Here is a 57671-nt window from a genome sequence, read left to right as displayed (position 1 = left end):
CGTAACGAAGAGGGCATAAAGAGACGTTGGCTCACCTGAGGGTTAGAAAGACTAAAGAAGAACCAGGGAATCGTTAGCCCTAGGAAAGTCACAAAACTGAACAGGCCGGGGCCAGGTACCGTTAGTGACTGCGGGTGTTCCGTTGCCAGCGTATTGAATAGCGCGCCAAAGCCACCCAGCCCCTGAATCACCAGGAAAGCCACCAGCGTTGAGGCCACAATCATCATGATTGCCTGGAGGGAGTCGGTCCACATCACCGAACGAATCCCCGCAATATAGGAGAAGAAGATAGCAATCACGGTTGCCAGCACCACACCGGTGGTAAAGGTAATCGCCCCATCGGTAATGCCTTGCAATAGGTAACCCACACCCGCGAGCTGAACGGCTGAATAGGGAATAAGGAAGATACAGCTGGCAATGGAAACGGCCATGGCCACATGCTTGCTATTGTAGCGATGACCGAGCATCTCGCTTGGCGTTACAAAGCCAAATTTTTTGCCAACGGCCCAGAACTTAGGTCCGAAAATAGCCACCAGGGAAACACCGGCAAAATAGATAATTTCAAAGCCCAGCGCGCCCACGCCGCCGGCATAGGTCAGGCCTGCCAAGCCCACCATCATAAAGGCGCTATAGGTAGTGGCACTGTAACTGAGCGCCGAGACAAAGCCGTTCATTTGCCGGTTGCCCAGGAAGTACCCAGACATGCTTTCGGAAGGGCCTTGGCGGGACATAATCGCAATACCGATCGCGATCAATAAATAGATGGCAATGGACCACCAGATGAGTGACTCAGTCATTGCTGTGCTCCTCAAAATCTTTAGTAATAAACACATTAAGTGCAATGACGACTAGCCCTGCAACGGCCCAAAACAGGAAGCTGCCGTACCATAGCGCCACACCACTCAATAGCGTGTAAGGCACTAAATAGCTCAGCAAGACGACCGCCCATACTAGCCATATCCATTTACTGCGTTTCATAGTCCACCTCGGTTTATTACGTCAGGGAGTAGAGTGTGTGTTGTTGTGGTGAGGCTGGCGTAAATCAGTGATACGTTTTTCTAGTTGTTGCCAAGGCGCTTTATCGGGTGCAAAACGCGCTCGGAGATAGGTCGCTAAATCGGCGACCTGGGTATTGCTAAAACTGTCGGCAAAGCCCGGCATACTGCCGATGCCTGGCACATGATCCGCGTGGACACCGCCAAGAATTGACTGAATAACATTGTCGGGATGATCGCTATGCACGTTGGTATTCAGCGCAAGGCTGGTGCTTGCGCGTGAAAAGCTCGGCACGCCGGTCTCTACATGGCAGGCCGCACAGGCACCCTCGAATAGCCGCTCCCCCGCTTCCATCCCTGATGAACTGACCATGGCACTGGCCACCCGCTGTTCAGCCCCTGCAACGTCCATATCGCTATTTCCAGTGGGAGCCTGCATTTGTGCAGCCACATAGTGGGCAATCGCCCGCACATCGTATTCAGGTAGCTCTGCCAAGCCCGCTACGACCGGTGCCATAGGGCCAGAAGCAACACCATGCAGCGCCGACTCGCCATGGCGCAGATAGTCGAAAAGCGATCCTTCACTCCAAGCAACAGGCGCTTGCGAAAGCGTATTGAGCGGCGGTGCTTCCCAGCCATCCACAAAGGCACCTGCGAAGTAAGCGTTACCGCTTTTCTCTGCACCCATGGCATTGCGTGGGGTATGACAGGCACTGCAGTGGCCTAACCCTTCGGCGAGGTAAGCCCCGCGATTATACAATTCACTCTGCATAGGGTCTGGCTGGAAGGGGGTGGGGTCGTGATAAAGCACGTTCCAGCCCGCCATTAAGGCGCGCACGTTGAAGGGGAAAGAGAGTTCATTAGCTGGCTTTTCAGCGGCGACGGCCGGCTGGGCCATTAAGTAGGCATAGAGCGCCTGCAAATCGGTATCGCTTGTTTTGGCAAACGCCGTGTAGGGGAAAGCAGGATAAAGGTGACTACCATCACGGCTGATGCCATGGCGCATCGCCCGCTCAAACGCTGCGTAGGACCACTGGCCAATCCCGGTGGCTTCATCCGGGGTAATATTAGTGCTGTAAAGCGTACCAAAAGGTGTTTCAAAAGCCCGCCCTCCCACATTGGTACTTCCCCCTTCAGAGGTATGGCATGCTGCACAGTCACCAGCGGCGGCGACCAAGCGCCCGCGCTCAATGGTCTCGGCGGAATAAAGATTTGCTGCCGGGCGAGCGACGGGCGCAAGGGTACTTTTCCAAGGCCATGCCATAACCGCAGTACCGGCGACCGTCGTCAGCGCGGCGGCGGCTAACCAGCGGCGGCCAGTGGCTCGTTTCGCTAAGCGCTGCTGTGCTGTTCCCTCCGTCGTCGACGCTTTTAACGCCTCTCGCACACGCTTGGCCGTAAAAGGGGGCTGACGAAAACGGATGCCGGTGGCATCAAATAACGCATTGGCGATAACCGCAACACCGGGTGAAAGCTCAGCACCCGTTAATAGGTCATCAGGTGCCGGACGCAGCGATGATGTTTTTGTTTGGGTAACGGCTGGGCTGTCGCGTTTAACTAGCGCATTCGGCGCAATTTCGACGCCTCGTTCTGGCGCATCACTCCCATCGCCCCACTCATCAAACCCAGGTGCTTGCCCCAAAAGGGGGCGGGCTTCACCCAGTATTCGCTCTTGAAGCGTTTGCTGAAGGCCCGCCGTATCCACTTCAGGGCCATCATCTTGACCAACAATTAATCGGGTTAGCTGTACATCACCCGTAACACGATTGACCGCAACATCGGCAATCCAAGCGGAGCGAACCCCGGTTTCCATCCGCTGATGACGATCAGGCAACTGAGCGAAGGCAAAACCTCGCCCCTGCAGCAGGTCTTGTGGCACTGAGTCGGCGGGTTTCTTGAGTGGCACTTGCCACCCAGCGCGCTTGGCTACCGACTCAATCAGCTCGATAGACCGCGCATCTTTGAGATGACGAATACGCAGCGAAACAGGGTCTTGTCCGCTATCGCGTGCCACCTCATCTAAAAAGGATTCCCGCGCAAAGGCCTGCTGAATGCCGACTAATGTGGCGCTGCTAGGCGTCTGGCCAGGCTGCTGGAGTCGCGCTGAAAGATGTTGATCTCGAAAGACATAGGGCGATAAGACAGAGGCAGACAACGGCGTTGGATCGCTATCGCCTGCTGGCACTTCCGGTATAGCTTCTGGCATCGTTTCTGGCATCGTTTCTGGCATAGCGGCTGGCTCAGTTGCCCTGCCGCTTAACCAGAGACCAACCGCAGCCACTTCACCGCTGCTGTTAGCCTGCCGGTAGTGATAACGAGCTATCTCGCTATCGGTAAGCTCAGCTTTTAACGACATTCGCTGGGCTTGGCCTAGCGCCACTACGTCCTGTGTATAGCGTGCATCTAGCCAAACCGCTACCGGGCAACCCAGCGCTTGGGACATAAGCGCGGCATCCACGGCGGCATCATCGCCGCAGTGGCGCCCAAGTCCGCTCACTTGGCTAGACATCGGCTGCTGATCCAGGCTGTAAAGCTCAATTTGACTAGCGTCCAGGGCGGTTAAGCTAGCTAAATCCTGCTGAAGTGCCAAGGGGGTGGTTGTTTGCCCCCAAATCTTCAAATGGTAATCGCCAACATCGGCGACTACCCAGCCGGGGTGATTGCCCCAGCGCATACGACTGGGCCAGCCATACACGCGTTGCGCTGAGACGCCAGCTTGGGACTCTTGATAGCGCAGTGAACGGACCTCACTGCCCGTCTTCTCACTATGCTTTAACGTTTGCTTTAGCGTTTTATTAGGCTCGTGGGGTATCGTTTGCCACTCAATCTGCAGCTGTTTAGCGGCGTCCCTGGCTGCCGCTAAACTCTCCGCCACCACGCCCACGAAATTGCCTTCCACCACCACATCAATCTGACCCGGCAATGACGCCACGCTGGCGCTATCGACACTCACTAAGTGAGCGCTCTCAAAGCGTTCACCGTTCCAGCGATAGTAAGGTGGGCGGACGATCACACCATATCGCACATGAGTAAGCTGTGAAGGTAGACCCTCCCCACTATTTTCCTGGGATGGCAGCGTACGCTTACTCATTCAAGGCCTCCTGCTGTGCGGCGGCGTTGATCACCACAGCACGCTGAGCGGCTTGGAGAATTTCAACATGGGTACCACACCGGCAGAGGTTATGTTCAAGGGCGGCACGTATCTGCTGAGGAGAGGGCTGCGCATTATGATTGAGCAGCGCACGAATCGTTATAATCATACCGTTCAAGCAGTAACCACACTGAGCTGCTTGCGCGTCGATAAATGCTTGTTGCACGGGATCAAGCTGACCATTCTGGGAAAGGCCATCAAGCGTCGTAATGTCATGGCCAGCGGCGGCTGACACGGGCAGCACGCAAGCGCGCGCCGCCATGCCATCAATCAGCACGCTGCACGCGCCGCATTCACCCAAACCACAGCCATATTTAGGGCCATTGAGCGCCAGATCATTACGCAAGACATTGAGCAACGGCGTATTCAATGGCACCGCCACTTCCCTCACCTGTCCATTAACTGTCAGCTTTAGCGTCATAGGGGATCATCATCGTTATTGTTAAAGCGGCCTTCTTGCTTAGATATTACTAATAAAGCCTAGCTATTAAACCCTGCCTGATGCACCAGATGAGTGCGAAGCAAAATAACCACGACCATTAAAGGTGCGTACACCATAAAAAATGCTCTATTAAACGTATAGCACTCAATGGATGCTTTCTTCAAGTTTTTAAAAACACTGAAAATATAATAAAAAATACATTAAAATCAATTAATTATTATGACCAATCAGCATTTAATGCTACAAAAATATTTTCAGAAATTAATTCTTGACCAACAAATAAATGGTGTATACGTTGTTTTATAGCGTTCATAGACTCCCTTGGAATCGCTTCCACACAGCATTTTCAACAGGGACATGTGACTAAACAGCGAGGAAACAACGATATGAACAATAAACCCACCATTGCCGTTATCGGCGCAGGTCTAGGCGGCGCGGCTGCAGGCGCGCTGCTGCAGCAAGCGGGCTACCCCACCAAGGTGTATGAACAAGCCCCGGCATTTTCTCGCTTAGGGGCCGGTATTCATCTTGGCCCAAACGTCATGAAAGTCATGCGCCGGATTGGCATCGAAGATCAGCTCAATGCCATGGGGTCGCACCCTGATCATTGGTTCAGCCGTAACGGCATGACAGGCGAGTATCAGTCACGTATCCCACTGGGTGAGTTTGCGCGCGAAAACTATGGCGCGTCTTACATCACCGTGCACCGTGGTGATCTTCACGAACTAATGGTCAGTACACTGGATCAAGACAATCTCTTTTTTGATAAGCGCTTAGTGGATGTGGACGAGACTGGCGAAAAAGTGGTCATGACCTTTGCCGATGGCTCCACTGAAGAGGCCGATTTGGTGATCGGCGCAGATGGCGTCAACTCGCGCCTACGCGAGAAGCTGCTCGGCAGTGAAGCGCCCATTTACAGCGGTTGGGTTGCCCACCGGGCGATTATCTCAGCTGAAAAGCTCAAGGCATACGACCTGGATTTTGAAGCGTGCGTTAAGTGGTGGTCCGAAGATCGCCACATGATGGTTTACTTCGTGACCGGTGACGAAAAAGAGTATTACTACGTCACGGGCGTGCCTGAGCCTGATTGGAATCACGGCACCTCTTTCGTCGATAGCTCCCGGGAAGAGATGCGCGAGGCCTTCAAGGGCTACCATCCCACCGTACAAGCGCTGATCGACTGCACTGAAAGCGTCACCAAATGGCCGCTGTTGGAGCGAAACCCTCTACCACTGTGGCATGAAAATCGACTGGTACTGCTCGGTGACGCCTGCCACCCCATGAAGCCGCATATGGCCCAGGGCGCCGCTATGGCCATTGAAGATGCCGCCATGCTGGTGCGCTGCCTTGAACAGGTGGGTGCCGACGATTATCAAACCGCGTTTGAGCTTTATCGCACCAACCGCTTTGAGCGCGCCTCCCGCGTACAGCAGGTCTCCCACGACAACACCTGGCTGCGCGCTGACGAAGATCCTGCCTGGGTGTTCGGCTATGACGTGTTCGAAGTGCCACTGAAAGAACCTGAGGCCAGCAGTCAAGGGAGTACGCTATGAGCAGCACCTATCTTTATGGTGGCAATGTCCAGGCTAACGGCATTCGTCAGCACTATTTGCGCTTCGGTGACAGCGTCGAGACGTCGCGCCAGCCGTTGGTACTGATACCCGGCATTACCAGCCCAGCCATTACGTGGAGCTTTGTTGCAGAGCGCCTGGGTCAGCACTTTGATACTTATGTGCTCGACGTTCGCGGGCGTGGTTTGTCCTCGACTGGCCCAGACCTCGCTTACGATACCGACACCTGTGCCGATGACGTTATCGCCTTTATCGAAGCGCTGGGGCTGAGCAATGTCATCCTGGCGGGCCACTCCATGGGGGCACGCTTTGCGCTGCGTGCCGTGAGTCGCGGCACCAAGGGCATCGACAAGCTGGTACTGATCGACCCGCCCGTTTCAGGGCCCGGCCGCCGGGAGTATCCCAGCAAACTTCCTTGGTATGTTGACTCTATCCGCGACTGCACCCGGGGCGCCGATATTGAGGCCATGCGCCACTACTGCCCCACCTGGAGCGACGAGCAGCTACGTTTGCGCGCCGAGTGGCTGCACACCTGCTTTGAACCCGCCATCGTTCAGGCGTTTGAAGAGTTTCACAGCGTAGATATCCACCAGGATTTGCCTGGCATCAAGGTGCCCACGCTGCTGATGTGCGCGGGTAAGGGCGGGGTTATCCAAGATGGAGATCGCGCCGAAATACGCTCTCTGCTACCGACGATTCGCATTACCACTGCGGAACAAGCGGGCCATATGATTCCCTGGGATGACTTCCATGGCTTTTTTGCCGCGTTTGAAGACTTCCTGGGTACACAACTCTAACAAAGGCCAATGATCATGACGCAAAGCACTATGACCAACAATTCCATGACTAGGCCATACCGTATCGGCCAGATCGTGCCGAGCTCCAACATCACCATGGAGACTGAGATCCCAGCGATGCTGGCGGCGCGGCAGTTGATTCGACCAGAACGCTTTACCTTCCACTCCAGCCGTATGCGTATGAAAACCGTCAGTAAGGATGAGCTGGCCGCCATGGATGCAGAGTCAGACCGCTGCGCCCTGGAGCTCTCTGACGCGGCAGTCGATGTCATGGGCTACGCCTGCCTGGTGGCCATTATGGCCATGGGCCCCGGTTACCATCGTGAATCCCAACAGCGGCTACGCAGCCGTACCCAAGAGAATGGCTGCGATACGCCTGTGGTTACCAGCGCTGGGGCTCTGGTGGATGCGCTAGGAGTGATGAAAGCTAAGCGTGTCGTGGTAGTGGCGCCCTATATGAAACCGCTGACCGAGATGGTGGTAGACTATATCCGCCAGGAAGGTATTGAGGTGCTCGACTACCGGGCGCTGGAGATCCCTAATAACCTGGATGTTGCCCGCCACGACCCCGCCAATCTGCCTGAGATTGTGGCTAGTCTCGACTTAACCAATATCGACGCCATTGTGCTGTCAGCCTGCGTACAAATGCCATCGCTGCCTGCCGTTGCCAAGGTAGAAGCTTTAACCGGCAAACCAGTGGTGACCGCTGCTATCGCGACCACCTACGCCATGCTCAAAGCGCTCGATTTAGAGCCTATTGTTCCGGGTGCAGGCGCACTCTTGTCAGGGGCTTACTAGGAGATAACTAGGAGATAGCGCCATGAAGAACCCCAGCCAAGCAACCAGCAGCGGTGCAAGTGACAGCTCTTTAGATGACAGCTTAGATAACAACTACAAAGGCGTGTGGGATGGGCGCATTGGTTTTGGCAAAAAACCCGTGTTGCTGGTCGTTGATTTTATGCAGGGCTACACCACTCCCGGCTCGCCGCTATTTGCCCAGGGCGTGGTGGATGCCGTGGCCAATATGCCGCCGTTATTAAGCACCGCACGGCAGACGGGTACACCCGTTATCCACACCAATATCCTCTATCACGCCCCGGATCAAATAGATGGTGGAATATGGGTTAAGAAAGCACCGGTGATGCGGGCCATGGTGGCAGGTAACCCCTACGCAGAGTTCTGCCCTGAGGTGACGCCTAATGATAACGAGCTGGTGATGACCAAGCAGTATGCCAGCGCTTTCTTTGGTACTTCGCTGGCCTCCACGCTGGTCGCGATGGGTATCGATACATTGATCATCACCGGCTGTTCCACCAGCGGCTGCATTCGTGCCACCGCCGTGGATGGGCTGCAATATGGCTTTCGCGTGATGGTCGTTCGCGACTGTGTGGGCGACCGTCACCCTGCGCCCCATGAAGCCAACCTGTTTGATATCGATAGTAAGTATGGCGATGTGATAGGACTGGATGAAGCGCTAGGCTACTTAATGGGTCGCTAGCACGCCGATTGCAGTGAAGGTGAGTCATCCACCTTCACTACATCAACCGTCCGCATTCATTTTTTCCAGCAGGTGCATCAGAGCAATCCGTTCGGCTGGATTAAGGTTCTTCATGGTTTGATCACTGATCTGCTTGGCGCTGGGTACCATGTCTTCTACCAGTGCCTCGCCAGGTTCGGTGATCACGACCATGACTTTGCGCTGATCGTTAGGGTCGGTCGTTAAGGTAATCCATTCGCGTGCTTTGAGGCGCTTAATAACGCCACGGATCGTGGCAGGATCAATCGCGGTGGCATTGACGATATCGGTAAGCGAACTAGGCCCACGTTCCATTACCGTGCACAGCGTCACAAACTGAATGGCGGTTAACTGTTTGTCGCTGCTGTAGCGCTGAAAAATGGCCGTATGTCGCTGGTAGGCTTTACGTAGTAGATGGCCCACTTGTTCGGAAAAATCGTATCCCTGCTCAGAGGGCGTATGGTGCTCGCTGGAAGACGAGTGATTGAGCGCACGATCCGTTGTCATTCCCTATCCTTTATGTGGTGGCGACGTCGTATCGCAATTATGGCATTGGTAAGCATGGCGATGCTTCAACGAAATAAATACCGCTTGCGCTATATCAATACGACATGCTTTTATGGCGTATACGCCATATATTTTACTTTATTTATCATCCGCTGATCACCCCAGATTAACGTTTCTTGATTAATTTATAAGATAGCTAGGGAGGGAATAATGACCGATAGAACAAACCCTCACAGGCAGTCACTGCTTCAAGACTCCGACCTCCTGGTTATCTATAGAGACCCGGTAACGCCGCCCATTCCTGCCCCAGGACAACCGGGTACACTCTCCAATTTCACGCCCAAAGAGCCTGAGTTGTTCATCGCCGTACTGAGCGATAGCCATATTTTGGCATTCAATGGCCACGTGGATCTGGGCACAGGTATACGTACGGCGCTGGCGCAAATTGTCGCTGAAGAGTTAAGTGTGGCTTTCGACAGCGTCACCATGGTGCTGGGCAACTCTTTTGAGGTGCCCAATCAAGGGCCTACGATTGCCAGCGCGACCATACAAATTACCGCGGAACCCCTGCGCCGAGCAGCGGCACAAGCGCGGGAGTACCTGCTCACGCTGGCGGCTAGCCGACTGAGCGTTGAGCGCGAGACACTTCACTGCCAAGCCGGATATATCCACACCAATGATAAGCACACCAGTGATGAGCAGCTTCCACCAATAAGCTATGGCGAGCTGCTCGCTGGCGCTCGGCATGCCTTGAAATTAGCTGACAGCGCGCCCCTCAAGCCCATCAGTGATTACACCCTAGTAGGGCGTTCTACCTCCCGTGTGGATATTCCTGACAAAGTCACCGGCAAATTAACCTTTGTGCACGACTTACGCTTACCGGGCATGGTGCACGGACGAGTGATCCGCCCACCGTATGTGGGTCATGATCGCGGTGATTTCATAGGCACCAGCTTAGTGGCCGTGGACGAAAGCTCCGTGGCTAACTGCCCCGGGCTGATTAAAATCGTTGTTATCGGTGACTTTGTCGGTGTCATTGCCGAGCGGGAAGAGCAAGCCGCTGAGGCCGCCAAACAGCTCAAGGTTGAGTGGCGCCCTGTCGTCGGTCTGCCTCAACTGGATAATATCGAGCAAGCGCTGCTCGAGCTGCCCAGCAAGCAGCGCATTCTACTTGAAGAGGGCGACCTAGACAGCGCTCTTGCCACCGCGAGTCATCAGCTTAATCGCACCTATGTATGGCCTTTCCAACTGCATGGCTCCATAGGCCCCTCTTGCTCGGTCGCCGATGCTCAAGAAGACGCTCTTAACGTTTGGTCCGGCACACAAAACCCACATAGTCTACGTGCAGATCTTGCGCGGCTGACCGGGCTTGATGAAAGCGTCATTACCATCACTCGGATGGAGACCTCAGGCTGCTATGGGCGTAACTGTGCTGACGACGTGGGTGCCGATGCGGTGCTGCTTTCCCAGGCGGTGGGTCGCCCAGTGCGCGTGCAATTAACTCGCGAGCAGGAGCACACCTGGGAACCCAAAGGAGCGGCCCAGTACATGGCCATTCAAGGTGGTTTGAATGTTGACGGTAGCCCAGCAGGCTATCGCTTTAGTTCACGCTACCCATCGAACAGCGCACCCACCTTGGCACTCCTGCTGACTGGAGCCGCCCCACCTATCGATATCCCCTTCGAAATGGGTGACCGAACATCAGTGCCGCCCTACCGCTACCCGCATCGGCAAATTCTAAGTGAAGACGTGCCCACCCTGGTGCGCGCCTCCTGGCTACGCGGTGTCTCAGCGCTGCCCAACACGTTCGCTCACGAAAGCTATATTGATGAACTCGCCTATTTAGCGGGGGAAGATCCTGTCGCCTATCGGTTACGTTACCTGGCTGACGACCGCGCCGGTGAGCTTGTCAAAGCCTTGGCTAAACGCGCGAAATGGCAGCGCGGCGCCGCCAACCCGAGCAGCGAGGGCGATTGGCGCTATGGCCGCGGCTTTGCTTATGCCCAGTATGTGCATAGTAAATTTCCGGGCTTTGGCGCGGCACTCGCCGCTTGGGTGATTGAGCTTAAAGTTAATGTGAAGAGTGGCCGTATCGTCGTCGAACAGCTATATGTAGGCCAGGATGCCGGTCTTATGGTTAACCCTGCCGGCGTTCGCCATCAGGTACATGGTAACGTGATCCAGATGCTCAGCCGCACGTTAAAGGAGCGGGTAAGCTTTGAAGATGGCTTACCCACCAGCAAAGAGTGGGGCGGATACCCCATCCTACGTTTTTCGGAACTTCCTCCTATCGACGTTCTGCTGCTTGATCGCCCTGAGCTGCCGCCATTAGGCGTTGGCGAATCCGCCTCACTGCCTGGCGCGCCTGCGATTGCCAATGCCCTCTTCGATGCCACAGGAGTAAGATTTACCCATCCACCCTTTACCCCAGACGCCGTTCGCAAGACACTGGAAGCCTCCCTCAGCTACTTCATGGACGACGTTAGCTAATGCACTATCTAGATCTCCAGGTTATTGAACGCGCACTGAACTGGGCCAATCAGGGGCTTACCGTGTGGCTCTGTACGGTATTAAAAACCTTTGGTTCGTCACCCAGAGAACCGGGGGCCATGCTGGTTACCTGTCAATCAGGCGAATACGTTGGCTCACTGTCAGGAGGGTGTGTCGAAGAGGACTTCATCGAACGGCTCCAAAAGGGTGAGTTTGACGAACCGCTACAACGGGTACGCTATGGAGGCGAAAATGGCGCAGCGAATATCCGCTTACCCTGTGGAGGCAGCCTTGAAGTACTGGTCGAGCGGCTAGCGCCAAACACCGAAAACCTCACTCACTTAGAAGTGATGCACGCCACGCTACTGGGTCGCCAACCACTCACCCGCTGTATCAAATTGGATGGCAGCGGCAAGCGCTTTAACCCCTCAAATATCACTGATCCCGCTGTGTCTTTCGATACGGCTAGCGTCAATATTCGCATCGGGCCAGCGCTACGCTTGATCATCGCCGGGGTCTCCTCCATTTCTTCGCCCTGTGCGCTATTTGCACAGTCGCTTGGTTTTGAAGTGATTGTTTGCGATCCCAGAGAAGAGGCTCGGAAGAACTTCAACGTACCCGGTGTTGAAATGCAGGCGGTGCTGCCCTCGGTCTTTATCGCCTCTGGCGGCTGTCATGCCAACACGGCCGTTGTTGCCTTAACCCATGATCCGCGCATTGATGATTTAGCCATGATCGAAGCCGTCCGGACTGATGCTTTTTATATTGGCGTTATGGGCTCTAAGCAAACGTCGCAGCAGCGTGCCGAGCGACTGCTGCGTTCCGGCGGTCTGACAGAAACCCAAGTAGCCAGAATCGCCATGCCGATTGGGCTTAACCTGGGTAGTAAAACACCTGCGGAGATTGCACTCGCCGTAATGGCCGATATTGTCCGTCTCTATCGAGGTAAAGCACGCAATGAGTTGTAGCGGAACGACACTCATTGCAGAAACAGGAGTTAAGAAAAGCATCGCTATTATTTTCAAATCATGTCGTTCACGGCCCATATACTGGGCCGTTTGAAAACTATAAAAAAATGACCTATTAAAAATAAAATCTTAAGAAACAAAACTTTAAAACTTTATACATCAAGCAATTAACAATAAGAAACATAAACTAAAAACAAAACGTTACACATGAAAACAAAAATAGCATCAACGGTAACTTTTCTTTTAAAGAAACGTTAAAAACACCCTTTTCGACTTAAGTTTATACATTAGAAGCCGTTAATTACTAGCGGTAGCAAGAGAACGTTCAGGGAACCATAAAATAGCCAGCGTACGACGCTGCTCTGTAGACAGTGATCTATGACTGGCAAACATATCGAGGCAACAAATGAAAAAAATTTCTCGTCTCTCACTGACGCAGAAACTGCTAGCTGCTGTCGCCATTCCACTATTAGTGGTGGCCGTCATCTTAGGTTTTATTGTCAATCAACAGCTGAATAAAGCCATACCTCCGCTAATTGATAACGCCGGTATGCGCCAAGTCGAAGCACGGGCTGATGAAATCAGCCGCTGGATTACTGGTTATCGCAATTGGATAGGGGTGCTTGCCAAAGATGAACGTCTGGTCGAAGACGTGCCAATTTCCACTCATCGCGACTGGCTTGAAAAGCGCTACCCACCGGGCGGAACAATCGAGTCACTGTTCTTTTCTGACGCATCAGGTGCAACGTTAACCCACGCAGGCGTCAATCTGGAAATTGCCGAGCGACCCTATTTCAAAACCTTGGTGACCGACGGAACCCAGGACAGCCTTCTCAGCGACCCTGTTATCTCCATGATCAGCGGCCTGCCGACCGCGATTGTCGCCGATACTGTTTTTGATGAGCGCGGCAACCGCGCGGGACTGCTAGGGATGACCGTCTCTATGGCGGCTGTTTCCGACATTACCTCCGACATTAATGTGGGCGAGGGTAGCTATGGCTGGTTAATCGACAGCCAGGGGCAAGTGATCGCTCACCCGGTTGAAGAGTATCGTATGTCGCTTAATTACACCGATGCCGACCAACAGGGCTACCAAGGTCTGGATGCTTTGAGCCAGCAAATACTTAATGGCACGGCTGGCTCAGGGGAAATCACCATGCCTACCGGCGAGCAGACGGTTCTTATGTGGAGTCCTGTCGAAGGCACTTCATGGGTGGTTGGGGTGACCGTTCCTATTACCGCCTTTACGACGGTGACCAAGAGCCTTCTCCAATCGCTATTATTGGCTGGCGGACTTCTGCTGATATTGCTATTGGTGGTGGTGGCCTACGCCGCACGCCGCTCTCTCGCACCGATCAAGCAGACGGCCAATGCCATGGCAGATATTGCCCAAGGTAAAGGCGACCTAACGCGCAGATTAGAAGCCAAAACAAGCGATGAAATTGGCGACCTTGCCCATGGTTTTAATGCGTTTGTGGAGCGCATGCAGTTAACCCTTCAGGAAGTACGCCAAAACGCTCGCACCGTATTATCAGATGCCAGCGATATGGCGGATGGTACTCAGGAGCTTTCCTCTCGGACTGAACAAGCGGCAGCAAACCTCCAGGAAACATCTGCTTCCATGGAGCAAATTCACTCCACGGTGGCGCACACCTCTCAGGCCTCCGAGCAGGCGAATAGTCTTGCACTAGAAGCCGCTAATGCGTCAGAGCGCGGCACTGAGTCAATGAACCAAATGGAAGCCAAAATGGCCGCCATCAGCGACTCGGCCAATAAAATCAGCGATATCATCGGCTTGATTGACTCAATTGCGTTCCAGACCAACATATTGGCACTCAATGCCTCTGTGGAAGCGGCCCGTGCCGGTGAGCAAGGCCGTGGCTTTGCCGTGGTCGCCAGCGAAGTGCGCACGCTAGCAAGCCGATCTGCGTCTGCGGCGCATGATATTCGCGCATTGATCGATATGTCCGTTAGCCACTCAAGAGAAGGCGGCGATATCGTCAAGGCCGCCGCGGAACGCATGCAAGAGATTCGCCAAAGTGTCACCCAGGTATCCGATGTGATTGCTGAAATTGCCGCCGGTGCTCGCGAACAAACTACCGGCATTCAGCAGGTCAATACGGCGGTGGCCGAGATGGATATGATGACTCAGCAGAATGCTGCCATGGTCAGCCAAAGCGCCAACCTTGCCGCTTCCATGCGCGACAACGCGCGTAGCCTTGATCAGTTAATGAGTGAGTTTGTACTCAGTGAAGGCGGTACTTCAACCAACGCGCTGCCCTATACCAACGCACATAAAGAGCGCACAGCAACCAGCACTGCATTGCCGCTCAGCCGTCCTACATCGACTGCCCAGCAAAAGCATGAAGTAGCGGAGTGGGAGGAGTTCTAATAACGCTGCGCTAAGACCGCTAAAAGGCACCCTTTTTGGGTGCCTTTTTTGTTGCTGCTAGCCCGTTATTGCGCGGCTATCACTCCATATGCAACAACGTATAAAGCGCTTCGCTGGCATGGCGCTCATCGCGCTCGTCAATACTGCCGACACTCATTTCGCGGTCATTGTCGTACACCACAAAGACGCGCTCATGATCCAACACTGCCAGCCCCTCTGCCTTGTGCTCGAATTCAAAAGGGGTGCCGTCCATTCCTCGAATCAAGGCCGGTGGCTCGCCAGTGGTGAGGTTATCCAGCTCCATCAGCCATAGATAACCGCCAATACGTTCGACGTTGTCGACCTCCGTTTCAAAGCTGGTCATCAAGTAAAGTCGATGGTGGTAAGGGTCATACTCAAGACTCGATAACCCGCACTCAATCGCTACCCCTTCATGATCAGTCGGTTCAAAAGCGTAGAGTTCGCGCAACTCATCGATAAACTCTAGGTTACCGGACGCATTCACCACATAGTGAGCCCCGATCACACGGCTCACATAGGAGAAGTCATCGTGGCGCTGCCCCTGCTCGCGTATGCCGAAAAGCAGCAGTCCATCACCCAACTCGCCAGGCACTGCCGCTAGCCCTTCAATCTTGTAGTAGGGAAGGCCAATCGCATGGTTCAGCTTATTGCGTAACTCCAGCGACCCTTCAACCCCATCACGGGGGTCAGGGTCCACCGCCTGCACTTTGTCTGGCTCGCCCAGCGGCCAGATAAGCAGGTGGTTATAGGCATTCAGGTCATGGGTCACATCATCAATACGATCAAAACCGGTGGTGGCCAATACATGCTTACCATCGGCGGTAAGGGCGAAGTCTTCATACTTCACCGCCCGTTTGATCAGCGGCGTTGTAAAATACTCAAGCTGCGAATCATCCGGCCCATCATCCGTCATCGGCAGGGCAAAAACCGCGGAACGATGCTCGCCAGGAATCGGCTTGTCGCTGGCCAGCAGTAGCCGCTCTCCGTCATACATGACCGCTGACACTTCTGCGTTAGCAAGTTTACCCTGCTCATCGCGAAGGCCAACGGGAAAGCAGTGAATACTGCCCTGCTGCAAAATTCTGGCTTTCTGCATCGTTATGCTCCTTAGAAATATCACACATAGAGACAGCGCCGAGGCTTAAAAACTCCATGATTTGAAAAGCAATATCTTGCCAGTACAAGAGGGCGTGAGCACGATCCAAGAAAAAACCCGCATCCTGGGATGCGGGCTATTGTCTAAAACGAAGTGTTTAGCGCTTATGCGACGTCGAAGCGATCCGCGTTCATCACTTTCGTCCAGGCGGCGACGAAGTCTTTGACAAACTTCTCGTCGTTGTCATCCTGGGCGTAGACTTCTGCGTAGGAGCGCAGCAGCGAATTAGAACCGAACACTAGATCAACACGAGAAGCGGTCCACTTAACGGCGTCCGTTTGACGATCACGGATCTCGTAGGTGTTTTTACTCACCGGCTTCCAGGTATTGCCCATATCGGTCAGGTTGACGAAGAAGTCATTGGTCAACTGGCCTTCACGGTCGGTGAATACACCGTGCTTGGTGCCACCGTAGTTGGTGCCGAGCACACGCATACCGCCAAGTAGCACAACCACTTCCGGCCCTGTCAGCCCCATCAGTTGAGCGCGATCCAGCAGCAGCTCTTCGGGCTTCACTACGTAATCTTTCTTCAGCCAGTTACGGAAACCATCAGCCAGCGGCTCTAGCGGCTCAAAGGACTCGCCGTCGGTCATCTCGGCAGAAGCATCGCCACGGCCTTTCAGGAAAGGCACGCGAACGTCGTAGCCTGCGGCTTTGGCGGCTTTCTCAATTGCCACGCTGCCGGCTAGCACGATCACATCGGCAAGACTGGCACCGGTATCGGCAGAGATCTTCTCGTAGACTGCTAATACGCTGCTAAGGCGAGCGGGCTCGTTGCCTTCCCAATCTTTCTGGGGTGCTAAGCGAATGCGCGCACCGTTGGCACCGCCACGCATATCAGAGCCGCGGTAAGTGCGCGCGCTGTCCCAAGCGGTGCTGACCATATCGCTGATGCTCAGGCCAGCCTCGGCGATTTTCTGCTTAACCACTTCTTCGCTGTAATCGGTGCTGCCAGCCGGAATGGGGTCCTGCCAGATCAGGTCTTCAGCGGGTACTTCTGGGCCTATGTAGCGCGCCTTCGGGCCTAGATCACGGTGAGTCAGCTTAAACCACGCCTTCGCGAAGGTGTGCTTGAAGTACTCCGGATCCGCCATGAATTTTTCACAAATAGCGCGGTAGGTCGGATCCATCTTCATCGCCATGTCCGCATCGGTCATGATCGGGTTATGACGGATAGAGGGGTCGCTGGCGTCAACCGGCTTATCCTCTTCCTTAATATCGATGGGTTCCCACTGATGGGCACCGGCGGGGCTCTTGCGCAGTTCCCACTCATGTCCGAACAGCAGGTCAAAGTAGCCCATGTCGAACTTAGTAGGGTGCGTGGTCCAAGCGCCTTCAATGCCAGATGTGACCGCATTGCTCGCCTTGCCGCCCATCGTCGGGTTGCCCCAACCGAAGCCCTGGTTTTCGACGTCTGAGGCTTCAGGCTCCGCAGCCAGCGCTGCGGCGTCGCCGTTACCGTGACATTTACCTACGGTGTGGCCACCGGCAGTGAGGGCAGCGGTCTCTTCGTCGTTCATCGCCATACGGGCGAAGGTTTCGCGAATCTGCTGACCGGTCTTCAGCGGGTCGGGAACGCCGTTCACGCCTTCAGGGTTAACGTAGATAAGCCCCATCTGAACCGCAGCAAGCGGATTTTCCATGGTTTCAGGCTTTTCAACGTCGCCATAACGCTCGTCAGAAGGTGCCAGCCACTCTTTCTCATCACCCCAGTAGATATCTTTTTCAGGGGCCCAGATATCTTCGCGACCAAACGAGAAACCGTAAGCAGGCAAACCCATGGATTCGTAGGCAACAGTACCGGCCAGGATCATCAAATCGGCCCAGCTAATCTTATTGCCGTACTTTTTCTTGATCGGCCACAGCAAACGACGCGCCTTATCAAGACTGACGTTATCAGGCCAGGAGTTGAGTGGTGCAAAACGTTGGCTGCCGGTTCCACCGCCGCCACGGCCATCGGCAAGACGATAGGTACCCGCTGAGTGCCATGCCATGCGGATCATCAGGCCGCCGTAGTGGCCCCAATCAGCTGGCCACCAGGCTTGGCTGTCGGTCATCAGCGCATGGACGTCTTGCTTGAGTGCGTCAAAGTCGAGTTTTCTGACTTCTTCCCGATAGTCAAAATCAGCATCCATCGGGTTCGTTTTGCGGTCATGCTGGTGCAAGATATCCAGGTTAATCCCTTCAGGCCACCAGTCTTTATTAGACGTGCCCGTGGAGGTATTACCACCATGCATTACAGGACATTTACCACTCATAGCTCTCTCCCTCTAACTCTATTTTGTGTTCGCTGCTTTTGTCTTGGTTAACACCAAGCCATCAGACGGTGAGCGCCCTCACGATAATTCGTCACTCTGCAGATTGCGCAGAAGAAAGAGCGCTTCATTTACCTGATACCGTTTTAAAGCAGATACGTCATAGGCACAATTTGCTTTTTGTGACTGCTTCAATAGCTTTTACCCATCACGTCTTACCTGACACCCTTAAAGCACGAACTCTTCGGTATCGATATCTGCCTGCTGCGCCTCGCTGTAGCGAGCGCCTGCCACCTGATCTGGCGTCATCATGGCATCCAACTGCTGCACTGTGGTGACATCGAGGCTAAGCGTTTCCGCTGCTAAGTTTTCGCGCATGTGGTCAACCGAGCGCGTGCCGGGGATAGGGATAATGTCGTCGCCTTTGGCTCTCAGCCATGCCAGCGCCAGCTGCCCCGGTGACACACTTAAGCCCTGCGCCAACGCCCCCAAGCGTTCAAATAGTTTTACATTGTGCGGGTAGTTGTCAGCACTAAAGCGCGGCATATATCGGCGCATATCGCCCTCTTCAAGGCGCGTAGTATCCTTAATCGCTCCCGTCAGGAATCCACGCCCCAAGGGGCTGAAGGCGACCAGGGCTGTGCCCGCCTCGCGACACGCGTCAATCAAGGCGATTCCCGGGTTGCGCGTCCACAGCGAGTATTCCGACTGCACCGCGGCGACAGGATATTCTGCAACCGCACGGCGCAGCGTGGTCGCAGAGATTTCCGACAATCCCACGCCACCAATCTTACCCTCCTCCATCAATCGCCCAAGCGCGCCTACGCTCTCCTCAATAGGGACTTGGCGATCCAAACGGTGCAGATAATAGAGATCCAAATGGTCGGTACGCAGGCGCGCAAGGCTTGCTTCACACTGTTTGCGCAAAGTTGCCGGGCGGCCATCAATGACACGTTTGCCCGACTCAGGATCCATCGCCATACCGCATTTACTGGCCAGGAAGAGCTGATGCCGCTTACTCTCCAGCGCCCGCCCAACCACCTGTTCATTGGCCGTGGCGCCATACAGGGTGGCGGTATCGAAGTGGCGATAGCCCATATCAAAGGCCTCATCCAGCGCCCGTAAGGCCGCGCTTTCGGGCACGATGCTGCCATAACCGTGGGAGAGGTTCATGCACCCCAGGCCAATAGAAGGGGCATTAACAGCGTTAAGGCGTTGGAAAAAACTCGACATAGATACTCCCGTCTTTAAAGGATCGTTTTATAACGTGTCACCGCCAAACTGCAACGCCGCCAAATGACGATAGAGCGCGCTGGTGGAGATTAATTCGTCGTGGGTGCCCGCTGCGATTAACTTTCCACCATCCAGCACCAGTAAACGATCAGCGGCGATGACAGTCGCCAACCGATGGGCAATCACGATGCTGGTGCGCCCGACCATCAGCCGGTCTAGCGCCTGTTGCACCAGCCGCTCGCTCTCCGCATCCAGCGCGCTCGTCGCTTCGTCTAACAGCAGCACGGCGGGATTTTTAAGCAGCGCCCGAGCGATAGCGAGCCGCTGACGCTGGCCACCGGAAAGCTGTACCCCACCGGGGCCAAGCGGCGTGTCAAAGCCTTGGGGCAGCGCGTCGATAAAGTCGAGAGCGCTGGCATCCTGGGCGGCAATGCGCAGCCTTTCGATACTCGCCTCATGATCGCCATAGCGCAGATTCTCGGCCACCGAGCCGCTAAACAGCACCGGCTCTTGCGCCACCAACCCCATGGCGCCGCGCAAGACAGCAAGGTCTAAGGTGCGGACATCGTTACCATCAAGCGTGATACGCCCCTGACTGGGATCATAAAAGCGCAGTAACAGCGCCAAGAGGGTGCTCTTCCCCGCGCCTGATGGCCCAACGATGGCCACCCGCTCCCCTGGTTGAATGTGCAGATCAAACCCTTCTAACGCCGGCGTTTCCCGACCTGGGTAGGTAAATGAGATGTTCTCCAGGGTAATTTCGCCGCGCGATGGCAGGGGTAGGTCGTGCGCACTCACTGGCGACTGGATAACGGGCTGTGTATCGAGCAGCTCCAATAAGCGCTCCGCCGCCCCTGCCGCACGCTGCACATCCCCCGCGACTTCGCCCAGAGTGGCAATAGCCCCTGCCGCCAGCACGGCGTAGAAAATAAATGCTGAGAGCTCGCCCGCACTCATGGTGCCTGCCAATACAGCTTGGCCGCCCTGCCATAGCATTAAGCCAACCGCCGTAAACACGACCAGCATGGCAATACCGGTGAGCCAGGCGCGCTGCTGAGTGCGCTCGACGGCGCTGCCAAAGGCCTGTTCAACCCGCTGGCCATAGTGAGCTTTATCTACCGCTTCATGGGTAAATGCCTGGAGTGTTTTTATACCGCTGAGCGCCTCTTCAGCATAGCGGCCTAGCTCTGCTACGCGATCCTGGCTGGTCCGCGAAAGCCGCCGCACCCGTCGGCCATACCACACAATGGGCAGCAGCGTGGCAGGGATACCAATCAACACCATCGCCGACAGCCACGGTTGGGTGACCAGCATTAGCACTACAGCCCCAACCAGCATGACCAGATTGCGCAGTGCCAGTGATACCGAGGAGCCAAACAGGCTCTGCAGCACGCTGGTGTCCGCCGTCAGCCGTGAGGCGATTTCTCCCGCAGCACGGCCGTCGCTGGCACTCTCAAAAAAGCTGGGCTCTAAGGTGAGTAAATGATCGAACACCCGCTGGCGTAGGTCGGCGGCCAAACGCTCACCAATCCAGGTGACCTGGTAGTAACGCAAGGCGGAGGCCAGCGCCAGCACCGTTACTACCGCTAGCATCAAACTGAGCGATTGAACTAAAGCCTGCTCATCCGATGCCAAAAAACCGCGATCAATCACCAACCTCAGTCCATTACCCAGCAACAGTACGCTGCCCGACGCCATCAGCAGCGCTAAACCTGCTAACGCTAAGCGCATTCGGTAGGGACTTAGCAGGCCCAGTAAGCGCAGCAACACACGAGGGTTAGCGCGTTGATTCATCGTCATAAGTGCTCAACAGCATAAGGAAGCCATCGACCATAGCAGGAGTAATGACATGCAGCCAACGATGATGGCAGCGCAGAGCCAGGGCGCGCTGCTGAACGCTCACTGCGTCTTTGCTTTGCCAAGCAAATAGTTGAAGTCAAGAGACCTTGGCACCGCGTTAAGGGCATATCGGTCTAGCCCATTTAAGCTAAAATTCTGGTCATTAACGCTTACATCGGGTTGCTCTATTTTAATAGCAGTTTAACCCTGCACTTTTCCCTGCGGCATTGGCAGCACGCCTTCCATGAATTAGAAAAATAAATAACCTTCTAATGGAATTGGCCGATAATTAATAAAGCTGCCTACGATGTATCTGCAGCTCAGCTATCTTGAATCGTATTATTAGAGTAGTCCTTCATGCGCACGGCGAGACACCCCGCACTAGGTTTTACACTGTTAGAGTTACTCGTGACGCTTGCGATATTTGCTACGCTAGCGACTATTGCCATTCCTAATTTTTCACGCATTGTTCAAGAGAATCGCTTGGTCACGACTGCCAATGAGTACAAAGTAGCAATGAGCTATGCCCGTAGTGAAGCGGTAAGGCGCAACCAGTCCGTTAGCGTGCGGCCAATTAATGCAGCCTCTTGGAACGCTGGATGGGAAGCCGTTATTAGTGACGACACCATTAGTAACGACGATATTTTACGTATATGGTCACAACCTCACCAAATTGCCGTGATCAATGCGCCTGAACACTTTACCTTCAATAGCCAAGGTCGTTTGGTGTCTTCCTCCTTCAGCCCATTTAAAGTCTCTTTCACGTTAGGCGCCGCTGGGCGCTGTGTGCGCATAGAAAACAGCGGTATTTCTCGAGTTCTTGACAGCCGACAAGCCTGTTCTTAATGGATTATCGAGAAACGTTATGAAAAAGTTACAGAAAGGCGTATCGCTATTGGAGTCACTGATTGCCATGCTAGTGCTCTCCATTGGCTTACTGGGTGTGCTCGGATTACAAACCAAGTCGCTCGTGCATAACCGATCGGCCTATTTCGAAACCCAGGCCAGCAATATGGCCCAAGATATGCTGGATCGTGTTCGCGCCAACCATGCGCAAGCGTCTGCCTATGGATTAGCGGTGGGCGGTAGCGCAACCGGCAGTGGACTACCCTCCAACGACCAAACGGAATGGGTAGCCGATTTAGCCAACGCACTCCCTGACGGCGAAGGTGGTATTACCATCGCAAATAGTCAGGTGAGTGTTACCGTCCGCTGGAAAGATATTTCCGAAACCAACGATATTAGGCAAATTCAATTGGTATCGGAGCTATGAAAAAACAGCAGTCAGGTTTTACGCTGGTAGAGCTGATGGTGGCCATGGCGATTGGGCTTTCGGTAGTTGCCGGTGCAACACAATTGCTTATTTCATCGCAACAAAGCTATCGCTTTCAAACTGCGCTGGCGAATATGCAGGATAACGGACGTTTCGCGCTCGATACATTAACCCGAGAACTGCGTCAAACCGCCTATTACGGGGCCTGTGCGCCGTCGCAAACCACGGTTCACCTGCACACCACGGCTGACTCAGGAACCCCTTCGCCAGCGTTAAAAGCATGGCGCGATATCGACAGTAGCGCGTTAGCGAGCACACTTTTAAATCCTGTGGCTGATCAAGACAGCCTGATGTTTCGGGGTGCCCCCTTCGCACGTACCGGTTTTGTCAGCGAATCGTTGCAAATTGACAGCGTCGATAACTCTCAGCAGCTCACCTTGAATCGCAGCCTTGATAATCTGTTTAGCAATCAGTTGGTGCTGCTACAGGGCCTGCAAAGCTGCGATATTTTTTACAATACGTCAGGTGTCGCTACCTCACTACAAAAAGACCCCACGGCGGGTTGGCAAAGCAATTTAGCAGGCAGTGTTAGCCCTTGGGGGAAGGTCAGTGGCTTGAGCTACAGCGCTGGACAAACCGTGTCGCTTAGCGCGCTTAACAGCGCCTTCTACTATATCGGCCAAGACCCAGACAACGACAACGCCCCTTCGCTGATGCGGTTAGACCTCAGCCAAACAACGCCGCGCAATGAAGTGCTCGCCAGCCATGTCGCCGCGATGCGGGCGACGTTTCTGGTTGAACAGGCGTATTTAGCGGCAGATCAGATAAGTGATGCGGAGTGGGCAGAGGTAAGCGCGCTGCGCATTAGCTTAATCGTGCAGAGTGATCAAGCTAACGTGCGCCCTGAACCCACCACGATCTCCGCTGGGAATTTTCGCGGCGATAACGTCTTTAACGCCGACCCAGGCCGCCTTTATCAAGCCTTTACCACCACGATTGCCTTGAGGAATCGTTAACATGCATGGCCCAAGCCTTTCGTCCCAGCAGGGTATGGCGCTCGCTATCAGCCTTATTTTTCTCGCAATTATCACGCTACTTAGCCTTTCTTCCATGCAAGATGCGATTATGCAAAACCGAATGGCGGCGAACCAACGTGACAATATTGTTGCCTTACAGGCAGCTGAGGCAGCGCTGCACGATGCGGAGAATCAGTTAGCTAGCGGCGGCTCCGTTACCCATAATTGGACAACCCATAACGTCAACATCGACCAATTGAGCCGCAGTCCCCGCTATCGCATTCAGCAGCTAACCCGTCTGGGCTCCCGCTCAACCAATAGTGGCAACGAGTTGCTTGAAACCCTCTATCGCATTGAGGCGCAAGGGTTCGGCACAGCCGAAGAGACCAGCGTTACGCTCGAAAGCCTTTATGTTCGCGAACAGTCGGTAGAGGTTCCCTTACCATGACGCATTCTCGTTTCACGTTGCTACTACTGTTCGCTGCGTTATCACTTGGCCCGATGGTGAGTCCGGCATTTGGGGCTGGCTCCATTCCGCCTAACCCACCTCCAGCAGACCCATCACCCACCGATCCATCACCAACAGATCCACCACCCACGGAGCCGGAACCAGAGCCTGAACCTGAACCTGAACCGCCAATCAGTGGTGGAGAAGATGACGGGGAGGAACAAGACTACGAGATACCCAATGATCAAACCGGTCTTTCGCCTGCGCCACTGAACGTGGTGAGCCGGGTGCCGCCCAACGTGCTGTTGATATTGGATAACTCAGAAAGCGGGCAGGAAGGGTTAGATGGCCGCGTGGCGTTGGGCAATAATCAACAAGACCGTGAGAACCTTCAAGCCTGCCAACCAGACACGTTCAATGCTGCACAATGTCCGGCGGGAGCGCGTTCGCCATTAAGCAAATCCAGTATTATGAAAAGTGTGGGACGTGATCTCATTGAGCGTTATCGCGGGGATTTAAACCTTGGTCTGATGGCGTATCAGCAGAACCCAGCGTCACTAACACGCGATAGTGCTTTTAGTGAAAGAACGGTCGTCTGGCGTCTTACGGAGCGTGCGCTTGAACCACGTTACTCTACGAGTGCCAATCCACGTTGGTACGACCCTGAGTTTGAAGGTGCTTGGAATGCAAGTACCAAACGTTTTCGCGCCCGTTTACCAGGGCTAGGCATATACGCCTTTTTTAACGTGGGCGTTCCTGGCTACATGTTTGAAGAAAGCTTCAATACGGGACTACCTCGCAACGATGTAACTGAATATTGGCGTCGCATATCAATGCCTACCGCTTCTTCAGACCAGGTTTCGGAACGTTATAGAAGCCTGACGAACGGCTTCTCAAGCTCTCCTGCTATTGGCGACGGCATTTCATATCGTTTGCCAGTTAATTCTAGTTACTCGCTCCCGTTAGTTGATAGCCTTCGTCAACGCGGAATTTCTAACTGGGGGGCGCATACAGCTTCATTACAACTTAATCAGTGGGAATGGCGTACAACCTCATCACCGGGCTTAGGCTATTTACACGTGCCGATTGGCGGCCTTAATCAAGATGGTTCCGTCAATGATGCGCATTGGACCGCTATAGAAACCAAGCTAGGAACACAGCGTCACGAGTGGAACGGCAATGGAAACCCAATGACCGACCCTGCTTGGCCTCTATTAGCCACTGGCCTGACGCCTATTGAAGGCACGATGTATACCGCACGGGATTATTTTCTCAACAATACCGGTAGCGGCAGTAGCTTTCGCAATAATCAAGGGCAACGCTCAGGGATCGCTATTCCTAATATCAATAACCCTGATGCTGAGCAGTGCTTGGTCAACGCCAACATTTGGCTAACCGATGGTCTGCCGTCAGTTGATCGTAACGGTAATTCGTTGGGCAATAACGTTAGCGGCGCACTCGCCAGTGCTGAAAGTGCCATTAAACGACTTTACGATGACACCAACGCGCAGTTGCCTAACCCGGTGCGCACCTATGTCGTCGGTTTCAACTTGCCGCCAGATATCGCCAACCTGCCCAATGTATCAGATGACCCACTGGGCGATCTTGCCAGCGCCGGAGGAACCGAGCGCGCCTACTTTGCCAATGATGAGGCATCGCTCAATCAAGTCATGCAGCAAGTGCTGGGCAGTATCATTGCCGCGTCGCAGTCCAATACCTCAGCGGCGGTTAACAGCAACGAGCGTGGTTTTGAAAGTGGCAACCTTCTTTATACCGCAGGCTTTAGAAGCGAAGACTGGTCAGGCCGCCTGACCGCCTCCCTGATACAGCCCGACGGCACCCGTGAAGAGCTGTGGGACGCTGAAGATCAGCTCCTTGGCCAACGAGGCAACCGCCGTTTGCTAACCTCTCAGCGGCAAGATGATGGCTCGCGCACCGGCGCACTATTGAGCACAGGCAGCAGCGGCTTATCTAGCGCCGAGATCAGTTGGTTGCAGGGCATTAATGTCCCTGGGCTTAGGGCGCGCCAGTCGCTGTTGGGTGACATTATCAACGCTGATCCAGTGGTATTGCAGGGCACTGAAAATCGCGTTTCGCTGCTGTTATCGGCTGCCAACGACGGCATGCTGCACGGTTTTGATGCCGTGACTGGTCGTGAACTGTTTGCCTACCTGCCGGCAGAATTGACTCAAGGTGACACGCCAACGTTGCAACCACTCACCAGGGAAAACTACAGCCACCGCTATTTTATGGATGGCACCCCTGCGGTACGAGAGGTGAATATTCCAGGCGGCCCCACGGCCGTTGCGGTGGGCACCATGGGAGCAGGCGGACGTACCGTGTTTGCGCTAGATGTTAGCAACCCGACCAATATGGGAGCCGCTAACGTGATGTGGGAATACCGTCACCCAGAACTGGGCAGCGGCGTTAGCGAGCCGACGATTACCCAGCTCACCGATGGCACTTGGGTGGCAATCTTTGGCAATGGTTACAACAGCGCTAGCTATCAGGCATCACTGTTTGTTGTTCGCCTTACAGATGGCAAGCTTCTTAACCGGTTTGAAACTACCGTAGGCAGCGCTGACGCACCCAATGGTTTGGCCACACCGACAGTCACTTCATGGCCTAGCTACGCAGGTGCCCGCTTTGCCTACGCAGGGGATTTAGCGGGCAACGTGTGGCGCTTTTCGTTGACCGGTAGCGGCAGCGTGAACCACTTCTATGCAGGCAGCGCCAGCCAGCCGATTACATCGGCACCTGCGGTCACGCTAAGCAGTGACTCACTGGATACACTGATGGTGACCGTCGGTACCGGCAGCTATTTCCGCAATAGCGACATTGGCGACAGTACGCCTCAACAGTTAATCGGCCTTCGGGACCAAGTGACCAGGAGCACCACGCTTACCCAAAGCAACCTTTTGGAACAGCGCATTACGGGAAATTCAATGCGTGATGGTTTGAATTTACGCGCCAGCACCAATAACCCCCTTTTGAGCAATCAACAAGGCTGGCGATTAGTGCTTCCTGCGGGCGAGCGAGTCATCGCTGCGCCGTCCATTTCCAGCAGCGTACCCAGACGGGTTCGTTTTTCAACGCTGTTGCCCGATGAATCTGATCCCTGTGGTGGCGGACGCACCGGGTTCTTTATGTCGCTACTGGCCGATACCGGTGGAAGCGGAGGTTTCACCACCTTCGATGTTGATGGAGATGGCGCGTCTGATAGCGACGCGCAAATTAACGGTGACGCCATCACTGGACTGCAAACCGGCACCGGTGAGCGTTTAGTCGGCGTTGCTATCGGCGATACCGAGCAGCTGTTTCTGGGTAATCCTGACGCCATGCCTATCAGTGTTGGCGTTGGCTTTAGCAGCGATCATTTAGGCCGCCGCTCTTGGCGTCAGCTAACCGGCGAGGAAAATGATACCTAGCGCCAGGTTTAGCTAAAAAAATGGGGCGAAGCGCTTAGCGCCTCGCCCCTTTGAGTTACTTGTTTTAGTAGTTACTTACTTAAGTTTGAGCGTTAGTAACACTATTCGACCAACGGCAGCAGCGTATTCAAGCTATCACGGGCATCGCCATAGAACATGCGCGTATTCTCTTTAAAGAACAGCGGGTTCTCGATACCGGAGTAGCCGGTGCCCTGACCACGTTTGCAAACAAACACCTGCTTGGCTTCCCATACCTTCAACACCGGCATGCCAGCGATGGGGCTATTGGGGTCTTCCTCGGCCGCTGGGTTCACGATGTCGTTGGAGCCAATCACGATCACCACATCGGTGGTCGGGAAATCGTCGTTGATTTCATCCATCTCTAGCACGATGTCGTAAGGCACCTTGGCTTCTGCCAGCAGTACGTTCATATGCCCTGGCAGGCGCCCCGCTACCGGGTGAATACCAAAGCGCACGGTTTTCCCCGCCGCGCGCAGCTTGCGCACTAAGTCGCTCACCGCTGTTTGCGCCTGGGCCACGGCCATGCCGTAGCCGGGTACGATGATGACGCTGTCGGCGTCGTTCAAGGCACTCGCTACGCCACCGGCGTCAATCGCCACCTGCTCGCCTTCGATCTCCGCCGCGGGCCCAGCGCTTCCGCCAAAGCCGCCTAAAATGACGTTGATGAAGTTGCGGTTCATCGCCTTACACATAATGTAAGAGAGAATCGCCCCGGATGAACCCACCAGCGCGCCGGTCACAATCAGCAAGTCGTTTGAGAGTGTGAAGCCGATGGCCGCCGCCGCCCAGCCGGAGTAGCTGTTGAGCATCGAGACTACTACGGGCATATCCGCCCCGCCAATGCCCATGATCAGGTGGTAGCCGATAAAGAACGCCAGCGCTGCGAGCACTAACAGTGTCCAGAAGCCCGCACCATTCAAGTAGAGAATCGCCAGCAGCAGTGACAGCACCGCGGCACCAGCGTTAAGCATATGCCCGCCGGGCAACTGCCGAGGCTTGCCGTCAACTTTACCCGCCAGCTTGCCAAAGGCGACCACCGAGCCGGTAAAGGTGACTGCACCGATAAAGATACCCAGCACCACCTCAACCTGCAGGAACATCAGCTCATCGGGCGCTTTGGTGGCGACCAGCGCGGCAAAGGCGGAGAACTGATCCAGCGATGCCTCGGCGGCGCGCGCGGCCATTACTCTGCGGCGCTCTAAGTCTGCGCTCCAGGCCACAAATACGGCTGCTAAACCGACAAAACTATGCAGCGCTGCGACTAGCTGGGGCATTTCGGTCATTTCGACCTTGCCTGCCACGTAGGCGCCAATACCCGCGCCAATCAGCATCATCGGGATCAGCCACCAGTAGCCGCCAATACCAGGGCCGAGAGCAGTGAAGAACACCGCTACCGCCATACCCACGATGCCGTACCACACGGCCCGCTTGGCTTTCTCCTGGTTACTCAAACCGCCCAATGACAGAATGAACAGTACGCTCGCCGCGATTGCCGCGGCAGATACGAATCCTTGACCTAACATATCGTCTCTCCGCCGCTTAGGATTTTTGGAACATGGCCAGCATCCGGCGTGTCACCAGGAAGCCACCCACGATATTGATTGACGCGATAAGCACCGAGATCGCCGCCAGCACGCTCACTACTGCGCTACCGGAGCCAATCTGCAGAATCGCCCCCAAAATAATGATGCCCGAAACCGCATTGGTCACCGCCATCAACGGTGTATGCAGCGAGTGGCTCACTTTCCAAATCACCTGGAAGCCGATAAAGCAGGCCAGTACAAAGACAATGAAGTGCTGCATAAAGGACGCTGGCGCCACTTGGCCCAGCAGCAGCATAAGTACGCCACCAACAGCCAATAGGCTCACCTGGCGCTTGGTTTGCGCTTTAAAGCTGGCAAGCTCAGTGGCCTTCTTCTCTTCCGGCGTGGGCGCTTTCTCTTTCTTCTTCGGCTTAGCGGCCGCAATTGCTTTTACTTTGGGCGGTGGCGGCGGAAAGGTTATTTCGCCCTGATGGGTCACTGTAGCGCCACGAATCACGTCGTCTTCCATATTGTGATTGATCACGCCCTCTTTGTCGGGCGTCAGGTCAGTCAACATATGACGGATATTGGTGGCGTAGAGCAGCGATGACTGCGTTGCCATGCGCGAAGGGAAATCGGTGTAGCCAATTACGATCACACCGTTATCCGATACCACTCGCTCGTCAGGTTTAGTTAGATCGCAGTTGCCGCCCTTCTCGGCGGCCAAGTCAATAATCACCGAACCGGGCTTCATGGCCGCGACCATGTCTTCCAGCCACAGCTTGGGGGCGGGCTTGCCGGGAATCAGTGCGGTAGTAATCACGATATCCACGTCCGGCGCCTGCTCACGGAAGCACTCCAGCTGCTTTTCGCGGAACTCCGGGCTTGAAGGCGAGGCGTAGCCACCGCTTTCGGAACCGTCCTGGCTATCTTCGAAATCGAGGAACAGGAACTCGGCGCCCATAGACTCGATCTGCTCAGAGACCTCGGGGCGTACGTCAAAGGCGCGCACCACAGCACCCAGACTGGTGGCGGTACCAATCGCCGCCAAACCCGCCACACCGGCACCAATCACCAGCACTTTGGCGGGAGGCACTTTACCTGCCGCCGTTACCTGGCCGGTAAAGAAGCGGCCAAAATTGTTGCCCGCTTCAATGACCGCGCGGTAACCAGCGATATTGGCCATCGAGGAGAGCGCATCCATCTTCTGCGCCCGCGAGATACGCGGCACCATATCCATGGCAATCACGGTGGCGCCCTGGGCCTTGCACTTCTCAAGCAGCGCTTCGTTTTGTGCTGGCCAGAAGAAGGCGATCAAGGTTTGCCCTTCCCGCAGCCGCCCGGCCTCCTCCTCAGAGGGCTCGCGGACTTTAATGACCACCTCAGCGTCGTGCCAAAGCGCATCGGCACCGTCCACGACGGTAACGCCCGCATCGCGATAAGTGTCGTCATTAAAGCCCGCGGCCAAGCCAGCACCGGTTTCTACCAAGCACTCGTGGCCTAACTTTTGAATCTGTTTGGCGCTCTCAGGGGTCAGCGCGACGCGCGCTTCCCCCCGGGCACTCTCCTTCGGTGCACCTATTTTCACTCGCGTTCTCCTTTTATTTATCTTTCTAGCTCGCCATTACCAAGCCTTAGCGCGGCACTGCTAACGACGTCATACATAACACCTATTAGCAGTCTAGGATCTTACGGTGTGCCTGCCAGATACTATTCAACCTTTGATTCAACTGGGTTGTATAACGACAACATGCGCTCCTTTATGTAGCGTCATCGCTCTTGATCGCTTATCCCTTGCGCTGGCTAAAGCCTTTGGCAAACTCAGTTAGTACCCCATAGAGCCACGCGTTGGCTGGCTCATTGGCATATAGGCCATGCTGAATCAGCGTCATTTTCAGCGCAGGCAGCTCTTTTGGCGGTTCCACCAAGCGCACCGGCAACATGGTCACAAAGCGCTCAGCCATTTGGCGTGGCAGGGTCATGATCGCTTCCGTCAGCGCCACTACGCGGGCTGCGGCAATATAGTTAAGGTTTTTTGAGATCACTCGCCGGGTTAAGCCGTGCTGAACTAAACAACTGTCGATGTTGCTAGGCAGTAGGCCGCTGATATCGGCCAGCTCCACATGGGGCTCTCTAGCAAACTGCGCAAGATCCAGCGCATCTCCCACGCGCTCATTATGGCTAGCCACCAAGCAGACTAACCCCTCATTCATCCACGGAGTCTGAACAACCCCGCTGGGTAGCGCACTCTGGCTATCCAGCCCTACCACCATATCCACGTGGCGTTGCTCCAGCCCTTCACTTAAAACGTCGGGCGTAATCAGCTCGATTGAAAAACTAATGCCCGGTGCGTAGGCCAGCAGTTGGCTAAGAAAAGGGGGGTACATCACCTCTTCAAAATAGTCGGTGGTGGCCAACGTAAAGCGGCGTGTGCTGTTGGCAGGTGAAAACATCGGCGGTGGCGCCAGCCCCTCTCGAAGCAGTGCCAGCGCCTGCTGTACCACAGGTTGCAGCGCCAGAGCACGGGGCGTTGGCTGCATACCATTTTCGGTGCGAATGAACAGTGGGTCATCCAGTGACTCACGCAAGCGCTTGAGCGCATGGCTCAATGCTGGCTGGCTTAAAAAAAGCCTTTCTGCCGCTCGGGTAACGTGGCGTTCGCGCATCAGCGCCTCAAAAACCAACAGCAGATTTAGATCGAAATGGCGTAGCGAGCGCATGAATCACCATCATTCACAAAAAGAATGATTAAATTCTAAACATTCATTTAATTTATCACCAATTATTCCTTATCGTCTGCACCATTCGCACCAGACAGCGATTAACCAGCACGCAAGGAGACATACGACGGTGACCCACCCACTAACTCAGACCATGCCTAGCCTTTATGGCGATATGATTTCTACTTTTATGGGTGTAGAAAAAGCAACGGATCCTAAGACGACCGATGCCGAGGTTGTAGTGAGTGGCGTTCCCTTTGATCTGGCGTGTTCTGGCCGTGCGGGCACTCGTATGGGGCCGAATGCGATTCGCCAAAGCACTGCCAATTTAATCTGGGAAGGTAAGCGCTGGCCCTGGGACTTTGCGTTGGACGAGCGCCTCAAGGTGTGCGATGCAGGCAACGTTGATTACGCTTACGGCGAGCCAGAAAGCCTAGTCGATAACCTAGAAAATCACGCTCAACGTTGGCTAAGCGCAGGCAAAAAAATGCTCACGCTGGGGGGCGATCATTACATCAGCCTGCCACTGCTGCGCGCCCACGCACGCCAACACGGCCCGCTGGCGCTGATCCATTTTGACGCCCACACCGACACCTACGAGCAGGGCACGCGCTTTGACCACGGCACCATTTTTCACCACGCCCTGAAAGAGGGATTGGTGGTGCCGGAACACTCGCTGCAAATTGGTATTCGCACCAGCTATGACCGCCACAACCACCCTTATGAAGTGCTGGATGCGGATTGGGTCAACGACCACGGTGCAGCCGCTGTACTGGAGCGTATTCGTGCCAAAGTGGGTCATCATCCTGCTTACGTCAGCCTGGACATCGACGGACTAGACCCTGCCTACGCCCCCGGCACCGGCACCCCGGTCTGCGGTGGCATGTCTACCGACCTAATGCTGAAAGTCATTCGCGGCATGGTGGGCATGGAATTAGTCGGCATGGACGTGGTGGAAGTTAATCCTGCCTACGATCATGGCGACATTACGTCGCTCGCTGCTGCGACGCTGGGGCTGGAGTTTTTATATACGCTGGCGGCGACTAAACGGGTTTGATGGCTATAAAGAATGAAATCACGCCAGGATTAATAAAAGCAGGAAGTGGAAAAGTTTTAGCGTGGTTTCGCCTAGTAAGCCGTAAGCCTCAACGAGGCCCATCAGTGTCTTGAGGCGTCACCAATAAACCCAGCCGTATAGCTTCATGGACTAAGCCTGCCGTGTGCCTGACGCCAAGTCGGCGCATGATATCGGCGCGGTGGGTCTCGATGGTTTTGATGCTGACATTGAGCTTGTCTGCGATGGCCTTGCTTCGCAAACCTCTTGCTACGAGTGTTAATACTTCGCTTTGCCTTAGGGTAAGGGGGTTTTCATGGATAATGGCAGCCCCCACCACCGAAGCAGCATCAACGAACTGCTCAGGTTCCATGGCAGTGAGCACGAAACGCTCCCCTTGTGCAGCTTTACGTATGGCCATTTCCAATTCGTTAACATCTGAATTTTTGTGCAGAAACCCGTAGGCTCCTGCTTCAAAAAGGCGACGAATAAAACTATCACTAGAGTAGGTAGAGAGAACGACCACACGAATACCGGGACAAATATCGGTAAGCTGACCTAACGACTCTAACCGGCCTAACGAGATAACCGCTGCGTCAATAATCGCCACATCAACGTCGAAACGGGCAGCCTCTGTCATGAGCTGTTGCTCAGAATCCATTTCAGCAACCACCGACATGTTGTCGAAGGTTTCGATAAGGGCACTGATCGCGGAGCGCACTAAACGATGCTCATCGGCTAGTAATATCCGGATGGTATCTTCTGAACGTTTCATGGAAATAGGGCACGGACCTTGAAAAGGTAAAACCTGACGTAAAACCCCTTCGCTAGCGCGGGTTCAATCACTATCATTGGACTATTGGGTGTGGCTCCATTCCTAGACTTAAACGCCAGATTGAAACCAACAATAGAAACTCGGTGGAGCCTGCTCAATAACGCACGGTAACTTACTGACCGCAAAATCAGTATAAGTAAAAACCCTGATCATTGTTCTTGTCGCAGTATCCCCAAACGTAGTGCTTTGCCGATGATTTCGTCAATTGAATAAAGATCTTGAGCAGCATTAAAAGGCATACTGCCGCTTGTAGGTAGCTCATCTACTGCCAACGCTACAGACAACCGCTTGAGTATCGTAGGACATAAAAATATCTTACCTTTAACGGCAGCATGCAGCGCTACTTCAAGCTCGCTAACGCCTGCCTCTCTCAACAAAAAACCGTTCGCCCCGACCTGCAGCGCACGTTTTACTTCAGCAAGGCTTGGATTAACCGACAGAATGACCACCCGCGTTTTACCACCACTTTTGCACAACTGCTTGGCTGCCTCAAAGCCTGCTTGACTGGGAGGCTGCGCATCAATCAACACCACATCAACTGGTAAGTACTGAGTCACCTCAGCTAACGCATGAGGGCTACAGAGGCTTGCCACCACCTCAATGTCTTTAAACCCTTCAATGACACGGCAAAGCCCTTCACGAATGAAACCGCTTTCATTAATGATGACGACTCTAATAGATGGCTCAGAATTGCCTTGTGGATTCATGCACGCACCTCCACCCATGACTAGCTGTGTCGTGGCGCGCCCTGCCACCCGGAACACTCCCTGTTACTTCCAATTACTTACCAATACTTGATTTTACGACGCGCTTACTCACTACCGCTAGTCTATTCAGACTTATTTAACGATGACCAATGCGCCTTCAGCCTACATAAAAACCCTTAGGTATGTTTGAAAAACACCCGTAAGAATGATTAAATCAAACGATAAACTCGTTTACAGCTTTAGTGTGAACGCTACCGGCTCCTTGCCCTTATGCTCGGTTTTTCAGTAGGCAGGCTCTATGGACATGGATGATACTCACGAACACTTCATCCGTCTAAAAGATGAGGATGCACGACTAACTGAACTGCGTTCGCTCGACATACTAGACACCCTTCAAGAAGAGCACTTTGACCGTTATACGCGCTTAGTATCTCAGGTCTTTAATGCATCGATCGCCGTCATATCGCTAATTGATGAAAATCGACAGTGGTTTAAATCGTCGGTAGGGATTGAGGCTCGCGAGATGCCGCATGAGCTCTCCTTTTGTGTACACGCTCTTGAGCATGGCTATCTTGAAGTATCGGATACGCTAGAGAGCGATTTTTTCCGTCAACACAAAGCGGTGACCTCATCACCCTGTATTCGTTTCTACGCAGGCGTTGTATTGCACGGACCTAACGGGCACGCCATTGGCACTTTGTGTATTAGCGACACCCAGCCGCGGGCGTTAAATGAAGTGGAGCGCTCCTGGCTAATCGCTTTTGGCAATATCGTGGAAGAGCAGATTCACCTGAGGTCACAGCTCTTCAATGTCCGCCATCAAGCCAATCGCATCAATCAGCGCGATGTCCGAACGGGCCTACCTGACGAAACGCTGTTTGGGGAAACTCTCAAGAATTTAATTCAACTTGCGCAAACAGAGTCATACCACTTGGTGGTTCTGCACTTACGTATGAATAACCTTGACGAAATCAGCCGCTTGTATGGACGCGAAAATCGCAACGCCATCCTGAAATGTCTGACTGATCGTCTAACTTCTCCTGATATAGGTATCCTGGCCGTCGGCAATATGGATATTGACCGCTTCGGTGCCGTGGTCTCAATTTATTCGTTGCGTGATCTCTTCGGCGTGATTAAACCCATCATCAATAAGCTCAACGCTGCCATTGACCTGAATGGCCACACCATACGTCCCAACATCGATGTGGGCATTAGCGTCTCGCCCGAAGACGGCATTAGCCCGGAAGATTTGCTAGAAAGAGCGCGGGCAGCCCTCAAAGGGCCCAAGACTTACGAAAACATTCATATTTTCACTCATCGCACCGAAGAGAGTGCGTTACGTCGACATAAGATTGAGCAGCGCCTGGAGTCAGCGCTGAGAGGCAGAAAGTTACGGCAGCACTATCAGCCGCTGGTGCTTGCCGACAGCAGCGGTGTGATGGGGTTTGAAGCGTTAGCTCGCTGGCAGGACAAGTCATTAGGCACCGTTAGCCCCGGCGAATTTGTGCCGATTGCTGAAAAAAACGCTCGGTTGTCCCGGTTACTGACGGACTGGTCGTTAGGGTGCGTTTGTGAAAAAGCCCATCATTGGCCCATCAAGCCCAGCGATCCCCCGTTAAAGCTAAGTATTAACATTCCTGCCAACCAGTTTTACCAGCGCAACTTTGTCGGGCATATCCTTCAAACGCTTGAAGAGCACGATTTAGCACCGCAACGCCTGACCCTTGAGCTTACCGAAGAGAGCTTGCTAACAGATATCGACAGCGCTGTTCTCACCATGCGCAAATTGCGAGAGAGCGGTATTTCCCTGGCGCTGGATGATTTCGGTACAGGCTACTCCTCCTTGAGCTACCTTAAACGCCTGCCTGTCGACGTACTCAAAATAGATAAAAGTTTTATTGACGACCTTCCCCATGACGCAAAAGCAGTCAATCTAGTCAGCGGTATTGTTCGCATTGCCCATGGCTTGGGGTTAGAGGTGGTTGCTGAGGGCGTAGAGTACGCAGCACAGCAAAAATTATTGCACGAAATTGGTTGCGATATACTACAGGGCTACTTGTTCAGTCGACCCGTTGATGCGGAAAGTGCATTAACTTTTCTAACTACATGGCCTGCGGGCCCCCACCCGGCAGCCATATAAATGGCTTCGAGGCACTCCATTCTATTTCCCAGTCCCTCAGCCTCTCAGGTGTTTGCCAAACACTTAACCCAGGATGAGTGGCTGGCTTATACACGCACGCTACAAAAATTACATAAAGTAGGACGCCTAGGCTATTGGCAGATGTCGCTAGCGACGGGCGATGTATATTGGTCTGAAGTGGTTTACGAGTTTTTGGATGTCGACCCTCGTTACTTCGCCCCCAGTCACGAAGCATTTATGACCATGGTTCATCCCCTGGATCAAGACAAAGTAGCTCAATCGCGCCAAGAAATGCTTAAGATTGGTTTTACTGACATCAAATATCGCATTATTCAGCCTAACGGCTGCATTCGATGGCTCCACGAAATTGCCGATAACACATCACCGGATGACCCCAATATCCTTCTCGGCACCCTGCATGACATCACCGCACACAAAGCGTTAGAGGAAAAATTACGCAAGCAGGCGATTACCGATGACCTAACGGGGGTATTTAACCGGCGCTACTTCATGAAGCGACTTCGCCAGGCCTTTTCCCACTTCCGTCGCAGTGAGAAGAACGTCGCAGTACTTCTCTTTGATGTCGATTACTTTAAAACCGTCAATGATACCTACGGCCATGCAATAGGGGATCAGGTACTGCAGCAGGTCTGCCGCCTATTCAAAGAGCGCTTTAGAGAGACCGATATTATAGGCCGCTTGGGTGGTGAAGAGTTTGCCGTATTGCTATTCGAAGTATCATCAGAAGATGCGGTGGCTATTGCGGATGGTATTAGGCAAGCACTGGCAGACCACCCGTTTACGACCGAAGCGGGTGGCACTTTCCATATTTCCATCACCTGCGGCGTCTCCAGTTTCGCTGCGGATGACCCAACAGAAGACTGCATTCTTCACCGCGCAGATAAATCTCTTTATTTAGGCAAACGCCAAGGCCGAGATCAGGTTGTATACCGCTAAAGCGCGACCTTTGCGCTCAACAGTGCTAATGACCATGATCACAGTCATGCTTGGCTGGATCCTGCCAATACACGCCATGGGCTTGACGCCATCGCCAAGCAGCTAAGTGAGATCGCCCCTGATAACGCAGCGTACTACCGCGAAAACGCCGCCCAGAGAAAAGAATATTTAACCATCTTTCTAGAGCATCTCCAGGCTCGTTTGTCGTGGGTCTGACGTTGAATACTGGCCTCTACGATGCGCTGCTGGAGCAGTTGGCCAATGAGATTACCCGCTGCACTGACGCCTAAACAGCTTTTGTCTTAAACAGCTTTCCAAGTTGATAAAGGTCGTGCATATACCTATCAAACGTCGAAATAAGCAGTGACGTAAAGATAAAGGCATAAATCAGCAGCATCACTGCCCAGGGATCGTTTAGCCAAGCCAGCCAAGCAATCGAGACTGGATAGCTAATCGTATAGACACTCATGGCAGCTAGTAGCTGAACCAGGAAACAGTTCAAAATAACCAACGTAATCAACGCTGCGCGCATATTGATACGCGGCAGCGTTGTTTTCAAAAACGGCAAGTGTTGCACTTTTATATGGCTCATATTCGAAATGCGTTTATTCACTCCGCTCTCGCCGTTAAAACGCAATTGCGCTTTACGACGTAGCAAGGGAATCGCATAGCAGCCCTCCTCCTCTTCCGCAAACGCTGCCAACGCGATATCCCGATTGAAGTCAGCGCCTAAAGTGCTAGTGGCAGCTCGGTCAAAATCGGCCCGCCCTTGGGTTTGCGTGGCGATTTTGGCTTGCTCCGAAAGCGCTTTTAAGTGGCTTTTATCGGCATTCGACAGCTTTTTATCATTGCCAATGTTTATATTGTAATGAATCTCATACACTTGATAAAAAGCTATGGTCACACCCACGAAAATCATCAAAAAGACAAGATATATCAACATACTAAACGACACCCCTTAAACAACGTCATGACATAAAGCAGCTTAATTAGCCTGCAAACAAAGTTGATGACTATGCCTGCATGCCTTTCATCTGTACAGGCTCATATCACCCGAGGCCAAGCTGGATAGTTTCCATGGCTAAGCCTCCCGTGTGTCTGACGCCTAGGCTGCGGATGATATCGACACGATGGTCTCGCTGATTTTGATACTTCACTTGTTCGTATGGTCAGGTGATCGATTTTAATCTAGGTAAATACTATGTCCGCGATCAGGTGATTAGTGAAGGGAAATAGGGAGTTAACCAAGAGAAATGCCAGCTTTCAGGTGGTAAAAATACCCATACAAAAAAACACTTTATTTTTAATATCCTAACTTAGCTTTTTTTACTAAATTAACCTTGCTAAGATAGTTAGAAAACTAATCATACCAATTAAAATTCGCTAGGGAACGCTGGACTTGTACTCAATCCAATTCGCGTGCAACGCACGCCCTGCCCTTGCTTTATCGAACCCGCTGTTTTGACACTGACTCACCTGAGCCAGTTAACGAATGGTTCTATCGAAGTAAGGTTTAGATATGACATCTCTTTTATTGCATAGCGGGAAGACCGAGCAGTACCGCGCCCTAGGCGAAACGGGTCAGCCGGTCTATTACTCAGCACTCCAATTACGCAAAGCCATTGCTCGTCGATTAAAAGGACGGGAGCGCCATCTCGCTATTCCACAGCGTGATCAGCAAGGCGAGGGGGTGGACTGGTATAGCGGTATAGAGGGTGATGTAGTGCCCTGGAGAAGCGCTACAGAAGGCGAACGAGAAGATGCCCGCATCCAGTTAGCGGCCTTTCAAAAAGAGATTCAAGCCGTTGAAATACCAGATGAAAGCCAAGGCGGTGATCATGAAGTATTTGCGCGCTTGCTCAAGTGGGTATGCCATTTCCCAGATGAAAACTTCGTCTATCTAGTGGATGGCACCCCTGTGCTAACGTTCTGGGGGTTTACGCACCCAGAAATCGATCGACATGCCAACCCGCTGCAGTGTCTTTATCCTCAGGCTGAGCCCGAGCTGGCATCAGCTACCCCACCAATCACTCCCGTCCCAGCGTCACTCGGCGCGGCAGCACCAGTCGCCAAACCGGTTGTTGCTGAAGAGCCAACGCGCCCCTGGTGGCGTCGACTATGGTGGTTGCTACCGTTAGCACTACTTCTACTGCTGCTTTTACTTTTTGGCTTTAGAGCCTGCTCCACATCCACGACAGCGCCTGGCACCGGGATAAATCTACCCTCAGGCGACGCCACTGCTTTCTCCTCCGCTAAGCCGGAATGGCAAGGATGGGACGTTTGGCCCTTTAAGGGGCAGACCAGCGGCATTGCTGTGCCCAGAGGGTCAGTGGAACTGAATGGCGGCTTCGGTCTGCCGACGATCGGTAGCGGAGCTGGAGCGCTCGACTGGGCTCTACCCGACACCGATATCGGGCTAACGAATGCGGCTACTGAGACAGGGTTGCCTGATGCTGACACCTCCTTGGCGCCCACTGAAACGCCTCTCCCCAATGGTGAGCCACCTGTTACTCCCGAGCTATCGCCAGGCGAACTGCCCGCGGCACCAGCAGAACTGAGCGGAGACAGCCCCGAAGCAATCACACCACCCGAGCTCGGCACAATGCCAGAGCCACTAAGTCTGCCCGCCAACCCACCAGACGGTGCTGCAGCGTTTCTCAATGGAGATTGGCGCGGCGCTGGCGTAATGGATAGCCAGAGCGGCCGGCCCCTGCAGGTGAGATACGCCTTTGACGAAGGTGAAGGCCAGATGCAAATCCGCCGCGGCGGCCCTGATGGCATGAACTGTACCGGCCCCGTAGCCGCCACCATGCAAGACGGTGAACTGCACGTTGAGGCTAAAGAACGCGCTCGCTGCGAAGACGGTAGCAATTATGAGATGCCGAGGGTGGAGTGCCGTCAAGCCGAAGGCGAAATAGCGGACTGTGCAGCCAGCTATGACGACGAGTCTTTCCCCATGCAGCTGCAGAATGCCAGCGAATAGGACGGTAAACGGATTATGTTGCCTGAAATAATTAATTTTGAAGAAGTGGCCACCCTGGTCAGCCACTCCGGCGTTCAGTTTATGGACTTCGGTTTAACCCTGGATCCCCGGAAGGAGCCCGCTGGGGAATTTATGTACTTAGCAACGGCTGACAAGATGCTGACTCGCCTGCTCGTTAACGAGGAGGATGGCTCTCTGTTTCACGAAGTTGAGCCAGGTAAATTTGAGACAGTCAAACGACCACAATTCGATATGGCCATGGCAACCAGCCTTGAGCAGCTTGACGCTGTCTGGCTTCCACTACCGTTCTTTCGCTTCCGTCCGCCGGGCAAGTTTGATGAAGGGCCTGCTAACTGGTCACGTATGCGTTTGACAGCACTCAATGAGCCGGATATTGATGGCCATACCCATCGACTGACATTAGCGTTTGATACCCAAACACTAACGCGTCGCGACAATACTGCTTACCTCTGCCCTACCAATGATGATGTCAATTCTGGCGCCAACTTCCGCTTAGCGACCAGCACCTCTAATATGCGCTGGTTTCTTGATCAGTCCTGGGTAAGAGAGTGGCTTGAGGAACTTTTCCGCGAAGCCAACCCAACATTTGATAGCCAGGAGATGCGTGAAGGCTTAAACGAGTGCCAACATCTTGCCCACTACCTTAACGTGCTTAGCTTACTGCGCCGACCGATTGAAGAAGAGCATCGCAAGTACGCCCCATACGTTGTGATCCCTGATATTAAAGTGATTGCTCAGCAGGAGGGGGTTATTCCCGTCGACTTGGTGCTGGACGTTGGCAATTCGCGCACCTGCGGCATTTTGATTGAAGATCATGGCCAGTCCGGGATGGGCTTAAAGCACAACTATGTACTGGAGCTGCGCGACCTCGTTGACCCTGAGCGCGTCTATCGCGACCCTTTTGAAAGCCGTATCGAGTTTTCCCAAACCTTCTTTGGCAAAGATCACTTGTCTGTCAAAAGTGGTCGCCACGATGCGTTCCTATGGCCAACGATTGCACGCGTTGGCGTTGAGGCGGGCCGCTTAGCAGGACGTAGACGAGGCACAGAGGGCTCCACGGGACTTTCAAGCCCCAAACGCTATTTGTGGGACGATGATACCTACCGCCATGGTTGGCGTTTTAACAGCGCCTATGTGCGCACTGATACCGAACCCCACGCAACGGCAGCGCCCTTTTCGCACTTGATCAATGAGCTGGGCGACGCCCTCTATACGCTGAACGAAGAGGATCAGCTACCGGTCTTTAAGCCACACTATTCCCGCAGCTCGTTGATGACATTTATGCTGGCAGAGGTGTTAGCTCAAGCGCTAATGCAAATGAACAGCCCCGCCCAGCGTGTTCGCCAAGGGCATACAAACCGCCCTCGCCGTCTACGCTCAATTACGCTCACGGTCCCACCGGCCTTGCCTCAAGCAGAACGCAGCCTATTTGTCTCACGCCTGGAGCAAGCGGTAGCGCTGATCTGGAAAAGCTTGGGCTGGCATGAAGGTGAAGAAGAAAGTAATCCTTTCGAGGCGAGGGATGACGGGACGCTACGTGTGCCGATGCCGCGTTTACGCGTGGAGTGGGACGAAGCCTCATGCGGCCAGCTGGTTTATCTATATACCGAAATCAAGGAGAACTTTGCTGGTCATCCAGAGGAGTTTTTCGCGACACTGGCCCGCCCCGATAAGCCAGATCGTGAGCGCATCAGCCTAGCGACTATTGATATTGGTGGTGGCACTACCGATTTAGTCATTACTGACTACCATCTTGATCGTAACGGCACTGCTAGCGGAGGCAGCAATGTCTTCGTTGTACCTGAGCAGCGGTTTCGCGACGGCTTCCGTGTCGCAGGTGACGATATTCTGTTGGATGTCATTCAGCTGTTTATCCTCCCCAGCCTTGAGGCAGCACTCAAAGAAGCAGGGGTTACGTCGCCTGACGCCATGATGTCTCGGCTGTGTGGCCAAGAAGGCGCAAACGCCCAGGATCAAGTGCTTCGCCAACAGCTAAACCTGCAGCTTTTCACCCCACTCGGGTTAGCACTACTTGAAGCTTATGAAGCGTTCGACCCGGAACAACCCGCAGGGCCAGAAACCCTCAGCTATGGCGAACGTCTTGGTGAACAGGCAGTGAGCGACTCGGTGCATCGCTATGTAGAAAACGCGCTGCGCCGTGAGCTTGGCCTTGATTTCAACTTTGATCTGCTAGGCATTCCGCTTACGTTCAATTTGCTTGACGTTCATCGCGCCTTCTTAAAAGACCGCTTCAACATCTGTAAGACCTTGGCCTCTTTATGCGAAGTGGTCTTCCAATATCAGTGCGACACTCTTTTGCTCACCGGTCGACCATCGCGGCTACCTGGCGTCCAGGCGTATCTGCGCAAAATGTTACCGTTGCCGCCAGGGCGTATTTTACCGATGCAGGGGTATCGAACTGGTAGTTGGTACCCCTTTCATCGCAATGGTCGCATCGATGACCCCAAGAGCACGGCTTCCGTAGGCGCTATGCTTTGCCTCCTATGCGCTCAGCGTAATCTCTCTAACTTCTTTTTCAATGCGGCGGCGTTACGGCCTTACTCAACCATTCGTCACATTGGCCTGATCGACAATAACAACACAATTCCTAACGCTGATGTGACCTACCACGATATCTCCACCACTGAAAATGGCACCACTATTCAGTTGGATAATGAGGGGGGCGATGAGACGCCCGTTATCGAAATGCGTGGCCCGTTAAGAATTGGTTTTCGTCAGCTAAGCGCCCAGCGCTGGACCGCCTCGCCGCTCTACACCCTGGACTTCACCTCGTCAGGCGCCGAAAAACTGGCTAAGGCAGAGGCCAACGGGGGCCAAGCCCCGGTGTTGAAAGTACGCCTAGGAGTAGATGAACGCGCAGGCAAAGGGAGCTTAATCAGTGACCGTTTGAAGGTCGTCAGCGTAGATACGGACGGAGAGAGCAGTTTTAGCCCGCGAGATCTGAAGCTACAGCTCAACACCCTTAATGATGCCGGGCTGGGTGACACCAACTACTGGCTGGATAGCGGGAGCGTGAAACGCATATGAACCAGTTGAAACCTGAACAGGTGACACCCGAGCAACAGCGACTCAGCAAAGGCTGGCAAGCATTTCATGAGGGAGCAGGAGCAGCCCTTGAGTGGATCGCTGAGGTGCGTGATAGCGCCCCCAGCCTCGATAGCGAGGCCGACAACCTTGGGTTATCCCTTTATCGCTCTCGCAACCTTGCACAAAGCTTGTCCCACGCGGCTACTACGCCTATGACCGTGGGCTTTTTTGGCCTCTCCCAAGCGGGTAAGTCCTATCTGATCTCGGCGTTAGCGGCAGGCGAAAATGGCAAACTAGAAACCTGCTACGGTGAGGCACGCCTGGATTTTATCGAACATGTTAACCCGGTAGGCGGGGGTAAAGAAGCGACGGGGTTGGTCACTCGCTTCAGCCGTGCGTCCAATTCGGGACCCAGAGAGTTTCCGGTCGAACTTAAGCTATTTAATGAAGTTGAAGTGGCGAAAGTGCTGGCGAATGCTTGGTTTAACGACTTCGATCATGAGCGCGAAGACGTTTATGAAATTGACGAAGGTAAGGTAGCCAACCTTCTAGCGCCCCATGAGGGCGAGCTTGGTAAGGAGCTTCAACTCGGCGTAACGCCGGAAAACGTAGTAGAGCTTTGGGACTACCTGCAAGCAAGCTTCCCCAAATCAGTCAGTAAGCTCAATGCCCGCTACTGGCCCCAGGTGGTAAGACTCGCCCCACGTCTTAGCAGCCATCAACGGGCAGACCTGTTCTCTATTTTATGGGGAGAACAGCCTGAACTGACGAATCTCTACCGTCAGCTAGCCCAGACACTTGGTTCCCTGGCGCATGCCTCTCGTGTGTATGCTCCGCTCCGCTGTCTTGTGGCTCGTGATGGCGATGGCTTTAGCCAGCGCGACAGCATTATGAATGTCGACATTCTTGAGCGCCTGGGAACAGCACAGGATCTACCGCTTGATGTTTGCCCTGCTCATGGCGATACCCTTGGCGCACCGGTCAATTTGCCCGTCGCGCAGCTAGCAGCGCTGACGGCAGAACTCACATTCCCTTTGGTTGAGCCCACCCGTGATCCACGGGTAGAAAAGGTTGACCTGCTTGATTTCCCTGGTTATCGCGGCCGACTCAGCCTGCGTCAAATCGGTGAGGCGGGTAGCCAGGAAGGGCTCTCTCAACTACTCCTGCGTGGCAAGGTGGCTTATCTATTCGAGCGTTACACCGACAGCCAGCAAATGAATGGCTTGGTCGTGTGTACGAGCTCCGACAAACAGAGCGATGTCACCAGTGTTGGCCCGGTCCTCACCCGCTGGATAGAAAAAACGCAAGGGGGAACAGCGACAGAACGAGGACAGCGTGATCCAGGGCTAATCTGGGCCCTCACCATGTTTGATAAGCGTATCTCCGGTGCTTTGCAACAAACCGAAAGCCAGTTACGCGAAGGATGGGAAGGCCTAGTCAAAATGACCATGCTGGAACGCTTCGGAAGCTTTGAATGGATGCAAGAGTGGGCGCCTGGGCAAGCCTTCGACAACACCTTTTTGGTGCGCAAACCGCGTCTGCCGGTTCCCTTTTTAGTCAGTGAAGAGGGCCGCGAGGTGGCCATCGATGAGGGCGCGCGTGAAGCATTAGCGAACATGCAAAGCACCTTCATCGCTAGCCACACGGTACAACAACACGTTGATCAGCCAGCCGATGCCTGGGATGCCATGCTTGCCCTAGATGACGGTGGTATGGCGCGCATTGGGGACTACCTAGGCCGTATTGCAGGTCTTGAGTACAAGTTAGATCGTATCGAAGGTCAACTAGAAGAAACCTATCGCGCCTTGATCACTGATCGCTTAGCCACATGGCATTTCAGCGATACTGGGGGTGAAGTGGCACAAAAACGCGACGTTGCGAACCGTTTCTGGAAAGAGCTTCAAACGCGCTTGCCGTCGCTGGGGGAGCTACAACATAACCTTGAACTATCCGATGAAATAGTCCGAGACCTCTACTTAAGTGATAGCGAGGACAGCTCGTCACTCAAGGCAGAGGGCGATGAAGACGTCACTATAGATGATGGTGGGCTATATGGTAGCAGTGGTTCTGGGCTAGAGAGCGGTTTTGGTGAGCTGCCCTTCGGCGATACCCAGAGCGAAGCACTGGAAGCACCCAGTGTCGCTTCGCAGGCACCCGTGCTCCAAAGCGCCGACCATCGTTTCGCTAGAGCCATCTACAACGCTTGGGTTGGCCATGTCCGTGAACTGCCACAGCGTCAGGGATTGCTGCGCATGCTCGGCCTCGACCGAGAGCTGGTCAAACTATTGGCTGACGAACTGATCACCGGCGCTAGTCGTCTGAAAGTGCAAGAAAAATTACAAGCAGCTTTATTGCAACGAGGTCAAAGCGGTGCCCGCCGAGATCGGCTGGTAGCGCGTCAAGCGCTGGCGGCCCAGCTAGTGCTCCGCGACTTCATTGCTTGGCTTGGCTTTCATTATGTCCCCATAGAAAAACGCCCGAACAGCTTCGTAGGCGCAAAAACGCACCTATTCGGTTACGAGCGTCATCCCATAGCAAAGGGAGCGCTTCCCCTGCTACCTGAACAACCGGTCGACCAAGCCAAGGTGTACCTCGGCGACTGGCTATCTGGACTTTGTCTCATGACCCAAGAGAATGCTGGCCATAGCGGTGGGCGTGAAATCACCATCGAACAGAACGAGCGTCTCGGCGAGGTGTTGGAGTTGTTCTCTGCAAAGGAGAAAGCGCATGCGTAAAATCGAGCTCCGCCCCCTCCCTGACCCCAAACCCGGTGTCGGCCAGCTAGTGATTATTGGTGGCAATGTGACTGGCGAAGGTATGTCGGTGGACATTCAGCGCAACCAGGATGAGCACTTCTTACAAGCCAATGGAGTGTGGGGCAGTCACCCCTTCAAGTTCCAACTGCCTGAGTTGCAAACCGATAGCGATGGCAACCAAACGGCTGTCGTGGACAAACAGATCGTCGACCCGCTGCTGGAAAACCCCCATGCCACCAATATGGCCCGCTTTTACGGTCCAGATGGCGCTGAGCTGGGTAGAGCGCGCGTCAAGCTCGCTCGCGACCTGATCTCCTCTGGTGCGCTTGGCAGCACGCCATCACTAGAGGCCAGCGCTACCTTAAACACCCCTGAACCACCAACAGCACCACCGACTCCAGAGCCTCCCACAGAGCCAACGACAGTCGAGGCAGGGCCTGAAGTAACAGCGGCTGAGCCTGAGCCGCAACTGGAGTCAAAAACAGGTAGTCGACGTTGGCTTTGGGTGGCATTGGCCATTTTACTACTGGTTATCATTGTGGGTGTCGCAGCGTGGTTTGTTTTGGCCTCCCGTGATGACGAACCCAGCGAGAACGAAACGGCACAAGAGCTTCAGCAAGAAGCGGAGGCTTCCGAGCCAGAAGAGAGCACCGAAAACGAGGCCGCTGCTGACAACACTAGTGTCGAGGCTACTGAACCGCGCCCTGCAGAAAACGCGCCGGTATTAGCCGTTGCCCCCTGCTCTTTGCAGCGTATGGATGAGCAGAAAGAGCTGGAATTCATTCAAGCCTGCACCGCAGCCGACGGAGAAACGGCAGCGATGACGTTAGACGTGATTGATGAAGCACTGGCGAATGAGCATTGTAGTATTGCCCGCCGTCTCTATGCTCACGAGGCCCTCAATGGGGACATCGAAGCCGCCCTAGGCTATGCACGTCAATTTGATCCCGAACAGCACTCACCGAGCACCTGCTTCCCCGCGCCAGATGCTGAGACGGCCATTTTCTGGTACGAGACGGCACAAGGCATCGATAGTGATAACACTGAAGCCAGACAGCGGCTGGAGGCACTTCAGGAATGATATTACGCGCCACATTATTAATCCTGACCGTAGGCCTGCCACTATTTGCCGCGACGACAGCCCTGGCTGACCAACGCCCGCTATTACAAGAGGGTAAGGAAACCCTGTACCAGCGGATACTGACAACGCCAGGCTGCCATCTTACCCAGGAAGCTGGCGTAACGGGGGGCGATATTCAGCCCGCCTTCAGCCGCTTTTATGTTTATCAGCGTAGTGACGAAAACGGCGAGAACTGGCTAGAAGTGGGGCCCGATAGCTACGGCAGCGCCATTGGCTGGCTGCCCGAGTCCTGCACGGTCGATTGGAAAATGCAGCTAACGCTGTCATTTACCAACCCCGCCAACCGTGAGCGGCTAATGTTCTTCAAAGAGCGTGCTGACTTGATGAACATCTTTGATGACTTCGAACCGTCCGGCCAGGTGGCTCCCATGCGTGCACAACTGCGACGAGATGGCGAGGCCCCAGGAGTGGTGGCACAGGAGCCAGAATATTTTGTCGACCTCCACGAGCAGTTTTACCTGCTGCCGATTCTGGAGGGCGAGGAAATCATGACCGAAGCCGGCTTCATGACTCGCTTGCTGCGCGTGGCATCGGTTAGTGAAGCGACTGAAGACACCGAACAAGAAACGCAAGATCCATCAGCGCAGCTACGCGAGTTTAATGCGGGTGTTGTCTTTGTGATCGATTCAACCGCCTCTATGGGTCCTTATATTGAGCGGACCCGAGAAGCCGTTGAGCGTATCTACCAGCGCATTGAAGAACAGCAACTAACCGATCAGGTGAAGTTTGGCTTAGTGTCCTACCGCGATAGCGTAGCAGCCACACCGGAGGTCGAGTACGTCACGCGCATGTTTGCGAACCCTACTGACATCGAGAGTGGCAGCGATTTTATGTCTCATGTCGCCGATCTTCGTGAAGCGCAGGCGTCCACTGTAGGCTGGGAAGAAGACGCCTTTGCTGGCGTTATGCAAGCGGTCGAAGAGATCGAGTGGAGTAATTTTGGCGCCCGCTATATTGTCTTGATCACCGATGCCAGTGCCATTGACGCTGATGGTGAGCGCTCGTCAACGGGCTTTAATGCCGACCAAGTTCGCCTTGAAGCTTCCCGTCATGGCATTGCTGTTTATACGTTACACCTCAAAACGCCCGGCGGTGAAAATAACGGCGACCATGCCAGAGCCGAAGCGCAGTACAGCAACCTGTCGACTTTCGCGGGCACAGGCACCTCCCTTTACTATCCAGTCAATACCGGTGACGTGGCGCTTTTTGGTCAACGCGTTGATGCACTGGCGTCAGCGATTACCGACCAGGTTCAAGCGGCCTACCTAGGAGACGAGGCTATTGGCAGTGCGTTAAATGCTGATGAACCCGATGATCCAGGTGAGCAACGCCTAGTCAATGACCTAGAGGTGATAGGCCATGCGATGCGCCTGGCCTATCTTGGTCAGGTTACCGGTAGCCAAGCTCCACCAGTATTTGAAGCCTGGATAAGCGACCGCGACCTTATCGCCCAGAATATACCTACCACCGAAGTGCGGGTGCTACTGACAAAGGGGGAGCTCAGTGACCTTAGCGACGTGGTCAGTGAAATTCTTAGCTCAGCTAATGCCGGACTTATTTCACCCACGGATATGTTTGAACGGCTACGCTCTGTCGCCGCGGCTATGGGGGCTGACCCCAGCCAGGTTCAACAAAGCGAGGGGCAGCATTTAGGCGAACTGGGGCTGATGGGAGAGTACCTTGAAGACCTGCCCTATCAAAGCGAGGTGCTCAATCTCGATGAGGAGACTTGGCTGAGCTGGGACGGCCTGCAGCAGGAGCGTTTCATTAGACGCCTGGCAACCAAGCTACGCCATTATCAGCGTTATAACGAAGATGTAGACCGCTGGGTCTCATTGGCTGAAGACGCTGATCCGCGTGATGACGTCTACCCTATCCCTCTTGAAATGATGCCCTGAGCCCCGCCATGCTGAGTTTAACGGAGTTACGCGTAGCACGTGGCGAGGGCCATGAACGGCATGAAGTTCATTTACCCAGGCTTTCGCTCGCGGCAGGCCACGTGGCGGCGATTGTCGGCCCAAGTGGCTGTGGTAAAAGCACGCTGCTTGAAGCGATGGGGCTTTTACTGGCCCCCAGTGCGCTACACAGCTTTACGCTTGGAACGCCATCCCAAGACATCGCCGCGCTGCAGCGCGCTGGCGATGAGCGCGCGCTCGCTAGCATCCGTTCACGCGATATTGGCTTCTTACTTCAAAACGGCGGTTTGCTGCCGTTCTTAAGCGTACGCGACAATATTGCGTTACCGCGGCGCTTGCTGGGCCTGCCTGAGCATAGCGAACGCGTTGTCCATGCCTGCGCCACACTCGGTTTAAATGCCCTCCTCAACAAGCGCCCTGGGGCACTCTCCATTGGTGAGCGCCAGCGAACGGCTTTTGTCCGTGCGATGGCTCACGAGCCGCGGCTACTACTTGCCGACGAGCCCACCGCGGCCCTTGATCCAGCTTCGGGCGAGCGCTTGTTTGGCCTTATTGTCTCGCTGGTGAAGGAGCTCGATATGGCGGCGCTGGTGGTATCGCATGATTATACGTTGGTTGCTCAGTTCCAACTGCCAAGGTTAGCCGCCACCTTGACGCCGGGAGGCTGCCGCTTTGCCTTCGCCGCCTAAACGCTTCGCCTTAATCGCCCGCTTAGCCTTGCAAGACCTCTGGCACGACCGCCAAGTATCGCTCTGTATTGCCGCCGCGTTGGTGGCTGTTATTGCGCCACTACTGCTGCTTTTTGGCCTCAAACACGGCGTCATCAGCCAGTTGCAGCGCGAACTGCTTGACGACCCACGCAACCTCGAAGTGCGCATGCTGACTAGCGGCAGCTACGACAATGCCTGGCTAGCTAATCTACGCGAGCAACCTGAAGTGGGGTTTGTAATTGGACAAACGCGGTCACTCAATACCCAAGCTGATCTACTCAAGGATGCTCAGCACTTTGTAAAAGGCGCGGAGTTGATCCCCTCCGCGCCGGGTGATCCGCTACTGGCGGACACTGCCCGCCACCCGGAAGATGCGCGAGTGATTCTTAGTGAACCGGCCGCTAGACGTCTTGAGGTGGCGGAAGGTGACCGCTTAACACTGGCCGTCAGTCGACGGTTTGACGAACAGTTGGAGCGCGGCCGTCTGGAAATAGAAGTGGCTGGCATATTGGAAGCTGCCCGCTTTCCCCGTCCGGCAGCATTTGTCGCTCTTCCGCTATTAATCGAGCTAGAACGTTTTCGCGATGGCCACGCCAGCCCTCTGCTAGGGGTAGAGAACGGCTTAGCGCGAGGTGATTACCCGCTACGCTATGCGCGTGCGCGTATCTATGCCAAGGAGGGAGACGCCGTCAAAGGCTTGGTGAAACGGCTTGAGGAACAGAACATTGACACCTCAAGCCGCCTAGCAGAAATCGAGAACGTACGCGCTATCAACAAGGTGCTTGAACTCGTCTTTGGTGTTATTGCAGCGACCGCCTTGGCGGGATGTATGGCCTCAATGAGCGGCGCTTTCTTAGCCAATATTGACCGCAAACGGCGTGAATATGCCGTTCTTCGCTTGCTTGGCTTCCAACGGCCAGCTATTGCCACCTTCTTAGCCGTTCAGGTGGGCCTATTAACCCTGCTTGCCTTTGCCGTGGGGCTTGGCTTATTTGCGCTGGGTTCTGCTGTCTTTAATCGCGCCTTGGCGACAAGTTATATGGCGGCAGGAGTCGTTAGCCACATCACCCCTACCCACGCAGTGATCGCTCTTTTACTTACCCTGGGAGTCGGCTTACTGGTGGTCGTGGTGGGCGTTGCCCGCGCTTATGGGATACAGCCATCGGAGAGTCTACGTGAAGCTTGAACGCCGTTTAATTGCCTTTATCTCAGGTACAGCAATTTCATTCACTGCGCATGCAGAGCCCGAGTGGGATGAGCGACTCTATAACCCTGCCCCCTTAAATGATGATGTCGTATTGCCCATGCCTTGCGGCGGTGCGATGACCTTTCGTCCAGTACATGTGCCGGTGACTAAACCGCTGGATGATTTCCCGGTTCAGGTCGGCCAGGACGGTACGGAGTGGGGATATGTCGAGCAGAGTCGCCCTGCGTTTATCTCTGGCAGTTTTGCAGATGAGCAAGCCTCCTCCTCCCGTCACTATCTACTAGCCAAGTACGAGTTAACCGAACTGCAGTACGAAGCGCTGATGGAAGACACGTGTCCTGAGCCCTCCAATCGCAAGCGCTTTCCAAAAATAGAGCTGAGCTGGTTTGATGCGATGCAGTTGAGCGACGCTTATAACCTGTGGTTACGTGAGAACTCACCGGACTCACTGCCTCAAGAGGACGGCGCGCTGGGCTTTATGCGACTGCCTACCGAAATTGAGTGGGAGTTCGCCGTTCGCGGCGGCCTGGAAGTCAGTACCGCTGAGTACCGTGATTCACGCTACCCCATGCTGGAAGGGATCAATGCATATGAGTGGTTTGCTGGGGCGCAGTCTTCCAACGGGCGACTACAACTGACGGGGCTGTTAGCCCCAAACCCACTGGGTTTCCACGATATGTTGGGCAACGCCAGCGAGATGATGTTTGAGCCCTTCCGCCTTAACAAGCTTGACCGCCAACACGGTCAGGCGGGCGGTTTCATCGTACGCGGCGGCAATTATTTAAGCCCGCGTGAAGATATTCGCACCGGGCTGCGCGGTGAAGAGCCTTACTACGACAACCAAGCGCAAACCCGCGGACGTGCCAACGGTATGCGCCTAGCGATAGTCGCGCCGACACTCACCTCCCGCGAGCGTGTGGCGGCCATAGAAGAGCAGTGGGAAGCCTTAGGATTAGGAGAGAGCGAGGAAGACGGCTCCCCCGGTACCGCAGTGCAATTGGCAACGCTGGCGTCTGAGATAGAGGATAACGCCTTACAAGAAGAGCTTCAGTCGTTAGAACGGCAGCTGCGCGCCAGTAACCAACGTCAGGAAGAAGCACGCAACCAAGCAATACGCGCCAGCCTCAATCTTGGCGCCTTTTTATGCACCAAGTTAGAAGATGATGGCGTCTTTTATGACTTTCTCGCCGATAACTATCGTGTCAATTGCGAAAACGATAACCCCGATGCCAGTTGCGGGATGCGCCAGTCTCGTTTAGCTGAGCAAGAACAGCGCCTGCAGGGGCTTAGCCGCTATTACGCTAGCAGCTTGGTCGAGTCAGCCACCCTTTATGGCGCCGCTCCTATCGAGGAGCAGGTGAAAATATTCGGCGAAATACTCTCCCGCAACGCTCAACTGAGCGGATTAGAACCCTATCTTCAGACTTACTGGCAGCACCAACGCGAGTATTTGGATGACCAGAGCATCAATGCCGAGGCGTGGCTCGAAAGCTGCAAAGCCATGGCAAAACAATAACGACCACCAATAAACGCTATCAATTAGCACAAGGGAATATTACATGACAATTCGCGCACCTTCTTTTAAGCAACTACTACTTTGCACCGCGGTGGCAAGCACGCTATTCATAGCCGGTTGTGCCAGCACGGGCAGCAACTTACTGTCTAGCAGCAGCAACCAAACCGCCGATCCGCGGCTGACACAAGGCAATGATGCCGAGTTCTTCAATAAGTCTGGCTTACAAGCGTGTGCCGCTGGCGCGGCGGTGGGCGTCATGAGCTGCATGCTCAGTGGCACCAGTAATCGTGCTCAGTGCGCCATTATTGCCGGTGTAAGCGCCTGCGGCGTGGCAATGGGTGCCAACTACTATCTGGATCAGCGTCGTAGCGAATATGCATCTAGTGCAGAACGCCTTGAAGTGATGAGCCAAGATATACAAGAAGATACCCAAAAGGTCATCGCACGCACAGATACCGCCCGTCAGGTTATAGCTGAAGATCGCCAGCGTATTGAACGTATCGAACAGGAGATCGCCGAACAACGCGTCAACCAAGCGTCTGCCCAGAGTGAGTTAGCCGGGATTGACAGCAATATTGACATTCTGCGTCGCGATCTTAGCAACATGCAAAAGTCCGTTACCGAGTATGAAGAAGTCGCACAACTTGAGCGCCAGGAAGCCAGCCCTGCTGAAGTTCAGCAAGTAGAGCAAGATATTGAAGTCATGAACCAACAAGTGCTCGCTCTTCAGCAAGAAGTCGACGATCTCTACAGCATGCGTTCTGCGATTACTCTTGGCTAAGGGCACACCATGAAGCTACAACTTATCATTGCTGCCAGCAGCCTAGCGATACTCAGCGGTTGCGCAACAACGCCTGCCGCCTGCGACCCCAGTAACCGTGACGCCAGTCTCGTGGCTAAATTCTCCTGCGATGTTGGCGGCAGCTACCGAGAGCGCCTTGACACCAACGAGCAGCAGGTGCGCCTCGATCAGGAGGAGAATGCGCTGTTCCGTGACATTCAACAGCAGATCATGGAACAGCAGCGCGCCACACGTAATGAGTTGCGGGTCACTAACCAACAGCAGTACGAACTTGAACGTACGGTTGAACAGCTCGTAGCTCGTTTACAGAACCGCACGCAAGATCAACTAGGGTTGCAGCATCAGTTGAACGAGGTAGAGCAACAGATGCAAGTTGGCTCCTCTTTACAGAGTGCTGAAAGCGAAACCTTCGCCGAGCGGCAAGCGCGGTTGAATATTCTACAAGAGCAAGTCGATCGCCTTCAGCAAAGCCTGGGGTATACCCCGTGATACTAATACTCCCTACCTTCTTCATGGAGGGCCGCCATGCAGCGTGTCCTGCGTGAGGAGGACTTGACGCTAGCAGAGCCTCTGCAACCAGAACGGTTGCAGAAACTCGTCTACCGCTATTGTCCACCCAGTATTGGTAATTTGTTTGCTCTACCGCGAGTAGGTAATGCGGATGCATTGGAGTGGTGGACAGAGCTAGCGGGGCAGCCTCGTCACTTCTCCGAGCTACCGGCAGATGGGCAGGAGGCGCTGACCCAGCGCCTCAATCAGCGCTTATTGGCGTTAGGCAACCTGATCGCTGAACTTGAAAAGCGTGGCGAAACCGCTGCTGCAGATTTACGGGAATTGCCTACTAGCCCAGATACCAGCAACCTTTACGCTGTGAATGGTGAGCCGCTTTTGATTCGTTGGGTGCCCATGCTATCGGCCTCCACACCCTCCCATGTATATCCAACGACGTCACCTCAACCTTCGCCCACAGCAATAAAGCCGACTCCTTCAGCGCCTTTGAGCCCCCGGCGCCGTTGGGTGATACCCCTGTTTTTGCCACTATTAGTAGGATTGCTACTGCTTGGCTTATGGCTAGCGTTCACGCATTGGGAACGCTTTTCGCTCATTTGGCAACGCAGCGAAGGCGAAACGCTCCCTTTTGCCTGTCGCAACGACGATACACCGCCGCCTGAATTCGTCACTATTTTTGATACCTCAGGCTCCATGAACCTCAACATCCATACATCAATGGAAGATGAACTTTGGTTCTACAACATGCCGGACTTTCTACGCGAGTTAAGAGCCAACGACCCACGTATACAACGGATGATGGCTGAACCATCACGCCTCACTGTGGCACAACATGCTTTTAGCGACCTCGTACAAGCCATCGACCCTAACGTCGATATTGGGCTCGTGACTTATCAAGGGTGCGAAGCCACTATTGTGCAGGGCGTTTTCTCTGCAGAGCAGCGTCCGAAGCTTATAGAGGGTGTGCATAGGCTTGCCGCCAACGATGGCACTCCTCTCGCAGCCAGTTTGCTACAGGCAGCCGACATGGTTGATGGCAAAGTGCGTGATGCGGTCATTCTAGCGTTTGTTGATGGTGCTGATGGCTGCGACCAAAACCAGTGCGCAATAGCTCAAGACATTGCCAGTCGTCAGCCTCGGTTACGTGTCAACGTGGTCGATATTTCCAATAGCGGCCTCTCTAACTGTATTGCCGAGCAAACCGGTGGGCGGGTATTTGGCTCTCAAGATGCCGAGCTTATTAGCATAATGCTAAAGGATGCAGGAAGGGAGACGCTTAGTGAAGATTACTGCAATGGCTAACACTTCAGCATGCTGGTCATTAGCCTGGGCTGTATGGTTGTGATTCGTATGGTTAAAGGATGGCAAGCACTATCAGCAGGACAAGCCTACCCAAACCCCAAAGCGTGGATGTTTTAATTCTATGAACTCAGGTTAATAACCTGTCAGGTTAGAGTGGGGAGTATATTTAAGATCTGATAGCATCCACTTGCCAGCTAATTAAGCACTACCCCTCTACCCTATCCTGCAACCACTCCTCAAACACTTCAGGCAATAGCGGCCTAGCGATGAAATATCCCTGCGCCTCTTCACAGCCAAGTTGAACAAGGCGCTGGTAGGCAGCTTCGCTTTCGACGCCTTCCGCTACAACACGGTAGCCAAGATCATGAGCCATAGAAATCATTGATTTCACGAGTGTTTCAGTGCGCGCATCCTCGCCGAGGTCGGTGATGAAGCGCCGATCAATCTTGACCGTGTGGGCCGGGATTTCGTGTAGATAGGAGAGGCTGCTGTAGCCGGTTCCGAAATCATCAATGGCGATTCGCAGACCTGCCGCTATCAGCGCTTTGAGCTGGTTGGCGGCCACCTCTCCCTGGCCAATCAAAGCGCTTTCGGTAAGTTCCACCTCAATAGCAGCGCTCGGGAGTGCCATGCGCGCCATTTCTTCCAGTAGCCGCACGGCAAAATCCTCCTCTTCAAGATTGGTCGCCGAGACATTGACCGAAACCTGAAGCGCCTTCCCCTGACGATGCCAAGACGCCGCCTGGTGAATGGCGTGACGCATCACCCACTGCGTTAACGGCTTGGCCATCGGTGTATTTTCGATCAAAGGAATAAACTCACCAGGCGAAACCTCGCCCAAGGTTGGGTGGTGCCAGCGCAATAGCGCTTCCGCCCCCAAACACTCTCCACTCTCAAGCGCCACCCGAGGCTGATAAACCAGATAAAGCTCTTGCTCATTTTCCAGCGCTCGTCCGATGTCGCCCAGCAGAATAAAACGCCGTTGGTAAAGTGCATCAAGATCCGAGGAGTAAAGCCCCGCACCCTTTTCAGCTAACCGCGCATCCAGGCAAGCTGCATAGGCACTTCGCAATACATCTCCGGCCGCTAGCGCGCCCAGATAAAAAGGCACAATACCTATAGCGGGATGCACCAATACGGGGACTTCGCGGGAGGTAACGAGTGCTAGCAGCGCCTGACGCAGTCGCAACGCTTCCGTTAGAAGGTCTGCATCGCTCGCATATTCCACAAGGTGTACAAATTGACACCCGCCAAGGTGATAAAGCTTCACGCCAGGGCTGATCGCTTGTTGCAGGCAGCGAGCGGCAATACGCGATAGCTCGTCGAGAAAAGCGGGGCCCATGGTGCGATGAAGCGCACTTAACTCACTGGCATCGACCATCTCGGTAAACAGCGCGACTTTTCGATCGTTTGACGCATCTCGCTCCAGATCCTGCAGGTCTTCAGCAAATTGGTTGCGATTGGAAAGGCCCGTTAATGGGTCAACCCGACCGAAAGCGTGCTGCAATTCAATCTGCGCCATAACCATGGCGGCCAAGTCACGAAGCGTTGCCTGCTCCTGCTCAGTCACCTGACGTGGCTGCTTACCCAGCACACACATCGCGCCCAGTGTATGGCCTTCTCGCGTGACTAGCGGTGCGCCCGCATAAAAGCGAATGCCCGAATTCGCAAGATAGCTATCACGATAGGTGTCAGAGGTGAGAAGGTCTGGAATAATAAGGATTTGCGAGGAGTTACAAACCCCATTGCAAGGCGCAGTCTCACGGGGAATTTCCCAATGATCAACGCCTACTCTGGACTTAAACCACTGGCGGTTTTCGTCGGTCAACGACACAGCGGAGATCGGCAAGTCGAAAAGTTGACTGGCCATTCGCGTAATCCGATCAAAGCTCTCGCTAGGGGGAGTATCCAGCAAGTTGAGCTGGCGGAGCGCGAACAGACGGTTCTTTTCTTGGGCATTCATTAATGTATCCGTACTCAACAATGAGCATTAATCCTTTAGCTAGCTAATATAACAGCCCTTTGCAATACGACATTGTGGGATAAAGCCTGCTTTTGGGGGGTTATTTTTTGTTTTATTCGCCTCTATTGAGCTCGTTTTGCTTCATTTTCTGACTTTTCAAGGCTATCAATGGCCAGTTAATCGCTATATTGATAATAATCACGATGCTCAGCACAGCAGCCACAAGCCCAGGGCTTCACAGCACACCCCCAAAATGCGATTTAAAACACGATTCTCGATAGTGGGTGACGAGCCGACAAAGTTTTTTCACTGGTTGACATGGCCAGCATTACGCAGTGAGT

General features: G+C 54.1%; 44 protein-coding genes (1 of these 44 running past the window's edge). 28 read left to right on the top strand and 16 right to left on the bottom strand.

The window, feature by feature from the left end:
- The 4 genes in view from MLE19_RS15130 to MLE19_RS15115 are tightly spaced (at most 21 nt apart) and all read right to left on the bottom strand, a layout consistent with a single transcriptional unit that may run on beyond the window.
- Positions 1–797, bottom strand: partial view of a sodium:solute symporter family protein gene (locus MLE19_RS15130; RefSeq protein ID WP_240718965.1) — the 5' portion only. Its footprint begins 718 nt before the window's first position; 797 of the gene's 1515 nt are visible here — the first part of the coding sequence; the start codon lies at positions 795–797; the stop codon falls past the left edge of the window.
- Positions 790–978: a hypothetical protein gene (locus tag MLE19_RS15125; protein ID WP_096651739.1), complete on the bottom strand. Its 189-nt coding sequence runs from the start codon at positions 976–978 to the stop codon at positions 790–792. The genes MLE19_RS15130 and MLE19_RS15125 overlap by 8 nt, the downstream gene beginning before the upstream one ends.
- A gap of 21 nt (positions 979–999) precedes the next feature.
- Positions 1000–4086, bottom strand: coding sequence for a c-type cytochrome (locus MLE19_RS15120; protein ID WP_240718964.1), 3087 nt, complete (start codon positions 4084–4086; stop codon positions 1000–1002).
- Positions 4079–4567, bottom strand: a complete 489-nt coding sequence (locus MLE19_RS15115; RefSeq protein ID WP_240718963.1) for a (2Fe-2S)-binding protein — start codon at positions 4565–4567, stop codon at positions 4079–4081. Before MLE19_RS15115 ends, MLE19_RS15120 begins: the two co-directional genes overlap by 8 nt.
- A gap of 407 nt (positions 4568–4974) precedes the next feature.
- Here MLE19_RS15115 and MLE19_RS15110 point away from each other — a divergent pair, with 407 nt between their 5' ends.
- The 4 genes from MLE19_RS15110 to MLE19_RS15095 are packed head-to-tail and all read left to right on the top strand — an operon-like array spanning position 4975 to position 8454.
- Positions 4975–6141, top strand: a complete 1167-nt coding sequence (locus MLE19_RS15110; RefSeq protein ID WP_240718962.1) for an FAD-dependent monooxygenase — start codon at positions 4975–4977, stop codon at positions 6139–6141.
- Positions 6138–6956, top strand: coding sequence for an alpha/beta fold hydrolase (locus tag MLE19_RS15105; RefSeq protein ID WP_240718961.1), 819 nt, complete (start codon positions 6138–6140; stop codon positions 6954–6956). Before MLE19_RS15110 ends, MLE19_RS15105 begins: the two co-directional genes overlap by 4 nt.
- Before the next feature lie 15 nt (positions 6957–6971).
- Complete coding sequence (locus MLE19_RS15100; RefSeq protein ID WP_276322466.1) at positions 6972–7754, top strand: maleate cis-trans isomerase family protein; 783 nt, start codon at positions 6972–6974, stop codon at positions 7752–7754.
- Between the two features lie 22 nt (positions 7755–7776).
- Complete coding sequence (locus tag MLE19_RS15095; protein ID WP_240718960.1) at positions 7777–8454, top strand: N-carbamoylsarcosine amidohydrolase; 678 nt, start codon at positions 7777–7779, stop codon at positions 8452–8454.
- A 42-nt stretch (positions 8455–8496) separates the two neighbouring features.
- On the opposite strand, the gene MLE19_RS15090 is transcribed toward MLE19_RS15095, so the two are convergent.
- On the bottom strand, positions 8497–8979 hold the full coding sequence (locus MLE19_RS15090; RefSeq protein ID WP_240718959.1) for a MarR family winged helix-turn-helix transcriptional regulator: 483 nt from the start codon (positions 8977–8979) through the stop codon (positions 8497–8499).
- A gap of 210 nt (positions 8980–9189) precedes the next feature.
- Here MLE19_RS15090 and MLE19_RS15085 point away from each other — a divergent pair, with 210 nt between their 5' ends.
- The 3 genes from MLE19_RS15085 (at position 9190) to MLE19_RS15075 (ending at position 14829) form a co-directional block, all read left to right on the top strand.
- Positions 9190–11469 (top strand): xanthine dehydrogenase family protein molybdopterin-binding subunit, encoded by a 2280-nt coding sequence (locus tag MLE19_RS15085; protein ID WP_240718958.1) that lies wholly within the window; start codon positions 9190–9192, stop codon positions 11467–11469.
- Entirely contained in the window at positions 11469–12437 is a 969-nt protein-coding gene (locus MLE19_RS15080; protein WP_240718957.1) for an XdhC family protein, read from the top strand. The genes MLE19_RS15085 and MLE19_RS15080 overlap by 1 nt, the downstream gene beginning before the upstream one ends.
- A 406-nt stretch (positions 12438–12843) precedes the next feature.
- Positions 12844–14829, top strand: a complete 1986-nt coding sequence (locus MLE19_RS15075) for a methyl-accepting chemotaxis protein (protein WP_240718956.1) — start codon at positions 12844–12846, stop codon at positions 14827–14829.
- A 79-nt stretch (positions 14830–14908) separates the two neighbouring features.
- Here MLE19_RS15075 and MLE19_RS15070 read toward each other — a convergent pair whose 3' ends face one another.
- From MLE19_RS15070 to MLE19_RS15055, 4 genes are all read right to left on the bottom strand, one after another.
- Positions 14909–15946 carry a hypothetical protein gene (locus MLE19_RS15070; RefSeq protein ID WP_240718955.1) on the bottom strand — a complete coding sequence of 346 codons (1038 nt, stop codon included), beginning with the start codon at positions 15944–15946 and terminating at the stop codon, positions 14909–14911.
- Positions 15947–16110: 164 nt separating this feature from the next.
- Entirely contained in the window at positions 16111–18264 is a 2154-nt protein-coding gene (katG, locus tag MLE19_RS15065; protein WP_240718954.1) for a catalase/peroxidase HPI, read from the bottom strand.
- A 225-nt stretch (positions 18265–18489) separates the two neighbouring features.
- Positions 18490–19494 (bottom strand): aldo/keto reductase, encoded by a 1005-nt coding sequence (locus tag MLE19_RS15060; protein WP_240718953.1) that lies wholly within the window; start codon positions 19492–19494, stop codon positions 18490–18492.
- A gap of 27 nt (positions 19495–19521) precedes the next feature.
- Complete coding sequence (locus MLE19_RS15055) at positions 19522–21288, bottom strand: ABC transporter transmembrane domain-containing protein (RefSeq protein WP_240719046.1); 1767 nt, start codon at positions 21286–21288, stop codon at positions 19522–19524.
- A gap of 402 nt (positions 21289–21690) precedes the next feature.
- Here MLE19_RS15055 and MLE19_RS15050 point away from each other — a divergent pair, with 402 nt between their 5' ends.
- Genes MLE19_RS15050 through MLE19_RS15030 form a run of 5 tightly spaced genes read left to right on the top strand, consistent with a single transcriptional unit; the run spans position 21691 to position 27498 of the window.
- Positions 21691–22179: a GspH/FimT family pseudopilin gene (locus MLE19_RS15050; RefSeq protein WP_240718952.1), complete on the top strand. Its 489-nt coding sequence runs from the start codon at positions 21691–21693 to the stop codon at positions 22177–22179.
- Positions 22180–22198: 19 nt separating this feature from the next.
- Entirely contained in the window at positions 22199–22606 is a 408-nt protein-coding gene (gene pilV, locus MLE19_RS15045; protein WP_240718951.1) for a type IV pilus modification protein PilV, read from the top strand.
- Positions 22603–23622, top strand: a complete 1020-nt coding sequence (locus MLE19_RS15040) for a PilW family protein (RefSeq protein WP_240718950.1) — start codon at positions 22603–22605, stop codon at positions 23620–23622. Before pilV ends, MLE19_RS15040 begins: the two co-directional genes overlap by 4 nt.
- A gap of 1 nt (position 23623) precedes the next feature.
- On the top strand, positions 23624–24070 hold the full coding sequence (locus tag MLE19_RS15035; RefSeq protein ID WP_240718949.1) for a pilus assembly PilX family protein: 447 nt from the start codon (positions 23624–23626) through the stop codon (positions 24068–24070).
- Positions 24067–27498 carry a pilus assembly protein gene (locus MLE19_RS15030; RefSeq protein WP_240718948.1) on the top strand — a complete coding sequence of 1144 codons (3432 nt, stop codon included), beginning with the start codon at positions 24067–24069 and terminating at the stop codon, positions 27496–27498. Before MLE19_RS15035 ends, MLE19_RS15030 begins: the two co-directional genes overlap by 4 nt.
- Positions 27499–27599: 101 nt before the next feature.
- Here the strand turns inward: MLE19_RS15030 and MLE19_RS15025 are convergent, their stop codons facing one another.
- The 3 genes from MLE19_RS15025 to MLE19_RS15015 form a co-directional block, all read right to left on the bottom strand.
- Positions 27600–29042 carry an NAD(P)(+) transhydrogenase (Re/Si-specific) subunit beta gene (locus MLE19_RS15025; protein ID WP_240718947.1) on the bottom strand — a complete coding sequence of 481 codons (1443 nt, stop codon included), beginning with the start codon at positions 29040–29042 and terminating at the stop codon, positions 27600–27602.
- Positions 29043–29058: 16 nt separating this feature from the next.
- Positions 29059–30630, bottom strand: coding sequence for a Re/Si-specific NAD(P)(+) transhydrogenase subunit alpha (locus MLE19_RS15020; RefSeq protein WP_240718946.1), 1572 nt, complete (start codon positions 30628–30630; stop codon positions 29059–29061).
- A gap of 199 nt (positions 30631–30829) precedes the next feature.
- Positions 30830–31762: a LysR family transcriptional regulator gene (locus tag MLE19_RS15015; protein WP_240718945.1), complete on the bottom strand. Its 933-nt coding sequence runs from the start codon at positions 31760–31762 to the stop codon at positions 30830–30832.
- Between the two features lie 154 nt (positions 31763–31916).
- Here MLE19_RS15015 and speB point away from each other — a divergent pair, with 154 nt between their 5' ends.
- Positions 31917–32819, top strand: coding sequence for an agmatinase (speB, locus tag MLE19_RS15010; RefSeq protein ID WP_240719045.1), 903 nt, complete (start codon positions 31917–31919; stop codon positions 32817–32819).
- Between the two features lie 88 nt (positions 32820–32907).
- Here the strand turns inward: speB and MLE19_RS15005 are convergent, their stop codons facing one another.
- Positions 32908–33591: a LuxR C-terminal-related transcriptional regulator gene (locus MLE19_RS15005; RefSeq protein ID WP_240718944.1), complete on the bottom strand. Its 684-nt coding sequence runs from the start codon at positions 33589–33591 to the stop codon at positions 32908–32910.
- A 209-nt stretch (positions 33592–33800) separates the two neighbouring features.
- Positions 33801–34358, bottom strand: a complete 558-nt coding sequence (locus MLE19_RS15000; protein WP_240718943.1) for a response regulator — start codon at positions 34356–34358, stop codon at positions 33801–33803.
- 304 nt (positions 34359–34662) lie between these two features.
- Between MLE19_RS15000 and MLE19_RS14995 the strand changes: the two genes are divergently transcribed.
- The 3 genes from MLE19_RS14995 to MLE19_RS14985 are packed head-to-tail and all read left to right on the top strand — an operon-like array spanning position 34663 to position 37671.
- Positions 34663–36498: a putative bifunctional diguanylate cyclase/phosphodiesterase gene (locus tag MLE19_RS14995; protein ID WP_240718942.1), complete on the top strand. Its 1836-nt coding sequence runs from the start codon at positions 34663–34665 to the stop codon at positions 36496–36498.
- On the top strand, positions 36499–37455 hold the full coding sequence (locus MLE19_RS14990) for a sensor domain-containing diguanylate cyclase (RefSeq protein ID WP_240718941.1): 957 nt from the start codon (positions 36499–36501) through the stop codon (positions 37453–37455).
- Between the two features lie 54 nt (positions 37456–37509).
- A complete protein-coding gene (locus tag MLE19_RS14985) occupies positions 37510–37671 on the top strand; it encodes a metal ABC transporter solute-binding protein, Zn/Mn family (RefSeq protein ID WP_276322468.1) in 162 nt (53 codons plus the stop codon).
- A 70-nt stretch (positions 37672–37741) separates the two neighbouring features.
- Here the strand turns inward: MLE19_RS14985 and MLE19_RS14980 are convergent, their stop codons facing one another.
- Positions 37742–38398, bottom strand: coding sequence for a hypothetical protein (locus tag MLE19_RS14980; RefSeq protein ID WP_240718940.1), 657 nt, complete (start codon positions 38396–38398; stop codon positions 37742–37744).
- Between the two features lie 576 nt (positions 38399–38974).
- Between MLE19_RS14980 and MLE19_RS14975 the strand changes: the two genes are divergently transcribed.
- Genes MLE19_RS14975 through MLE19_RS14925 form a run of 11 tightly spaced genes read left to right on the top strand, consistent with a single transcriptional unit; the run spans position 38975 to position 55367 of the window.
- The gene (locus tag MLE19_RS14975; protein ID WP_240718939.1) at positions 38975–40438 is read left to right on the top strand and encodes an SrfA family protein; all 1464 of its coding nucleotides are present in this window, start codon (positions 38975–38977) and stop codon (positions 40436–40438) included.
- Between the two features lie 15 nt (positions 40439–40453).
- Positions 40454–43507: a virulence factor SrfB gene (locus tag MLE19_RS14970; protein WP_240718938.1), complete on the top strand. Its 3054-nt coding sequence runs from the start codon at positions 40454–40456 to the stop codon at positions 43505–43507.
- Positions 43504–46242 (top strand): putative virulence factor, encoded by a 2739-nt coding sequence (locus MLE19_RS14965; RefSeq protein ID WP_240718937.1) that lies wholly within the window; start codon positions 43504–43506, stop codon positions 46240–46242. The genes MLE19_RS14970 and MLE19_RS14965 overlap by 4 nt, the downstream gene beginning before the upstream one ends.
- On the top strand, positions 46235–47344 hold the full coding sequence (locus tag MLE19_RS14960) for a hypothetical protein (protein ID WP_240718936.1): 1110 nt from the start codon (positions 46235–46237) through the stop codon (positions 47342–47344). Before MLE19_RS14965 ends, MLE19_RS14960 begins: the two co-directional genes overlap by 8 nt.
- Entirely contained in the window at positions 47341–49302 is a 1962-nt protein-coding gene (locus tag MLE19_RS14955; protein WP_240718935.1) for a vWA domain-containing protein, read from the top strand. Before MLE19_RS14960 ends, MLE19_RS14955 begins: the two co-directional genes overlap by 4 nt.
- An 8-nt stretch (positions 49303–49310) precedes the next feature.
- A complete protein-coding gene (locus tag MLE19_RS14950) occupies positions 49311–50009 on the top strand; it encodes an ABC transporter ATP-binding protein (RefSeq protein WP_240718934.1) in 699 nt (232 codons plus the stop codon).
- A complete protein-coding gene (locus MLE19_RS14945; RefSeq protein WP_240718933.1) occupies positions 49993–51216 on the top strand; it encodes an ABC transporter permease in 1224 nt (407 codons plus the stop codon). The genes MLE19_RS14950 and MLE19_RS14945 overlap by 17 nt, the downstream gene beginning before the upstream one ends.
- Complete coding sequence (locus MLE19_RS14940) at positions 51206–52753, top strand: SUMF1/EgtB/PvdO family nonheme iron enzyme (RefSeq protein WP_240718932.1); 1548 nt, start codon at positions 51206–51208, stop codon at positions 52751–52753. The genes MLE19_RS14945 and MLE19_RS14940 overlap by 11 nt, the downstream gene beginning before the upstream one ends.
- Before the next feature lie 43 nt (positions 52754–52796).
- Positions 52797–53534: a hypothetical protein gene (locus MLE19_RS14935; RefSeq protein ID WP_240718931.1), complete on the top strand. Its 738-nt coding sequence runs from the start codon at positions 52797–52799 to the stop codon at positions 53532–53534.
- Positions 53535–53543: 9 nt separating this feature from the next.
- Positions 53544–54044, top strand: coding sequence for a hypothetical protein (locus tag MLE19_RS14930; protein WP_240718930.1), 501 nt, complete (start codon positions 53544–53546; stop codon positions 54042–54044).
- 36 nt (positions 54045–54080) lie between these two features.
- Positions 54081–55367, top strand: coding sequence for a VWA domain-containing protein (locus MLE19_RS14925; protein WP_240718929.1), 1287 nt, complete (start codon positions 54081–54083; stop codon positions 55365–55367).
- Between the two features lie 205 nt (positions 55368–55572).
- Here MLE19_RS14925 and MLE19_RS14920 read toward each other — a convergent pair whose 3' ends face one another.
- The gene (locus MLE19_RS14920; RefSeq protein WP_240718928.1) at positions 55573–57330 is read right to left on the bottom strand and encodes a sensor domain-containing phosphodiesterase; all 1758 of its coding nucleotides are present in this window, start codon (positions 57328–57330) and stop codon (positions 55573–55575) included.
- Positions 57331–57466: 136 nt separating this feature from the next.
- Here MLE19_RS14920 and MLE19_RS14915 point away from each other — a divergent pair.
- The coding region (locus MLE19_RS14915) for a hypothetical protein (protein WP_240718927.1) at positions 57467–57671 on the top strand (205 nt) is incomplete at its 3' end.

It is taken from the genome of Vreelandella neptunia (genome assembly GCF_022489065.1).
Taxonomy (GTDB): domain Bacteria; phylum Pseudomonadota; class Gammaproteobacteria; order Pseudomonadales; family Halomonadaceae; genus Vreelandella; species Vreelandella neptunia_A.
The sequence above is the reverse complement of the archived record's forward strand: the minus strand, read 5'-3'. Positions and strand labels throughout refer to the sequence as shown.

Bases quoted from the DNA above. Each gene is read 5' to 3' on its own strand.
- MLE19_RS15015 (WP_240718945.1), bottom strand. From the start codon at position 31,762: ATGCGCTCGCTACGCCATTTCGATCTAAATCTGCTGTTGGTTTTTGAG.
- MLE19_RS14970 (WP_240718938.1), top strand. From the start codon at position 40,454: ATGTTGCCTGAAATAATTAATTTTGAAGAAGTGGCCACCCTGGTCAGC.
- MLE19_RS15030 (WP_240718948.1), top strand. From the start codon at position 24,067: ATGACGCATTCTCGTTTCACGTTGCTACTACTGTTCGCTGCGTTATCA.
- MLE19_RS15080 (WP_240718957.1), top strand. From the start codon at position 11,469: ATGCACTATCTAGATCTCCAGGTTATTGAACGCGCACTGAACTGGGCC.
- MLE19_RS15075 (WP_240718956.1), top strand. From the start codon at position 12,844: ATGAAAAAAATTTCTCGTCTCTCACTGACGCAGAAACTGCTAGCTGCT.
- MLE19_RS15125 (WP_096651739.1), bottom strand. From the start codon at position 978: ATGAAACGCAGTAAATGGATATGGCTAGTATGGGCGGTCGTCTTGCTG.
- MLE19_RS14980 (WP_240718940.1), bottom strand. From the start codon at position 38,398: ATGTTGATATATCTTGTCTTTTTGATGATTTTCGTGGGTGTGACCATA.
- MLE19_RS15055 (WP_240719046.1), bottom strand. From the start codon at position 21,288: ATGAATCAACGCGCTAACCCTCGTGTGTTGCTGCGCTTACTGGGCCTG.
- MLE19_RS15050 (WP_240718952.1), top strand. From the start codon at position 21,691: ATGCGCACGGCGAGACACCCCGCACTAGGTTTTACACTGTTAGAGTTA.
- MLE19_RS15060 (WP_240718953.1), bottom strand. From the start codon at position 19,494: ATGTCGAGTTTTTTCCAACGCCTTAACGCTGTTAATGCCCCTTCTATT.
- MLE19_RS15025 (WP_240718947.1), bottom strand. From the start codon at position 29,042: ATGTTAGGTCAAGGATTCGTATCTGCCGCGGCAATCGCGGCGAGCGTA.
- pilV (WP_240718951.1), top strand. From the start codon at position 22,199: ATGAAAAAGTTACAGAAAGGCGTATCGCTATTGGAGTCACTGATTGCC.
- MLE19_RS14935 (WP_240718931.1), top strand. From the start codon at position 52,797: ATGACAATTCGCGCACCTTCTTTTAAGCAACTACTACTTTGCACCGCG.
- speB (WP_240719045.1), top strand. From the start codon at position 31,917: ATGCCTAGCCTTTATGGCGATATGATTTCTACTTTTATGGGTGTAGAA.
- MLE19_RS14960 (WP_240718936.1), top strand. From the start codon at position 46,235: ATGCGTAAAATCGAGCTCCGCCCCCTCCCTGACCCCAAACCCGGTGTC.
- MLE19_RS14965 (WP_240718937.1), top strand. From the start codon at position 43,504: ATGAACCAGTTGAAACCTGAACAGGTGACACCCGAGCAACAGCGACTC.
- MLE19_RS15070 (WP_240718955.1), bottom strand. From the start codon at position 15,946: ATGCAGAAAGCCAGAATTTTGCAGCAGGGCAGTATTCACTGCTTTCCC.
- MLE19_RS14925 (WP_240718929.1), top strand. From the start codon at position 54,081: ATGCAGCGTGTCCTGCGTGAGGAGGACTTGACGCTAGCAGAGCCTCTG.
- katG (WP_240718954.1), bottom strand. From the start codon at position 18,264: ATGAGTGGTAAATGTCCTGTAATGCATGGTGGTAATACCTCCACGGGC.
- MLE19_RS14975 (WP_240718939.1), top strand. From the start codon at position 38,975: ATGACATCTCTTTTATTGCATAGCGGGAAGACCGAGCAGTACCGCGCC.
- MLE19_RS15085 (WP_240718958.1), top strand. From the start codon at position 9,190: ATGACCGATAGAACAAACCCTCACAGGCAGTCACTGCTTCAAGACTCC.
- MLE19_RS14990 (WP_240718941.1), top strand. From the start codon at position 36,499: ATGGCTTCGAGGCACTCCATTCTATTTCCCAGTCCCTCAGCCTCTCAG.
- MLE19_RS15120 (WP_240718964.1), bottom strand. From the start codon at position 4,086: ATGAGTAAGCGTACGCTGCCATCCCAGGAAAATAGTGGGGAGGGTCTA.
- MLE19_RS14920 (WP_240718928.1), bottom strand. From the start codon at position 57,330: ATGAATGCCCAAGAAAAGAACCGTCTGTTCGCGCTCCGCCAGCTCAAC.
- MLE19_RS15005 (WP_240718944.1), bottom strand. From the start codon at position 33,591: ATGAAACGTTCAGAAGATACCATCCGGATATTACTAGCCGATGAGCAT.
- MLE19_RS15040 (WP_240718950.1), top strand. From the start codon at position 22,603: ATGAAAAAACAGCAGTCAGGTTTTACGCTGGTAGAGCTGATGGTGGCC.
- MLE19_RS14995 (WP_240718942.1), top strand. From the start codon at position 34,663: ATGGATGATACTCACGAACACTTCATCCGTCTAAAAGATGAGGATGCA.
- MLE19_RS15000 (WP_240718943.1), bottom strand. From the start codon at position 34,358: ATGAATCCACAAGGCAATTCTGAGCCATCTATTAGAGTCGTCATCATT.
- MLE19_RS14950 (WP_240718934.1), top strand. From the start codon at position 49,311: ATGCTGAGTTTAACGGAGTTACGCGTAGCACGTGGCGAGGGCCATGAA.
- MLE19_RS15100 (WP_276322466.1), top strand. From the start codon at position 6,972: ATGACGCAAAGCACTATGACCAACAATTCCATGACTAGGCCATACCGT.
- MLE19_RS14930 (WP_240718930.1), top strand. From the start codon at position 53,544: ATGAAGCTACAACTTATCATTGCTGCCAGCAGCCTAGCGATACTCAGC.
- MLE19_RS14955 (WP_240718935.1), top strand. From the start codon at position 47,341: ATGATATTACGCGCCACATTATTAATCCTGACCGTAGGCCTGCCACTA.
- MLE19_RS15115 (WP_240718963.1), bottom strand. From the start codon at position 4,567: ATGACGCTAAAGCTGACAGTTAATGGACAGGTGAGGGAAGTGGCGGTG.
- MLE19_RS15095 (WP_240718960.1), top strand. From the start codon at position 7,777: ATGAAGAACCCCAGCCAAGCAACCAGCAGCGGTGCAAGTGACAGCTCT.
- MLE19_RS15035 (WP_240718949.1), top strand. From the start codon at position 23,624: ATGCATGGCCCAAGCCTTTCGTCCCAGCAGGGTATGGCGCTCGCTATC.
- MLE19_RS15105 (WP_240718961.1), top strand. From the start codon at position 6,138: ATGAGCAGCACCTATCTTTATGGTGGCAATGTCCAGGCTAACGGCATT.
- MLE19_RS15090 (WP_240718959.1), bottom strand. From the start codon at position 8,979: ATGACAACGGATCGTGCGCTCAATCACTCGTCTTCCAGCGAGCACCAT.
- MLE19_RS15110 (WP_240718962.1), top strand. From the start codon at position 4,975: ATGAACAATAAACCCACCATTGCCGTTATCGGCGCAGGTCTAGGCGGC.